Annotated in this window: 69 protein-coding genes and 1 riboswitch; of the genes, 3 read left to right on the plus strand and 66 right to left on the minus strand. The window is 56.2% G+C overall.

The window, feature by feature from the left end:
* The 11 genes from VMN77_09855 to VMN77_09905 all read right to left on the minus strand — a co-directional run.
* A partial coding sequence (locus VMN77_09855; protein HTN44084.1) for a phosphomethylpyrimidine synthase ThiC occupies positions 1-745 on the minus strand: 745 nt, incomplete at its 3' end.
* Positions 746-821: 76 nt separating this feature from the next.
* Positions 822-925: riboswitch (TPP riboswitch) on the minus strand.
* A gap of 131 nt (positions 926-1,056) precedes the next feature.
* Positions 1,057-4,002 (minus strand): CARDB domain-containing protein, encoded by a 2,946-nt coding sequence (locus VMN77_09860; GenBank protein HTN44085.1) that lies wholly within the window; start codon positions 4,000-4,002, stop codon positions 1,057-1,059.
* A gap of 452 nt (positions 4,003-4,454) precedes the next feature.
* On the minus strand, positions 4,455-5,216 hold the full coding sequence (locus VMN77_09865; protein ID HTN44086.1) for a hypothetical protein: 762 nt from the start codon (positions 5,214-5,216) through the stop codon (positions 4,455-4,457).
* A 62-nt stretch (positions 5,217-5,278) separates the two neighbouring features.
* Positions 5,279-6,070 (minus strand): ABC transporter permease, encoded by a 792-nt coding sequence (locus VMN77_09870; GenBank protein HTN44087.1) that lies wholly within the window; start codon positions 6,068-6,070, stop codon positions 5,279-5,281.
* A gap of 189 nt (positions 6,071-6,259) precedes the next feature.
* Positions 6,260-6,997, minus strand: a complete 738-nt coding sequence (locus VMN77_09875; protein HTN44088.1) for an ABC transporter ATP-binding protein — start codon at positions 6,995-6,997, stop codon at positions 6,260-6,262.
* A 21-nt stretch (positions 6,998-7,018) separates the two neighbouring features.
* Positions 7,019-7,489: a hypothetical protein gene (locus VMN77_09880; GenBank protein HTN44089.1), complete on the minus strand. Its 471-nt coding sequence runs from the start codon at positions 7,487-7,489 to the stop codon at positions 7,019-7,021.
* Positions 7,490-7,607: 118 nt separating this feature from the next.
* Positions 7,608-7,922, minus strand: a complete 315-nt coding sequence (locus tag VMN77_09885) for a co-chaperone GroES (protein ID HTN44090.1) — start codon at positions 7,920-7,922, stop codon at positions 7,608-7,610.
* 71 nt (positions 7,923-7,993) lie between these two features.
* Positions 7,994-8,440, minus strand: coding sequence for a cupredoxin domain-containing protein (locus VMN77_09890; GenBank protein ID HTN44091.1), 447 nt, complete (start codon positions 8,438-8,440; stop codon positions 7,994-7,996).
* 98 nt (positions 8,441-8,538) lie between these two features.
* Positions 8,539-9,000 carry a YbhB/YbcL family Raf kinase inhibitor-like protein gene (locus VMN77_09895; GenBank protein HTN44092.1) on the minus strand — a complete coding sequence of 154 codons (462 nt, stop codon included), beginning with the start codon at positions 8,998-9,000 and terminating at the stop codon, positions 8,539-8,541.
* Between the two features lie 68 nt (positions 9,001-9,068).
* Positions 9,069-9,437: a hypothetical protein gene (locus tag VMN77_09900; GenBank protein HTN44093.1), complete on the minus strand. Its 369-nt coding sequence runs from the start codon at positions 9,435-9,437 to the stop codon at positions 9,069-9,071.
* A gap of 7 nt (positions 9,438-9,444) precedes the next feature.
* Complete coding sequence (locus VMN77_09905; protein ID HTN44094.1) at positions 9,445-9,837, minus strand: hypothetical protein; 393 nt, start codon at positions 9,835-9,837, stop codon at positions 9,445-9,447.
* 286 nt (positions 9,838-10,123) lie between these two features.
* Between VMN77_09905 and VMN77_09910 the strand changes: the two genes are divergently transcribed.
* Positions 10,124-10,723 (plus strand): DnaJ domain-containing protein, encoded by a 600-nt coding sequence (locus VMN77_09910; GenBank protein ID HTN44095.1) that lies wholly within the window; start codon positions 10,124-10,126, stop codon positions 10,721-10,723.
* A gap of 36 nt (positions 10,724-10,759) precedes the next feature.
* Here VMN77_09910 and VMN77_09915 read toward each other — a convergent pair whose 3' ends face one another.
* A complete protein-coding gene (locus tag VMN77_09915) occupies positions 10,760-11,164 on the minus strand; it encodes a tetratricopeptide repeat protein (protein HTN44096.1) in 405 nt (134 codons plus the stop codon).
* A gap of 167 nt (positions 11,165-11,331) precedes the next feature.
* On the opposite strand from VMN77_09915, the gene VMN77_09920 reads away from it, so the two are divergent.
* Both VMN77_09920 and VMN77_09925 read left to right on the plus strand, forming a co-directional pair.
* Entirely contained in the window at positions 11,332-11,601 is a 270-nt protein-coding gene (locus tag VMN77_09920) for a hypothetical protein (GenBank protein HTN44097.1), read from the plus strand.
* Between the two features lie 62 nt (positions 11,602-11,663).
* A complete protein-coding gene (locus VMN77_09925) occupies positions 11,664-11,861 on the plus strand; it encodes a hypothetical protein (protein ID HTN44098.1) in 198 nt (65 codons plus the stop codon).
* A gap of 5 nt (positions 11,862-11,866) precedes the next feature.
* Here VMN77_09925 and VMN77_09930 read toward each other — a convergent pair whose 3' ends face one another.
* The 54 genes from VMN77_09930 to tuf form a co-directional block, all read right to left on the minus strand.
* On the minus strand, positions 11,867-12,001 hold the full coding sequence (locus VMN77_09930) for a hypothetical protein (GenBank protein ID HTN44099.1): 135 nt from the start codon (positions 11,999-12,001) through the stop codon (positions 11,867-11,869).
* Positions 12,002-12,065: 64 nt separating this feature from the next.
* Positions 12,066-12,995 carry a thioredoxin domain-containing protein gene (locus tag VMN77_09935; GenBank protein ID HTN44100.1) on the minus strand — a complete coding sequence of 310 codons (930 nt, stop codon included), beginning with the start codon at positions 12,993-12,995 and terminating at the stop codon, positions 12,066-12,068.
* A 1-nt stretch (position 12,996) separates the two neighbouring features.
* The gene (locus VMN77_09940; GenBank protein HTN44101.1) at positions 12,997-13,335 is read right to left on the minus strand and encodes a thioredoxin domain-containing protein; all 339 of its coding nucleotides are present in this window, start codon (positions 13,333-13,335) and stop codon (positions 12,997-12,999) included.
* Between the two features lie 73 nt (positions 13,336-13,408).
* Positions 13,409-13,870: a peroxiredoxin gene (locus VMN77_09945; GenBank protein HTN44102.1), complete on the minus strand. Its 462-nt coding sequence runs from the start codon at positions 13,868-13,870 to the stop codon at positions 13,409-13,411.
* A gap of 267 nt (positions 13,871-14,137) precedes the next feature.
* On the minus strand, positions 14,138-14,860 hold the full coding sequence (locus tag VMN77_09950; protein ID HTN44103.1) for a hypothetical protein: 723 nt from the start codon (positions 14,858-14,860) through the stop codon (positions 14,138-14,140).
* A gap of 196 nt (positions 14,861-15,056) precedes the next feature.
* Positions 15,057-16,805, minus strand: a complete 1,749-nt coding sequence (locus tag VMN77_09955; protein HTN44104.1) for an NAD+ synthase — start codon at positions 16,803-16,805, stop codon at positions 15,057-15,059.
* A 149-nt stretch (positions 16,806-16,954) separates the two neighbouring features.
* On the minus strand, positions 16,955-18,214 hold the full coding sequence (locus VMN77_09960) for a GAF and ANTAR domain-containing protein (GenBank protein ID HTN44105.1): 1,260 nt from the start codon (positions 18,212-18,214) through the stop codon (positions 16,955-16,957).
* A 285-nt stretch (positions 18,215-18,499) separates the two neighbouring features.
* Positions 18,500-19,042, minus strand: a complete 543-nt coding sequence (locus VMN77_09965; protein HTN44106.1) for a hypothetical protein — start codon at positions 19,040-19,042, stop codon at positions 18,500-18,502.
* A 26-nt stretch (positions 19,043-19,068) separates the two neighbouring features.
* Positions 19,069-20,667 carry a 3-dehydroquinate synthase gene (gene aroB, locus VMN77_09970; GenBank protein ID HTN44107.1) on the minus strand — a complete coding sequence of 533 codons (1,599 nt, stop codon included), beginning with the start codon at positions 20,665-20,667 and terminating at the stop codon, positions 19,069-19,071.
* A 176-nt stretch (positions 20,668-20,843) separates the two neighbouring features.
* Positions 20,844-22,007, minus strand: a complete 1,164-nt coding sequence (gene aroC, locus VMN77_09975; protein ID HTN44108.1) for a chorismate synthase — start codon at positions 22,005-22,007, stop codon at positions 20,844-20,846.
* 34 nt (positions 22,008-22,041) lie between these two features.
* On the minus strand, positions 22,042-24,450 hold the full coding sequence (gene pilQ / locus VMN77_09980; protein HTN44109.1) for a type IV pilus secretin PilQ: 2,409 nt from the start codon (positions 24,448-24,450) through the stop codon (positions 22,042-22,044).
* Entirely contained in the window at positions 24,447-25,076 is a 630-nt protein-coding gene (locus tag VMN77_09985) for a pilus assembly protein PilP (protein HTN44110.1), read from the minus strand. The genes pilQ and VMN77_09985 overlap by 4 nt, the downstream gene beginning before the upstream one ends.
* 4 nt (positions 25,077-25,080) lie before the next feature.
* On the minus strand, positions 25,081-25,743 hold the full coding sequence (gene pilO / locus VMN77_09990; GenBank protein ID HTN44111.1) for a type 4a pilus biogenesis protein PilO: 663 nt from the start codon (positions 25,741-25,743) through the stop codon (positions 25,081-25,083).
* Positions 25,744-26,295 (minus strand): PilN domain-containing protein, encoded by a 552-nt coding sequence (locus VMN77_09995; protein HTN44112.1) that lies wholly within the window; start codon positions 26,293-26,295, stop codon positions 25,744-25,746.
* A complete protein-coding gene (gene pilM, locus VMN77_10000) occupies positions 26,292-27,362 on the minus strand; it encodes a type IV pilus assembly protein PilM (protein HTN44113.1) in 1,071 nt (356 codons plus the stop codon). Before pilM ends, VMN77_09995 begins: the two co-directional genes overlap by 4 nt.
* A 419-nt stretch (positions 27,363-27,781) precedes the next feature.
* Positions 27,782-28,552 (minus strand): hypothetical protein, encoded by a 771-nt coding sequence (locus VMN77_10005; protein ID HTN44114.1) that lies wholly within the window; start codon positions 28,550-28,552, stop codon positions 27,782-27,784.
* Positions 28,553-28,558: 6 nt separating this feature from the next.
* Positions 28,559-29,425: an RNase adapter RapZ gene (rapZ, locus tag VMN77_10010; protein ID HTN44115.1), complete on the minus strand. Its 867-nt coding sequence runs from the start codon at positions 29,423-29,425 to the stop codon at positions 28,559-28,561.
* A 19-nt stretch (positions 29,426-29,444) separates the two neighbouring features.
* Positions 29,445-29,960: a ribosome-associated translation inhibitor RaiA gene (gene raiA, locus VMN77_10015; GenBank protein ID HTN44116.1), complete on the minus strand. Its 516-nt coding sequence runs from the start codon at positions 29,958-29,960 to the stop codon at positions 29,445-29,447.
* An 89-nt stretch (positions 29,961-30,049) separates the two neighbouring features.
* The gene (gene rpoN, locus VMN77_10020; GenBank protein HTN44117.1) at positions 30,050-31,468 is read right to left on the minus strand and encodes an RNA polymerase factor sigma-54; all 1,419 of its coding nucleotides are present in this window, start codon (positions 31,466-31,468) and stop codon (positions 30,050-30,052) included.
* A 72-nt stretch (positions 31,469-31,540) separates the two neighbouring features.
* A complete protein-coding gene (gene lptB / locus VMN77_10025) occupies positions 31,541-32,266 on the minus strand; it encodes an LPS export ABC transporter ATP-binding protein (GenBank protein ID HTN44118.1) in 726 nt (241 codons plus the stop codon).
* Between the two features lie 27 nt (positions 32,267-32,293).
* The gene (locus tag VMN77_10030) at positions 32,294-32,809 is read right to left on the minus strand and encodes an LptA/OstA family protein (protein ID HTN44119.1); all 516 of its coding nucleotides are present in this window, start codon (positions 32,807-32,809) and stop codon (positions 32,294-32,296) included.
* 6 nt (positions 32,810-32,815) lie between these two features.
* Positions 32,816-33,355, minus strand: coding sequence for an LPS export ABC transporter periplasmic protein LptC (gene lptC / locus VMN77_10035; protein HTN44120.1), 540 nt, complete (start codon positions 33,353-33,355; stop codon positions 32,816-32,818).
* 194 nt (positions 33,356-33,549) lie between these two features.
* Positions 33,550-33,966, minus strand: a complete 417-nt coding sequence (rplQ, locus tag VMN77_10040; protein HTN44121.1) for a 50S ribosomal protein L17 — start codon at positions 33,964-33,966, stop codon at positions 33,550-33,552.
* Positions 33,967-33,973: 7 nt separating this feature from the next.
* Entirely contained in the window at positions 33,974-34,972 is a 999-nt protein-coding gene (locus VMN77_10045) for a DNA-directed RNA polymerase subunit alpha (GenBank protein HTN44122.1), read from the minus strand.
* 107 nt (positions 34,973-35,079) lie between these two features.
* Positions 35,080-35,706, minus strand: a complete 627-nt coding sequence (rpsD, locus tag VMN77_10050) for a 30S ribosomal protein S4 (GenBank protein HTN44123.1) — start codon at positions 35,704-35,706, stop codon at positions 35,080-35,082.
* Positions 35,707-35,735: 29 nt separating this feature from the next.
* Positions 35,736-36,119: a 30S ribosomal protein S11 gene (gene rpsK / locus VMN77_10055; GenBank protein ID HTN44124.1), complete on the minus strand. Its 384-nt coding sequence runs from the start codon at positions 36,117-36,119 to the stop codon at positions 35,736-35,738.
* A gap of 102 nt (positions 36,120-36,221) precedes the next feature.
* Complete coding sequence (gene rpsM / locus VMN77_10060) at positions 36,222-36,605, minus strand: 30S ribosomal protein S13 (protein ID HTN44125.1); 384 nt, start codon at positions 36,603-36,605, stop codon at positions 36,222-36,224.
* 53 nt (positions 36,606-36,658) lie between these two features.
* Positions 36,659-36,772 carry a 50S ribosomal protein L36 gene (rpmJ, locus tag VMN77_10065; GenBank protein ID HTN44126.1) on the minus strand — a complete coding sequence of 38 codons (114 nt, stop codon included), beginning with the start codon at positions 36,770-36,772 and terminating at the stop codon, positions 36,659-36,661.
* 32 nt (positions 36,773-36,804) lie between these two features.
* Positions 36,805-37,023, minus strand: coding sequence for a translation initiation factor IF-1 (gene infA, locus VMN77_10070; protein HTN44127.1), 219 nt, complete (start codon positions 37,021-37,023; stop codon positions 36,805-36,807).
* A 6-nt stretch (positions 37,024-37,029) separates the two neighbouring features.
* Entirely contained in the window at positions 37,030-37,791 is a 762-nt protein-coding gene (gene map / locus VMN77_10075) for a type I methionyl aminopeptidase (protein ID HTN44128.1), read from the minus strand.
* Complete coding sequence (locus VMN77_10080; GenBank protein HTN44129.1) at positions 37,788-38,438, minus strand: adenylate kinase; 651 nt, start codon at positions 38,436-38,438, stop codon at positions 37,788-37,790. Before VMN77_10080 ends, map begins: the two co-directional genes overlap by 4 nt.
* A 12-nt stretch (positions 38,439-38,450) precedes the next feature.
* A complete protein-coding gene (gene secY, locus VMN77_10085; protein HTN44130.1) occupies positions 38,451-39,764 on the minus strand; it encodes a preprotein translocase subunit SecY in 1,314 nt (437 codons plus the stop codon).
* A gap of 19 nt (positions 39,765-39,783) precedes the next feature.
* Positions 39,784-40,269, minus strand: coding sequence for a 50S ribosomal protein L15 (gene rplO, locus VMN77_10090; protein HTN44131.1), 486 nt, complete (start codon positions 40,267-40,269; stop codon positions 39,784-39,786).
* Positions 40,266-40,466 carry a 50S ribosomal protein L30 gene (gene rpmD, locus VMN77_10095; protein ID HTN44132.1) on the minus strand — a complete coding sequence of 67 codons (201 nt, stop codon included), beginning with the start codon at positions 40,464-40,466 and terminating at the stop codon, positions 40,266-40,268. Before rpmD ends, rplO begins: the two co-directional genes overlap by 4 nt.
* A complete protein-coding gene (gene rpsE, locus VMN77_10100; GenBank protein HTN44133.1) occupies positions 40,444-40,962 on the minus strand; it encodes a 30S ribosomal protein S5 in 519 nt (172 codons plus the stop codon). The genes rpmD and rpsE overlap by 23 nt, the downstream gene beginning before the upstream one ends.
* A gap of 74 nt (positions 40,963-41,036) precedes the next feature.
* Positions 41,037-41,405 (minus strand): 50S ribosomal protein L18, encoded by a 369-nt coding sequence (rplR, locus tag VMN77_10105; GenBank protein ID HTN44134.1) that lies wholly within the window; start codon positions 41,403-41,405, stop codon positions 41,037-41,039.
* A gap of 23 nt (positions 41,406-41,428) precedes the next feature.
* Entirely contained in the window at positions 41,429-41,965 is a 537-nt protein-coding gene (gene rplF, locus VMN77_10110) for a 50S ribosomal protein L6 (GenBank protein HTN44135.1), read from the minus strand.
* A 23-nt stretch (positions 41,966-41,988) separates the two neighbouring features.
* Positions 41,989-42,381 (minus strand): 30S ribosomal protein S8, encoded by a 393-nt coding sequence (rpsH, locus tag VMN77_10115; protein HTN44136.1) that lies wholly within the window; start codon positions 42,379-42,381, stop codon positions 41,989-41,991.
* 16 nt (positions 42,382-42,397) lie between these two features.
* Positions 42,398-42,583, minus strand: coding sequence for a type Z 30S ribosomal protein S14 (locus VMN77_10120; GenBank protein HTN44137.1), 186 nt, complete (start codon positions 42,581-42,583; stop codon positions 42,398-42,400).
* A 17-nt stretch (positions 42,584-42,600) separates the two neighbouring features.
* Entirely contained in the window at positions 42,601-43,260 is a 660-nt protein-coding gene (rplE, locus tag VMN77_10125; GenBank protein HTN44138.1) for a 50S ribosomal protein L5, read from the minus strand.
* Between the two features lie 175 nt (positions 43,261-43,435).
* The gene (gene rplX / locus VMN77_10130; GenBank protein HTN44139.1) at positions 43,436-43,783 is read right to left on the minus strand and encodes a 50S ribosomal protein L24; all 348 of its coding nucleotides are present in this window, start codon (positions 43,781-43,783) and stop codon (positions 43,436-43,438) included.
* 14 nt (positions 43,784-43,797) lie between these two features.
* A complete protein-coding gene (gene rplN, locus VMN77_10135) occupies positions 43,798-44,166 on the minus strand; it encodes a 50S ribosomal protein L14 (protein HTN44140.1) in 369 nt (122 codons plus the stop codon).
* Positions 44,167-44,194: 28 nt separating this feature from the next.
* Positions 44,195-44,506, minus strand: coding sequence for a 30S ribosomal protein S17 (rpsQ, locus tag VMN77_10140; protein HTN44141.1), 312 nt, complete (start codon positions 44,504-44,506; stop codon positions 44,195-44,197).
* Positions 44,507-44,523: 17 nt separating this feature from the next.
* Positions 44,524-44,736: a 50S ribosomal protein L29 gene (gene rpmC / locus VMN77_10145; protein HTN44142.1), complete on the minus strand. Its 213-nt coding sequence runs from the start codon at positions 44,734-44,736 to the stop codon at positions 44,524-44,526.
* A complete protein-coding gene (gene rplP, locus VMN77_10150) occupies positions 44,736-45,149 on the minus strand; it encodes a 50S ribosomal protein L16 (protein HTN44143.1) in 414 nt (137 codons plus the stop codon). Before rplP ends, rpmC begins: the two co-directional genes overlap by 1 nt.
* A complete protein-coding gene (rpsC, locus tag VMN77_10155) occupies positions 45,149-45,826 on the minus strand; it encodes a 30S ribosomal protein S3 (GenBank protein ID HTN44144.1) in 678 nt (225 codons plus the stop codon). The genes rplP and rpsC overlap by 1 nt, the downstream gene beginning before the upstream one ends.
* 27 nt (positions 45,827-45,853) lie before the next feature.
* The gene (gene rplV / locus VMN77_10160; protein HTN44145.1) at positions 45,854-46,255 is read right to left on the minus strand and encodes a 50S ribosomal protein L22; all 402 of its coding nucleotides are present in this window, start codon (positions 46,253-46,255) and stop codon (positions 45,854-45,856) included.
* Between the two features lie 41 nt (positions 46,256-46,296).
* Positions 46,297-46,584, minus strand: a complete 288-nt coding sequence (gene rpsS / locus VMN77_10165; GenBank protein ID HTN44146.1) for a 30S ribosomal protein S19 — start codon at positions 46,582-46,584, stop codon at positions 46,297-46,299.
* 12 nt (positions 46,585-46,596) lie between these two features.
* Complete coding sequence (rplB, locus tag VMN77_10170) at positions 46,597-47,421, minus strand: 50S ribosomal protein L2 (protein HTN44147.1); 825 nt, start codon at positions 47,419-47,421, stop codon at positions 46,597-46,599.
* A 32-nt stretch (positions 47,422-47,453) separates the two neighbouring features.
* Positions 47,454-47,747: a 50S ribosomal protein L23 gene (gene rplW / locus VMN77_10175; protein ID HTN44148.1), complete on the minus strand. Its 294-nt coding sequence runs from the start codon at positions 47,745-47,747 to the stop codon at positions 47,454-47,456.
* Positions 47,744-48,367 carry a 50S ribosomal protein L4 gene (gene rplD / locus VMN77_10180; protein ID HTN44149.1) on the minus strand — a complete coding sequence of 208 codons (624 nt, stop codon included), beginning with the start codon at positions 48,365-48,367 and terminating at the stop codon, positions 47,744-47,746. Before rplD ends, rplW begins: the two co-directional genes overlap by 4 nt.
* A gap of 13 nt (positions 48,368-48,380) precedes the next feature.
* Positions 48,381-49,010, minus strand: a complete 630-nt coding sequence (gene rplC, locus VMN77_10185) for a 50S ribosomal protein L3 (protein ID HTN44150.1) — start codon at positions 49,008-49,010, stop codon at positions 48,381-48,383.
* On the minus strand, positions 49,007-49,315 hold the full coding sequence (gene rpsJ, locus VMN77_10190) for a 30S ribosomal protein S10 (GenBank protein ID HTN44151.1): 309 nt from the start codon (positions 49,313-49,315) through the stop codon (positions 49,007-49,009). Before rpsJ ends, rplC begins: the two co-directional genes overlap by 4 nt.
* Positions 49,316-49,329: 14 nt before the next feature.
* Positions 49,330-49,465: elongation factor Tu (gene tuf / locus VMN77_10195; GenBank protein ID HTN44152.1), on the minus strand; the 136-nt coding region annotated here is incomplete at its 5' end.

Genomic DNA, 49,465 nt, shown 5'->3' on the forward strand with positions numbered 1-49,465 from the left:
CGATGTTGGCGTTGATCTTGACCAGGAAATTCCGGCCGATGATCATCGGCTCCAGCTCCGGATGATTGATGTTGGCCGGGATGATCGCCCTTCCCCTCGCGACCTCGTCGCGCACGAACTCGGGGGTGATGACGGAAGGGATCGCAGCGCCCCAGGACTGGCCCGGATGAAGAGCCACGCCTTTTCCATGGCTCCGGTAGTCGTCCCGCATCATCTCCCTCGCCTGATTCTCGCGGATCGCGATGAATTCCATCTCAGGAGTGATGATCCCCTTTCGTGCATAATGCATCTGGGTGACGTTTTCTCCGGGCTGGGCGCGAAGCGGCTTTCGAACGTTCGGGAAGCGGACGGAATCGAGCCTGGAATCGCCTGCGCGGCGCCGGCCGTATTCGGACGAAACCTCGGTCAGCGCTTCCACGTCTCCCCGTCCCACAATCCAGTTGCGGCGAAGCGGCGGAAGACCGGCCCGGATGTCGATCGTTGCAGCGGGGTCGGTATAAGGACCGGACGTATCGTAAACGACGGCGGGCGGATTTTCCTCGACGGAACCGTCCCTAAACGCGCGTGTCGGTGTCAGCCGGATTTCCCGCATCGGGACGCGAACGCCGGACTGTGAACCCTCGACATAAATTTTGCGCGAAACCGGGAAGGGCGCAGTGGTCAGTTTTATTTCATCCGAACCGTTTCCATTCCCGGGAATCGCATTGACGGCGTCTCCACCGCCTTTCTTCAAGTTGGTTTTCATATCCGGCGCGTCCTTTCTATGATTAATAGTCTCACACAAACAAAAAACCGCACCAGAATCGGGTGCGGTTCTAAGGAATCAAGCCATTTCGCTTCCCTTCGCTGGCATTATCCAGAGCAGGTTCAAAGGGTCGCCGCCGATGCGGTCTCTCAGCCCTTCCGGGCGCCCCTCGCGTATATGGTAGGATTATAGGATGGTGATCAAAGCTTAGTCAATCGAAACTTTTTAAGCCTATTTTTTCTCCTTCACGGCGTAACCGTAATGATAGTCCGAAGCCACTCGTGCCTTGATCCCTCTGGCCTCCTCTCGCCCTACGGCACGGTGATCTGGGAGCCGGAGCAGAGCGTGTTGTTCCCCTCATCTGTCTCGACCACCTGATTTAACGAATCAGCGATCGTGCACACGTAGTAATCTCCTGACGGGGTTGTGCCGGGAACTGTCAGACTGGTGGTACCCGGACTTGAAGCCCCCGTCCCCAGCGAACTCACCACCGGCGTTGTTGTGATCGCCACATCCTGGGTACTCCCGTCGGCGTTGACCGAAAGGTAAAAGCCGATCCGAAACGCCCCGCTTGCAGCCCCCGAGTTGTTCACCGTGGTCGTTACCGACAGCGTCCCACCTTTAGTCGCCGTCCCCGAATTCGGCGTCACGTCGGTCATGCTCAGATCCGGAAGGGTCACCTGGATCGTCCCACCCGTGCACAGGCTGTTGTTCCCCTCATCCCCCTCGGGTAAAGTATGTCCGCTATCGGCCTCCGCACAGACATAGTACGTTCCTAATGCCGTGGTGGAAGGTATTGTTAACGTGGTCGAGGCGGCACTGGTGGCGCCGGCTCCCAAGGAGCTCAACGTCCGCGTGGCCGTGATCGCCACATCGTGGCTCACCCCGTCCGTGGAAAGGTAAAAGCCGATCTTAAAGCTGCCGGCCGAGAAGCCGCCTTGGTTCTTCACGCTGTTGGATAGGGATAGCATCTTGTCCGGGGCGATCACGGTCGTAGCAGTCGACACGGCCGTCATGACCAAATCAGCCTTCGGCAGCGTGACCGTACCCGTACTGCACAGGGCGTTGTTCGCCTCATTTGTCTCAGCCACCTGATTGACCGAATCGGCCATGGCGCAAAGATTATAGGTACCGCCCGGTACAATTGATGGAATCGGAAGGTTGGTTGTTGCGGTATTGGAAGCCCCCGCTCCAAGCGATATCACCACACGAATCGTCGGGATCACGACATCGTCCCCGTTCCCATAGATATTATCGGTGGAAAGATGATAGGCAATCCTAAAGACTCCGCTCGATGTCCCTTGGTTGCTCACCGTGTCGGTCACCGACAGAGTGCCCCCTTGGTTAGCAATCGAAGCATTGGGCGATATTGACGTCATCGTCAGGTCAGGCTGGTTCGGCACCGTTATCACCACCACGTCATCGGGACTGCCGGCGAGTCCCTTTGCATCGGTCACGACCAGGCGGACCATGTAAATGCCGGGAAGATCGGCCGGGAACGACGGATTCACCGCGGTCGGATTGGTCAGGGTGGGCGCGCTGCCGACCGGTTTCGAGATGATGGTCCAGGCGTAGGTGAGCGGATAATTGCCGTCTGGGTCCGTGCTGCCGCTGCCATCCAGCGTGACCGTGTTGCCCGGGTACACGGATTGGTCGGGCCCGGCATTCGCCACGGGTATCAAATTGGTCCAGGCAAGATTGGAGGTGTAGGTTATATTGCAGCGGCGATCATTCAAGGTGAGATACACATACTCCGGGGGCGCCACGCCCTTCGGCTCCGCAAACCACAGGGCATCTTTCAGCAAGGATGCGGAATTGAGCGAGCAGAATCCATAGACATACGTTTTCTCCTGGCTGTAGATATTCGCCCAGGTGCGCGAAGCGTTGGTATTCAGGCCGCAGGCGGGAAGATCCGGCGCGGCCGCAAACAAGTCATCCGGGAACGCCGACCAGTTGGCTACCCCCAACTGATAGCGGCTGAATTCCGCTCCGTCGACCGTCACATCTTCCTTGCCCGTCACGCTGAGATCCGGGGGCGGCAAAGCGGGATAGCAGCCAGCGGCCTCACAGGCATCGCCCACTCCGTCGCCGTCAGCGTCGGCTTGGTCCGGATTGGCAACCATCGGACAGTTGTCGACGGCGGTGCACACGGTGTCGCCGTCGACGTCCCCGCCGAGCGCGGCGCAGGGGTCCGGCGGGACGAAGACGAGGTCCGTGACGTAGATGTCCTCGTTGCCTCCGCGCGTGTCGACGTAGGCCACCGACGCGCCGAACACGTCGTCGAGGTACTGGTCGGCCGGGTCGGTGGTCACCTGGAAGGTCTCGCCGGTGGAGAGCCGGTAGACGAAGATGTCGAGGTTGCCGGTGAGGTTCGACTCGTAGGCGATGAGGTCACCGTCGATGGTCGGGTGGTAGTTCCCGGCGCCGTTGTCCGCGATGACGCGCTCCTCGGCGGTGTCCATGTTGCGGGCCACGATGCGGGTGCTCGCGACGCCCTTGTCCTGGGCCATCCAGACCACCCAGGGGCCGCTCGTGGAGATCTCCGTCTCATTAGTGTTCGGCGAGGCCGTCAAGGTGACGGGAACCCCCGCGGTGAGGTCGTAGGCCGCGGCCTCATAGGACGTCGTTCCTCGCTCCGACCAGACGACGAACCGGTCGCCGATCTCGACGTTGTAGGTCGGCGGGGTGGGGCCGCCGATGACCTCGGCGGTCTTGCTCGTTCCCAGCCAGGTCAGGTCGAACAGCATGACCTGCGTCGCGCTGGCACCGCCCTCACGCCACACCACCTTGGTGCCACTGATGCGCGGCTCCAGGATGATGGTCGCGCTCCCCAGCGGCCACCGGAGCGTGGTCGAGATCTGGTACACCATGATGCGTCCGGAGACCGAGGTCGTGCTGACGTACTCGGTGTAGACGATGTAGTCGCCGCTCACGTCGTTGAGCTGGTTGTCCTGCGCGCCGCTCGTGACCTGCACGGGCGCGCCGAACGGCGCGCCGCCCGCTAGCCGCTGGTACCAGATGTCGCCCTTGCCGAAGGAGTTGTCGGGCAGCCGCTCTCTCTTCGTGTAGACGACGAGCTCACCGAGCCCGTCGAGGCCGAGCCGGGGCGTCGTCTCCCAGCTCGTGCCGGGCGTCACCGCGTACTCGTGCGTCTGCAGCGTGTCCGCGAATGCGAGACCGGCAACTGCGAACCCAAAGGTGAAGCTACACAAAAATGAGAAGAAAAAGAGCCTGATCATACCGTCGCGCAGCTTCATGGGAGCCTCCTTATCAAGGTTGGATAGCAATGGGGTAATCGTGTCGTAACGAAATGGTTCCCGCCTTCATTTAACTATGTTGAGGCGCCATGTCCCGATCTGCTCGTAAAACATTGCCAAAAATACAAAAGCCTTCCTCCGAACCCCAGCTCAGAAGAAGGCTTGCTTTGTTAAACCGATTACCGACCCGCCATGGAGCGTACACGGATTCCGCCGCTAGAGAAGTCTAAACACCGCATCATGGCTAATCACAGGTGGCCCAATGAAACCTGTGCGGGGTGCTTGGCTTCTAAGATAAGCGTTCTTTTCAGCTTATGGAGAAAATTTGAGAACTGAACGGACTGACTTCAACATATTTTATGGAGAATGTCAACTACCCAAAAGTGGCATATATTGGGGTCTTTGGCGTATTCATGTACGATGGAACGGCATCAACGGAGGTCGTTTCTTTGTCACTGCACCAAGATCCATGTAAGCCGCTCGCCGTAGAACTCGGCCTGGATCTTATCGCCTTTTTTAAGATCCGACTTGGTCAGGACCTTGTCGCCCTTCATAATCATGCTGCCCTCGTCCAGAATGATCTGGATCGGCCCCTGCTCCTTGGTGTTCAGCGAGACGAGGTTCAAGGTGGGATGAACTCCGGTCACGGTTCCGTTCAGGCGTTGACTTCCGTTGGTCGTACCCCGCCAGATGGCGCTCAGGTTGATTTCGCGGATCGGATTTCCGTCCTTGGGCGTCTCCCCGGATGTTTTGAAGAATAGACGGTTTCCGAGGCGGGGGCACGGGACGCCTTCGACGGAAATATATTTATAGACCCATACCACGTACTGGGTACCCGGTTCCAGGGGATCCTCCGGCGTAATGACCATCTGAGCTCCGTGCCACTGCACTGTCCCCCCTACGCCCGATTCGCTGGTGAGCAGCCGGCCGAGCTTGTAGCGGCCTCCGGCGATATTGACCGCGTTCAGAAAGGGCCTGAAATCGTAAGGGGCCGTCGAGGGCTTGCCGGTTTTGGGATCGGTATAAGGGATCATATCGACGGCGCGATCGAGCGCCAGCACGATGGGCGCCTTGGGATCGTGCGCCGCCACATTCATATTCGCGCCGACCATGATGATCGGGGGCGTTGGACAGCCCGTCGCCGCCCAGGCCGTATCCAGAACGGACAACAGGAACATTCCGATTAAAAATCCTCGTATCAGGAACTGCTTCATCGATGGCACCTCCTTTAGGGCGGATAATTTAGCACAACGCACCGAAGCGTCTAAAACAAAATTTACTCCCCCGCCCGGACCAGAAGCCCCTTCATCTTGACCACCCGAAACATCCCGTTAAAAAACAGGACGGCGGCCGTAATGTAAACGACATTGAGACCGGTGGCCCACACCAACTCATGGACCGGGAAGGTCTTTGTTTCGATCACCGCCCTCATTCCCTCGAACACATGGGAGGCCGGGATGCCGGTCGCGATCGTCTGAAGGAAAGGCGGAAGGACCGTTACGGGATAGAAAACAGCCGAGACCGGCTGGAACAAGAACGCCAAGCCCCACGCGAGGACTTCGGCCTCCTGTCCGAAACGAAGGATGATCGCCGTGGTGAAGATTCCGATCGCCCAACCTGTCGCGACCAGATTGATCGCAAAGGGAATCAGCGAAACGCCAATCATGAAAAGGTTGAACGAATAGAGCAGGTAGGCCAGTCCGACCGTCACAAAAGCAGCCCCGAGGACCTTGATGACGCTGACCAGCATCGTGGCCGACAGGAATTCCCCCACCCGCAGCGGGCTGACGAAAAGGTTGAGGAGATTCCGGGACCAGATCTCCTCGAGGAACGAGATGCAGATACCCTGCTGGGCGCGGAACAGGATGTCCCAGAGAATGAGCGCGCCGAGAAAAAAGGCGACGAAGGCCGGAAGCCCTTCTTTGTATCGGGCGAGGTACAACGTGATGAAGCCCCAGACCAACAGATCCAGCAGCGGCCAGTAGACGATCTCCATGATCCGCTGCGGGCTGCGTTTGTACAGCATGAGGTGGCGGTTCACGACGGCCAGGATGCGATGCAGCTTCATAGGTCATCCCTTAAGAAGGCCCGAAGCGGAGGTGTGGAAGAATGGGTCATGCGCCCGAAATTGATAAAAAGGAAAATCCACCGGCCGGCATGTCGTAACGGCGACCTGCCGGCCCAAGGAGAATCTGTGCTAATCCCAAAACCGCTCATCGCATAGGACCCATTCTGGAATCCCTCCGCGAAGGCCTTTTCACAGACCCGCTTTACCACGGGCCACCTTCAGAAATACCTCTTCGAGATCCTCGCCCTGGAAACGATTCAGGATCTCGGCGGGCGTACCGGTCGAGATGATCCGGCCCTTGTTCAGGAAAATGATCCGGTCCGACATCTCCTCCATCTCTTTCATGTTGTGCGACGTATAGAGAATCGTCAGGCCCGACTCGGCGCGGATGGACTTGAGCAGGGAACGCGTCTTGTCCGCGATATCGGGATCCAGGCTGGCCGTCGGCTCATCCAGGAAAAGGATCTTCGGATCGTTCAGGAGCGCTTTGACGAGGGAGACCCGGGTGAGCTGTCCCGTCGACAATTTCCGGGTCACGGTATCCCGAAGGTGGGAGATCTCGAATACCGACAGTAGATGTTCGATCTTCTCGCGGGCGTTCCGGACCTGATAGAGCTGGGCGAATACCCGGAGATTCTCCCCGACGGTCAGGGATTGGGGCAGAGAAACATAGGTCGAAGAAAAATTAACCCGGCCCAGGATCTCTTCGCGGTGGCGGCCCAGTTCGAGACCGAAGATCCGGATCTGGCCGCCGGTCGGCGTCGTTACGCCCAGGAGCATCTGGATGGTCGTGGTCTTTCCGGCGCCGTTGGGGCCGAGGATCCCGAGGATCTCGCCCTGGTAAATTTCGAAGGAGATTCCGTCAACCGCGGTGACGCGTTCGAATCGCTTGGTGAGGTTCCGGACTTCTACGACGGTTTGCGGCATGGAGTGTGATCGAGCCGGGGCTTATTTCTTTCGTCCGAAGATCTTGGCGTTCTCCCGCTCGTCATCCGAGAGAATCCGCTGCCAGTCCCTTTTCTTCCGCGGCGCCTTCCGGAAGGCCTCAAAAATCCCTTTGGCCAGTTCGACGCGGTCGACCCCGGGCGGCGCCACCTGGATATCCATTTGCGCCATGGTCAGGTCGAAATCGGTGTCGAGCATCGTCTCCGGGTCCATGCCGTACTCCTGAAGGGTCTGCCGGATCACGCCCGCGTCGACGCCGAAGCGCCGCGCCACGTCGTGTATATTGGCCGGCCGGTAGGACTTATCCGGCGCAATGGCCAGATGATAGGCGCAAAACAGATCAAAGGGATCGATCCCCGACTTGGGTCCGGAGGGTCGCTGCGCGGGTCCTCCGCCGCGTTCGGGTCTTCCGCGATCCACCGAAGGCCGACGGCCCCCGCGCTCCCGATACGATCCGTCCTGACGATGTCTCAAGAAACCCCCTTCTGTGTTCCAGGGACTCGCATCCCCCCGCCGTTCACACATTCGAACGTTCCGGTTTTGCCACTCACGATTTATGTTTCCCGATCCGCTTGCATGGTCCCCCGGGAATCTACTGGAAGCATCCTAGGATGCTCTCCTCCCGGACCAGGACGAACTCTTCACCGTCCACGTCCACCTTGGTCACACCGTACTTCTCGTACAGGACATGATCCCCCGGTTTGACCACCGTGGGCACAAATTTCTTCTCGATCACTTTTCCCTTTTTGTCCCGTTCCTCTTTAAAATGACCACTGCCGACGGCCAGCACCTCCCCTTCCTGGGGTTTTTCCTTGGCCACGTCCGGGATGATGATCCCGCCGGCGGTCTTCTCCTTTTCCGATTTGGGTCGTATCAAGGCCCAGTCATTCAACGGTCGTATCTTCATTGGAGTCTCCTTTTAATCGCCTTTTTACAGGGGAGATAAGCCTCGCGCCTGCCTAATCAACGGGCACGAGATCAATTCACCGGGGCCTCGCGCACCTCCAAGGTCCCCACCATTCCTTTTTCCTTATGGCTCTCGAAAAACAGGAGCTTCTTGTCGCAATAGAATTCCGTTTTCCCGGCGCCCGTGGGAGTGAATTGGACCGTCACGGTCTTGCCCGCCGGGACCTCCTGGCTCACATTGATGCCCAGCTCCGGAGCTTTGATCACAAAATTATGCGGAACGATGATCGTCACGCTCTTCAGCGTGAGCTCTACCGAATGGCCCACAGGGACAATCAAACGGTCCGGTTTATAGGAATACGAATCCACCACGATCTCCGCGCGCGCAACCCCATCGGCGCCGATGGGAATAACCTCCGCGGGGGGCGACGGTTGATTGACCGACGTTTCCGCAGCGGCGCCCGGCGATACGGCCGCCAGAAAATAGATTCCTATCACCGCGCAGGTCGCTCTTCGCATGAGACCGCAACATTGAAGGTTCGAAGTCGGGTTGGCTTAATTTTATTCCCAACGGCGATGATCTGTCAATCGCGCATCTATTCTTCTCAAAAATCGCCTCACCGTTTGTACGTCCCCATTACCTGGGCCTCGACAAGAATGTGGTTCTTCATGGCGTCGAGGATTTGCGGTTTGGTCGCCCGAGGCGGCAACCCGATCTTTTTGTCCAGGGCGTACAACTTGAAAAAATAGCGGTGGGGCTTTCCCGGAGGCGGACACGGACCGCCGTAGCCGACACGCCGGAAATCGTTCAGTCCCTGCCGGGTCCCGTCCGGAAGGGTCTCCTGCTTAGGAAACCCTTCGGGCAAACCGCGCGCCTCGGCCGGAAGGTCGTACACCACCCAGTGGACCCAGGTCCCCATCGGGGCGTCCGGATCGTCGGCGATCAGGGCGAAGCTCTTCGTCCCCGCTGGCGGATCGGTCCATGCCAGGGCCACGGAGAGGTCCGACCCCTCGCAGGTATATTTCTTCGGAATGGGCTGACCCGGTTCAAACGCGGAGCTCTTGATCTCGAAAGCCATGGTCTCCCCTCCTCCGTTCATCCCCAAAATGGGGACGAGACACAGCCACCCGGCGGCGATTCCGGGCCTCAAGGCTTTGCGCCTTTGTAATAGATGCTGAATACGAGGTCGTCCCCGTCCTCCTTGGCCGTGACCTGCGCTTCTCCGAACTGTTTTTTGGCCGGGATATCGCGCACGAACTGGTCCCGGTCGGCCTGGGTGAAATAGCCCTTCGGGGTCGCAATCTCCCAGGTTTTTTCCAATCCCTTGGGCCCGTACAGCTCGGCGTACACCTTGCTCCAGGTTTTTTCACGCGTCTCCGAAGATTCGGCGGCGGGTGGCCGGGCTTCCTCCGCCGGGTGACGGTACTTGGAGCGCTGGGGGTTGGTGTAAAGGGTCAGATAGGCCATCACCGCCAAGAGGCAGAACATCAGGATCCAAAAACCGGCCGCTTTCATCTAAGACTCACCTTCCGCAGTGGACCTTTAAATAGTCCCGGGCGTGCTCGGCCTTGGTCGGCTCGATCGCATCCGGCGGGGCGATCTCTAAAAAACGTTGAAACTCACCGCAAGCCTCCGTCACGCGTCCGAGCTTCTCGTTGGCCCAGGCCGTCATGAAGACCGGGGTGTAAATCAGCGACCGGTCCCGGATCTGGTAGTCCTTGGCCAGCGCGGCCGCCTTCCGGAACTCCACGATCGCCTCATCGAATTCGGCCTCGGACATCGCGATCATCCCCTGACGGTTGTGTTCGTAAGCCTCCTCTTCGGATTGGGCCATCACGCAGGGTCCGGGGCTCGTGATGGCCAGGAAGAGGACCAGGGCCGCAAGGGGTATTTTATTTTTTCCCAATGGACTCACAAAGGGCTTTTTGGGCAAACCGGGGACCATTGAGGCAACGTACCAAGTTGCCTGAAAAATGTCAAGAAAGTCTGCCGGGGCAAACTATTTTATTCAATTAAACCGGTGCGTTTAGTATAATGTAATGGCCGATCGGGAAACCCGCGGGTCTCTACGAATCAGCGGGCAACGCGAGCGAGAGGGGGAGGACTTCGGCGAGCTCAGTCGAGCCGCTCCATGCGGCTCTGCCAATGGAGGGGGCGACGCGAGCCCCTGCAAACAGCGTCATCTACGCGGACGGTGTTCGATGGGCCAAGACTACGACCATTTAAAAGCCATGGAGCTCCGTAAAAAGCTCCGGGACCGCTTGGGAGACCTGCAAAGCCGCGTCGAGAAAAGCTCGTCCGAGGCCTTTGAACAGGTGTTCCACGAGCGGATGGACACGTACTTTGCCCAACAGGAACGCCTTGAAGAGATGGAACTGCTGCTGGCCCAGCTCATCGGCGAAATCGATCAGGCGTGCGTCTTGGACGATCTTAAAAAACTTTCGGCACGACTCAACTTCCTGGAAGAACATTTCGAAGAGATCGACAGCCAGTTATACAACCGGCCGATGCGCCGCCGGAACCGTTTCAACCTGTTTGACTTCCTCCGTCAGTGGGAAACCAACAACTCGCCGGACGCCCGACCCGAGATCGGAAGCGAGGCCGAAGCCTATCGGGAGCTGGGCATGGAGCCGGGTTCGAGCATGAGGTCGATCACGGCCGCCTTCCGCCGTCTGGTGAAAGAGCTTCACCCCGACCGGCGGGGCGGGGACCGCAGCACCGAACCGAAATTAAGAAGACTGGTCGCGGCCTACGAGCTCATCAAAAAAAAGTCGGCCGACCGTCAGCCCTTTTCCCGGTAGGGGCGAGGCATGCCTCGCCCCTACCTACCGGATCAATCATAGATGCTTCTTTAAAATTTCATTATCGGCGATCTTGGGATTATTCGGCGCCAATTCCTTGGCCGTCTTGAACTGTTCGGCCGCCTCCTGATGGTTTCCCATCTGATCCAGAACCAGGCCGAGATTAAAATGCGCCTCGGCCATGTTCGACGACAGGGCAATGGCGTCTCGGAAAGAACCGGCCGCTATATCCCAGTGTTCCTGCTTTAAATGCCCGACGCCTTCGTCATTCTTCGCGGCCGCTTCTTTATTCGGGAAATCCTTCGGGGCATCGAGGGCCATACCAACCACCGGACTTTGCTGCGTTCCGCCTCCCGGGGGAGAACCATAGCAGGATGCCATTCCGAATAATAAGACCACACCGAGCCAGACGTTTAAATACCTGCGACATTCTCTTTTCATGGGCCACCTCCCTTCTGTCATCCTTATACTCCTCATTCGGCCTTTTATGCAAGCAACCCTCGAAAACGGCATTTATTCTCATCCGGCCTGACTTTCTGTTATAATAGGTTCGTCATGAGATACCAGCTTCGAGAAGCCGATTTCCCCCGCCGGAGGAGGATTCTTCCATGAAGGGTCTTCAGTTTGAATGGATCGGGAACCGGCATTATAGCGCGATTTTTCATTTTGGAGAAAGTTTTGTGCCGGTGGAGGATGAAATTCTGAGGCACCTTTCGAAACAATCCGAGGCCGCATCCGAAACGTTTCTGGAGGAGGTCGTCGAACGAATCGGAAGAAATCCCTATCTGAAAAAACGAATCCGCGCGGCGGCCGCCGAAGGCGATCCCCACACTCAGGTCGCGGCCATGAAGGCGTTTTTACTTAAACATAAATTTTAAGATAATTATATATCTTATTTTTAAATAATAACTTATTTATTATTAGGATCGAGGACAAGGAGGTGGCGATGAGTAAAAATCCAAAACCGCACAAAGCCGCGGACGAAACGAAAAAGAAAACTCCGAATAAAAAACCGATCGCCATCCCTCTCCCCATCGTTGCCAATGATGAAACGACCATGGATGAGGAGATGAGCGATCTGTTCAATGAGGACAAGGTAAAGCACGAACACGGACATTCAGAGCCGGAGAGAGATTAAGGGCTTCAGTAGCCGGAACCCCGTTTCATGAGGCCGTACAGGGCCACCAGAATAATCGCCACCGTCCCTACGGCCAGGATGATCCGTATAATAAAATTCACCTTCTCCATTCGGCTGGGCTTTTCGGACGGATCGTCCATGAAGACCTCCTTTCCATAAGGGGCTCGCGTCGCCCCCATCCCGCTCGTCCCGGTCGCGGACGATCTATTTTGCATTCAGATATTGTTCGAGGCTTTCGAGGGACTGCACCCCGGCTACAAACTCCCCATTGAGCAGAAAAGTCGGCGTAGAGCTCACCCCGATCTTTCGGGCATCCGCCATATCCTTCTGGACTCGGGGAGCCTGCTCCGCATTATCATAACAGGTCAAGAACCGCTTTTTTTCGAGCCCTTGTTGCTGGGCCAACTGTCCGATTTGTTCCCGAAGTTGGGCGGCGTCCCGAATCGGCGGGTCCGAGAAGAAACGGTCATGGAAAGACCAGAAAGCCTCGGCTTTTTGAACGCGGGCGCACTCGGAGGCCACGGCCATCCGGTAGGAGAGCGGATGGATTTGGGTTATCGGCATGTGTTTATAATAGATCACGACGTCTTGAGGATATTTTTTAAGCAACTCCCCGATCGGTAATGTGGCCTGCTTACAATACGGACATTGAAAATCGGAAAACTCGACGATCACCAACTTCCCTCCCGGATGGCCACGGGGAACCCGGTCCGCCATATCAAGATCCTTGATATCGTAATGGACCGGTTTGGGCTCTCCAACCTGCTTTTCGGTCAGGTTCTCCCGCGTCGACAGGTCGAAGACCTGCCCGAGGAATATTTTATTGCCGGACAGGTAGACCAGCCCGTTCTGACGCTTGCCGTTCATCTCCAGTACGAAGCGGACCTGTTGCAGCCCCGGAACGGGCGAGGGCTCGGCCTCGTGTATGACCGTCAGGGAGACGACCGGTTGCTTGGCCGTCAATGTCTTTAAAAATGTTTCGATGGCATCGTAGTCCACGGCCGGGGCGCCTTGGCCGGAGGCCTCGGCGATCCCGAACCCGTTCAGACGGACCGGCGCGAGGGATCCGAACGGCGCAACGGCCAGACACAAGGCGGCGATCAGGAAACCGCCGAAGGAAAGGCCGATCGTCATTCTACAGGAGATATTTCTTGATCGCGGCATCCAATTCCTCGGAGCTCAGCTTGTGATCTTCCTCATGGACAAGCCGGCCGGCCTTGTAGAAATGGGTCGTGGGAAAGGTTTCGAAGCGGTATTTCCGTTTGATTTCCCGACAGGCTCCCGGAACGTGAAGCAAGGCGACCCCCCATCGAATCCGTCCCTCGTAGCGCTGCATCGCCTGGGCCACGATCGGCAGGAACTCCTCGCATTTCTCGCAATTCGCGATCTTGAAAAGGATGAGCGCGGCCGGGGCCGCGAGATAATCCGGATAATTTTCGTCCGTCACGCGTTCGGGTTGGAGCTCAATGGCCATATCGGTCTATTCCCCGTAATAAAATTGGGGTAGAGAAGACTCTCTACCCCAATCATTATATCAGAATCCGATCTTAGCTCAAAGATTTCAGCGCGGTCAGGATCTCGTTGTCGTCACGCGCCGTCAGGATTTCCTGGACCTTGACGAACTTCACCGTTCCCTGTTTGTCCACGACCACCGTCGCGCGTTTCGTGATGAACTTGTCGTCCAGCCACATGCCGTATTTCTTGGCCACGTCCCCGCTCATGTCCGAGAGCAGGCGGTGCTTGAGCCCGAGCGCCTCCTGCCAGGCCTTGTGCGAGTAGACGCTGTCGCGGCTGATGCCCAGAACTTCGGTGCTCGCCGACTGGAATTTCGGAAAATCGTCGTTCAGGCACTTGTTCTCCGTCGTGCAGACCGGACTCCAATCGAGAGGATAAAAGGCCAGCACCACGTTCTTCTTACCCTTGTAGTCGCTCAATTTGACGTCTTTCTGATCCTGGTCCTTCAACGTAAAATCGGGCGCCGTCGCCCCCACTTTAATCTCTGCGGCCATCGCGCTACCTCCTCCTCATGGGCTAATGGTAATAACGGCCCCGTGTCCCAAAACTCCTCGAGGCCGCCGGTTTAATTTTGTTTCAGAATAATACAGCCGAAGAGGCTTGGTCAACAGAAAACGCGATTGGGCTCATGACTTCAATGATACGGGACATCTGCCATGAACTGGGCGGCTTCAGTCCCACTACGCGGGTCGGTCAAACTGGGGGAGGATCCACTTGGCCCCTTTGCACAACCAGCCCTTAATATGTCCATTAGCTCATTATTAAGGAACACTGTCGTACACATAAGCGACACCTTTTATAAATTGTATAGTGGGAATTTGTACTGTCCTACCTGCCACTTTAATCCCATTAACGGTAAGGGAAAACTCGGTCTCTGGAGGCGGAGGAGCTGCATCAAAGCTCAGCCAGATACACGCCATCTCTCCTTGGACAATTTGAATCGTATGGATCGGCCGAGCCATTTCTTGAAGCGGGAAATTGTTTTTCCGAACACAGCGCGTAATTCCTAATCTCGAAGCTCTTATAGAACGAAGGTCTGAAGGCATAATCATGCGCTTCGGCGTGTAATCCTGTCCAGCTAAGTGAAGAGTTAATTGTGAGGGATCTACCAGAACCTCTCCGATTGAACGACTTAAGGCTATTTCAATTAGAAATGGTGAGCTGGCTGACTGATCATTCTGGCCAAATCGTTCAGCTTCCGGGTATACCCGGTTGAATGGAACAGGGATAAAAAGAAACCAGGAGTTTATTTTGGACACTAGTCGGGCATTGAGTGGCTTAATTGAAAGCAGAAATTCTGGAAGGTCTATGAGATTAAGCTGCTGTTGTAAAGAACTATTTCTTGCAAAAGCAAGACCTGTCCCTTCAAGATTAGGGATGCTAGCATTGTACTTTTGAGAATACGTACATCCGCTCTCAAAGAAACTTACCAGGGCCAGCAGTACAATTACGCCCTGCCGTATCAGCTCCTCACATCTATTCATCCCGAAGAATGTGCAGTCATCGATATCTGCCCTGGTCAACAGCTAATGGTGCAGAAGGGAATTCATGAACCGATGCCCCAATAGTCACCAATGCTGCTGGGAAATAGTTTGGAGCATTTCCCTGTGATGGGGTCAAGTCTGCTCTTGGCTCATCTTTGGTGATGATTACTGATCTATTCAAATCGTCGAGCCAACGTTATTTCCCCTGGATTTCCTTGTACTGGTTCGTGATCGGGATGCGGCGGTCGCGGCCGAAGGCGCGGGGGGTGATCTTGATGCCGATCGGGGCCTGGCGGCGCTTGTACTCGCTCGCGTCCACCATTTTTATCACTTTCTCGACGGTTCGCCGGTCGTGGCCCATCGAGACCAGTTCCTCGAACCCGATATCCTCCTCGACATAGGCCAGGACGATCGGGTCCAGGACGGGATAAGGCGGCAGTGTGTCCTGGTCCGTCTGGCCGGGCTTCAGCTCGGCGGTGGGCGGACGCTTGAAGATCCGGAGCGGAATGATCGCCCGCTTCTCCAGGGAGTTGCGATGGTTGGCCAGCTCGTAGACCAGGGTTTTAGGAACGTCCTTGATCACGGCAAACCCCCCGGCCATGTCGCCGTAGAGCGTCGCGTACCCGACGCTCATCTCGCTCTTGTTGCCGGTGGTCAGGACCAGCCAGCCGAACTTGTTCGAGAAGGCCATCAGGATGTTTCCCCGGATCCGGGCCTGAAGGTTCTCTTCCGTGGTATCGGTCGCACGGCCCTTGAACTCTTTCGCAAACAGCTTGAGATAGGCTTGAAACACCTCCTTGATGGAGACGACCAGGAGCTTGATCCCCAGCGCCTTCGCGAGGAGTTGGCTGTCCTCCAGGCTCATGGCGGAAGTATACTGGGACGGCATCAAGACCCCGACCACGTTGTCCTTTCCGAGCGCGTCCACCGCGATCAGGGCGGTCAGGGCGGAATCGATCCCCCCGCTGATTCCGATCACCACCTTCGTGAAGCCGTTTTTCGCCACATAATCCTTGACGCCCAGCGTAAGGGCCCGGTAGATTTCCATCAACGGATGGATCGGCTCATAGGGCCTCGGATGAAGCGGCCGTTTCCGGGTCGCTTCAACGCGACCCGGCAGGATAAACCGTTTGACGGACGGCTTCTCGGCCATGTAGGCCAGCTTCTTCTGCCGCCGGCGCGGATCGTGGAGGCGCGATCGAAACACCCCGTCGATATTCAGGTCGGCCAGGATCAGCTCCTCCTCGAAGGGGCGGCCGTGGGCGATCCCCTGCCCGTTTTGGTCCAGGATCACGCTCTGACCGTCGAACACCAGCTCGTCCTGACCGCCGACCATGTTCGCGTACGCCACGATGACGCCGTAGTCCCGCGCCCGGGTGGCCAGCATCTCTTCCCGGAATTTCGTTTTCCCCCGGTGATACGGAGAGGCGTTGATGGTCACGATCACCTCGGCGTCGCCGTTCAGCGCCTGTGTCAGCGCGGGGCCTTCCGGGTGCCAGAGGTCCTCGCAGATGTTGACGCCGACCGCCACGTTCCGGAGCACGATCACGGGACATTCCGTCCCGGCCTGAAAATACCGGTTTTCATCGAAGACGCCGTAATTGGGAAGGTGGATCTTGTGGTAGATCGTGACCAGGGCGCCGTCATGGATGAGGGCCGCCCCGTTGTAAATATCCTCCTGGCGGTCCACCATGCCCACGACCGCCGTGATGCCCTTGGTCTGCTTGATGACCCGTTGAAGGGCCTCGAGATTGTCCTGGGAAAACTGGGGTTTTAACAGGAGGTCTTCGGGAGGATATCCGGGGATGGCCATTTCGGGAAAGGCGACGAGATCGGCCTCCAGCGCCTTCGCCTTCTCGATATACTCGCAAATCTTCTCGGTATTGCCCTCCAGATCTCCGACGGTGCTGTTGATCTGGGCCAATGCAATACGTAATGTGCGCATCTTCCCCCCTTTTTTATAGGGGCTCGCGTCGCCCCCTCCGCCGGCAAAGCCGGACGGAGCCTCCCCCTCTCGCTCGCCGTGCTCGCTGGGTTGATTTTCGCAGGCGGCACGATCCGGTGGTGCGTTTGATTACTCCGCCCATATCAAACTCATCTTATTTCACTGGCCAGAATGATGGCCTCGGCGATCTCCTTCATGCTTTTTCGGGTGTTCATGCTCTGGCGCTGGATGATGCGAAAGGCTTCCTCCTCGGCGATCCGCTTCTCCCGCATCAGGACGCCCTTGGCGCGCTCCACGACCTTGCGGTTTTCAAGCGCCTCCTGCATTTCGTTCGACCGGCGAAGGAGCTTCGTGTTCTCGATGGCCACGGCCGACTGGTTGGCGACGGCCTGGAGGATTTTGATCTCCTCGTCGTAAAACTTGTGTTCATGAGAGGTGTAGCTGTTGATCACCCCCACCGCGCGGTCCCTGATCATCATCGGGACCGAGAGCAGCGACCGGAGCCCTTCCTTGCGGGCCAGATCGCCGTACATGTAGCCCGGCTCGCGTGTGACGTCCGGGACGGCGATCGGCCGCCGCTCCTGCACCGCCCGGCCGCTGATGCTTTGACCCACCTTCAGATTCGGCTTCTTCCGGTACTCCTCGCTCAGGCTCTGGGTCGCGACGATCTCCAGCTCCTGCTTGTCTTCATCCAGAAGCATGATCGAGCAGATGGTCGAATTCATCATTTCGGCCGTCATGGCGACGATCAACTGGAGGATCTCCTTCAAATAGCGGTTGGAGGCGATCGTCTTGCTCACCTGCGAGAGGGTCTCGATCTGCATCGCCTTTTTTTTCATCTCCTCGTACAGCCGGGCGTTCTCGATCGCCCCGCCGACCTGATGGCCGATCGTCGTCAGAAGGGCCAGCTCGCTCGCCGAGTGATGATGCGGCCGCTTGTGCTGGACGTTGATCACGCCGATCACCTCATTCTTGGAGATCACCGGGATTGAAAGAAAGGCATGGAAGCGATCCTCGGGAAGATGCTGAAAAACTCTGAACCGGGGGTCGTCGCTCGCGTTCCTGGCGATCGCCACGAGTTTGCGCTCCCGCGCCACCCATCCGGTGATCCCCTCCCCCAGCTCAAGCCGGATGCGGCCGATCAGTTTTGGATGCGGGTTCTTGGTCGCGCGGAGGATCAGTTCCTTATTCCGGTCGTCATAGAGATACAACAGGCAGGCGTCCGCTTGCGTCACCTGGACTACAATATCGATGATCTGCTTCAACACATCATCCAGATCCAGATTGCAGCTGATCGATTCGCTGATCTGCCGCAGAAGGTCCAGCTCGCGTGTCTTCTCGGCCAGGGACCCTTTGAGCTGGGCGATCCTTTCTTTTTCAGTCTTCGGTCGGCTTGATTTTGTAATCATTGGTTTAGTCGAGAACGGCTATATTGAGGAGTGAATATACCACAAATCGGGATTAAATCCAAGGAGGATAAACGCAAAACTATAACTATATAAATATTAAATATTACAATATGTTATAATAAATATCTAATCTTTAACATAAGTCATTAGGAAACTGGAGGGCAGCGGGGACTCGGGGATGTCCAGGAAAATGCGGACCGGGAAAAGGGAGATTTGGGGTCTGATAGAATTAAATCCGGGAGGTAGAACGGAATATCGGATTCCGTCTTGGCGCTCCCGTAGGCTTTAAGGACAATTGTCGGGTGGATTTTGTGTCCCGCCTTTAACGGTAATGTTCACAGTCCATACCTTCGATGCGCTTCCGATTGATGCAGTGACCGTTCCGGTGTAATCTTCGTCTGGACCGGCCTTGGTAGGGGTACCGGTGAGATCTGAACGGCACGGTGGAACAAACCAAACGGCATACACATCCTTGGGTGAAAGCCCTCGTTCATCCGTATTGGTATTAAAAGAAAATGGGTCGGAAGAGCTAAGGGGGTTTCCACTTCTATCCGTGAGCATGAATACCTGACCTCCCGCAAAGAATGAGATGTGCACGTTCGGAACCGGAGTTTTTCCATCGGGAGCGAGGACTTGAAATCCAAGGGGACCGGAGGTGATATCATTAAACCCCGGACTTGCAACGTAGGTAACCGTCGTGTCATCCGGACCCACAACCGTGGCCCCTTGAATCGCGTCATCCGCTCCGCAACTTAGCAGGAGGAATGCAAGCCCGCCGAACCCTATGCAGGCTGCCATCATTCTGACCATTGGTTTGATCCCGAACACCTTCGACCTCCTTTGGTAGACTCCGCCTAACCGATGAATTCCCCGCCTTCTTCCAGGCTTTTCAATGCTTGAGCGACTATTTTCTCCTCGGCCGGTCGAACGACAACCTGCCCGATCTTTACGGGCAACACAAAATGCATCCTGCCGCCGGAAACCTTCTTGTCCAGCTTCATTATCTTAATTATATCGGCCGGCTTGATTTTGGGCAAGGCGACCGGAAGCCCCGCCCTTTTGAGGAGCTCGATCTGACGCCGCGCGCTCGGGACATCCATTAGGCCGAGCCGGACGGAAAGCTGAGCGGCGAAGGCGATCCCGATCGAGACGGCCTCGCCGTGAAGATAGGTCCTGTAGTTCGTGGCGGTTTCCAGCGCGTGTCCAAGTGTATGCCCGTAGTTGAGGATCTTTCTCAATCCGCCTTCCCGCTCGTCTTTCTGAACCACCTCCGCCTTGATGGCGCAGGATCGTCGAATGGCATGGGTCAGGGCCGCCGGCTCCAATTTCAGGATCTTGTCGATATTGTCTTCCAGATAGGAAAAGAATCCTTCATCCTGGATCACGCCGTACTTGATCACTTCGGCAAGACCCGAGACGAATTCGCGCCGGTTGAGCGTTTTTAATACCCCGGTATCGATCCAGACCAGTTTCGGTTGATAAAAGGCGCCGATCAGATTTTTCCCGTGGGCGTGATCCACCCCGGTTTTTCCACCGATGCTGGCATCCACCTGCGCCGCCAGCGTGGTCGGAACCTGGATGAACCCGATGCCGCGCAGGAATGTCGCGGCCGCAAACCCGGCCAGATCGCCGATCACGCCGCCGCCCAGGGCCAGAAGGGTCGAGCTCCGCTCAAACGATCTTCGGATCAGCTCATCGTATACGCGGGAAACCGACCGGAGATTCTTGTGTTGTTCGCCGTCGGGCAGGGTGACCACGGCGACTTCAAAGCCGGCCTTTCGCAGGCTTCGCGTCACGACGGACCCGTAGAGGCGGCCCACCCGTGGATTCGTAATCACCCCGACTTTCCCCTTGAGCCCCAGCGAGACCAAGCGCTCGCCGATCCGGGGCAGGATCCCGTCTCCGATCTCGATCGAATAGCTTCGCTCGGCGAGATCGACCCGGATCGGACCCGTCTCCGAGACGATATCCCGGATCATTCTCGCCACCTGGTCCGGAGTCTTGTGGGTGGTGTCGATCCGGTAGTCGGAAAGGAGATAATACGGCCGTCGGGTTTTCAACAGTTGCCGGACGCGCTCCGAGCGCCGCCCGTGCTGTAGCAGCGGACGCTCCGACCCCGCCGTCCGGGCAAGGATCGCATCGGGGGTGGCCTCCAGACCGATCAGGACGCCGTTGCGCTGCAGACGTCGGAGGTTTACAGGGTCCGTCACAACCCCGCCTCCGGTCGCGATCACGCAGGATTTCCTGTTGGCCAACTCCGCCACGACTTCTCTCTCCCGTTTTCTGAAATGGGCCTCGCCGGACTCTTTAAAAATCTCCGGAATGGTCCGGCCCTCCCGTTCCTGTATCCGAAGATCGGTATCCTCGAAGTCCCAGCCGAGCTCCCCGGCCAGCCGTTTACCGACCTCGCTTTTGCCCGTGCCCATAAAACCCACCAGGATGATATTTCTCATTCATCTTTTATCAGTGGGGGCCCGTGCGGGTTACACTGAGGAATCCGGCCGCCTCACCGACTCGGCGGCGTTCGTCCCCGGCGCTCCTTACCCGTCGCGCCACGAACCCTCCGATGCCCCCACACCCCGCGCTCGGACGGGCGGAGCCCGATCCTCGCTTATTATTTACTTTTCGTTCACCATTCCTTGACATACTGCTGGTAGCCGTCGAAATTTCGTTTCATCTCAAGGAGGCTGTCGCCCCCGAATTTCTCGATCATGGCGGAGGCCAGCTCAAATGCCACCACCGCCTCGCCGATGACGCCCGCGGCCGGCACGGTGCAGATATCGGATCGCTCCACCGTCGCCTCAAATGGCTCCTTGCTCTTGATGTCGACGCTTTTCAAGGGCGAATAGAGCGTGGAGATCGGCTTCATCGCCACGCGGAGCACGATGGGTTGGCCATTGGTCACCCCCCCTTCGAGTCCGCCCGCATTGTTGGTTTTTCGGTAAAATCCCCCGGCGGCCTCGTCATAAAAAATTTCATCGTGAACTTCCGATCCGAAGCGCCGGGCGGCCTCAAACCCCATGCCGATCTCGACCCCTTTCATGGCCTGTATGCTCATCAACGCGAAGGCCAGCCGGGCGCTCAGCCGCCGGTCCCACTGAGCGTAGCTTCCGAGACCGATCGGGATATTGTCGGCGATCACCTCGAACACCCCGCCCAAGGTATCCCCTTTTTCCTTGGCCTCGCGGATCTTCTCGATCATCATCCCCGCCGCGGAGGCATCGGCGCAGCGGACCTCGGACTCCTCCGCCGCCTTCCGGATCTGCTCGAGGCTCAAGCGGCTCGTTTCGGCCTGAACGCCTCCGATTTCCCGAACATGGCTCACCAGGGTGATCCGGAACTGACTCAGCAGGGCCTTGGCCACCGCGCCGATCGCAACCCGGATGGCCGTCTCTCGGGCGCTGGCCTTCTCGAGCACATTCCGGATATCGGTATGGGCATATTTGATCGCCCCGACCAGATCGGCATGACCCGGTCTCGGTTTCGTCACCACGCGCTGGGTCGCCGGATCGCCCGGTTCGACCGCCATGATCTCCTGCCAATTCTTCCAGTCCTTATTGGCGATCTGCAGGCCGACCGGGCTGCCCAAGGTCAGGCCCTTGCGGACGCCCGAGACAAATTCAACCTGATCCTGCTCGATCTTCATCCTTCCACCCCGGCCGTATCCTTTCTGACGACGGGCAAGATCCAGATTGACAACCGCTTCGCTCAAGGGAACACCCGACGGCATCCCTTCCACGATGGCCAAAAGGAGTTTGCCGTGCGATTCGCCACCGTTGAGATATCGGAGCATCAGTCCATACGCCGCTGAAACCAGGCGCGTCCTTCTAATCCTTCACAATTCTGGGTGTGAGGAAGATCAACAATTCGTTCTTTGTATCCGTGTTCGACGTATTCTTGAACAGCCATCCGACGATCGGAATTTTTGAAAGAAACGGAATGCCGGTTTCCGTTTCATTTTTCTCGTCCACAAAGATCCCGCCGATCACGGTCGTCTCCCCGTCCCGAACCAGCACTTCCGTGGTCGCCTGACGTTTCGCGATGCTGGGGCCGGCGGGGCCGCTGAAGCTGCCGAGGGAATCCCGGGCCGCCTTCACCTTCATGATGATGCTCTGATCCGGAGTAATATGGGGTGTGACCTCCAGGACCAGATTGGCGTCGACAAAGGTCGTCGTCGGTCCCGTGTTGGCCGAGGACGTCTGGAAGGGGATGGACTCACCCTGCTCGATCTTGGCCTTGACGTTGTTCAAGGTCGTCACCTTCGGACTCGAGATCGTTTTTGTCAATCCGTTCAACTCGCCCGCGGAAAGGCGAAGGTCGAGATTAATCGGGTTGTTCGTAAACCGGCCGAAGTTAAAACCGGCCGAGGGAACCGCATTCATACCCGAAACACTGGCCGGCAAATTCACCGCGAAATCGGGCGCAATTACCCCGAAGGCGGGCGGGGTGACGCCGGCGGCCGTATTGATCCCCTGGATCGAGAACACGCTGTTTGAATTGACGGTGCCGTAGGCCACGCCCCATTGAATGCCGAGCGATCGGGCAAAGCTGGTATCGGCCTGGACGATCCGGGCCTCGATCTGGACCTCCGGCGTTCGCTCATCGAGCGTCTTGGCCAACGCCGCGGCCTCGTTGACCTCCTTATCAATATCCTTGATGACCAGGGTGTTTGTCCGCTCGTCGACCGTGATTTCCCCTCTCGGACTCAGGTACTTTTTCAGCGTCTTGGACAGATCATCGACCTTGGCATAGTTAATGTAGATGACCTTCGTAACGAGGTCCTCGGCCTTGACCCTGGCGTCCTTCGCATGGGCTTCTTCATCCTGCTGTTTGGCGAGGTCCGAAAGGGTGGCCACGCGAATGATGGTCCCCTCGCGAACCTGCCCCAGATTGCTCATCTTCAGGACGATATCCAGGGCCTGGTCCCAGGGCACATTGATCAACTTGAGCGTCACTTTGCCTTTCACATTTTCTCCGATCACGATGTTCATCCCGCTCACATCGGCCAGCAATCGAAGCACGTTGCTGAGATCGGCATCCTGGAAATCAAGGGAAACTTTTCGGCCGATATACCTTTTTTGAGCCGTGATCTCCCCTCGTTTCGCCGATGCGGGAACAGGCGTCGGCATTATTTCCTCGGGTGGAGGCGACGGGGAAACCTTTTCCGGGACGGTCGGCTTTTCTTCCGTTGTCTGGGGCGGGGTTTCCTTGGTCGCTTCCTGTGCGGCGACCGGCGGCTTCTCCGGCTGTTGTTTCGGAGCGGGTTCCGCCGCCGGGGGTTTTTCTGCCGGCTCCTCTTTGGGCTTGGCTTCAGCCTCCGCGGGCGCCGCCGGGGTTTCCGCTTCCGCCGCGTGCAAGGTGACCGCGACTTCCTTTCCGGACGGCTCGACGGCAAACGCAACTTTCGAATTCAGATCAAATACCACACGGACCTTCTGGGGTTTGACGTGTTGGCCGATTCGGATATCCTTCAGGAGCTTGGCCTTCACGGAAATGGTGTTGGGTCGGATGTGGCTGGTCACATCCGGCAAATCGACCACCAGACGGTTACCGGAAGCCATGAAGGCATTCGGGTTCAGGACCCCATCCCCCGTGATATGAACGGCGACCGTGTCGTCATTCCGATCAACGGTCAGTTTTGAAACCGTCTTCGCCGCCGGCAGGGTCGGCTCGCTGGGAAGCGCTTTTTCTTCCGTCGCCGGGGCCGGCGGAACCGTCGTTTCCTGGGCCGCCTCCGTCATCGGAGCCGGCGCGACCGAACCGGCGGGGGCCGCCGCCTCGGCGGTGGCGGAAGCCGCCGGTTTGTCGATATCGATCATCAACTTCTCCCCATCCGCGCGCACATGGGATAGAACGGCTTCCGTCAGCGTGATCTCCAAGCGGACCACATTACTCGGTTTTTCTCCTTCGATGGGGAGGAGGTCCGTCACGGCCCCTTGACCGATGGGCATTCGATCCTTGAATTTTCCAACCGAGGCCCCGGCCACGTCCACGATCAGTCTCGCGGGGTCCGTTAATTGGTAGGAGGTGTAAACGAGGGGTTTCTGACCGACGACAACGATCTCCGTTTTGTCCGGCTGATCGGTCACCGATATATCCTGAATGGTATTGAGTTCGTCCCCGGCCCCGGGCTGGGTTTCTTCAAAAAGGGAAGCGCACGATGCCATTCCCAGAATCAGGAACGGCACGAAGAATCCGTTCAGCACCCGCCGAGCAAAATGCATCTTGAGTTTCATTCGCTCCCCTCCTTTTGGGGATGAAGATCCAGCCTGACTTCCCTCACCTTCTTTTCACCGAATATGTCGGTATATTTCTCCTCGATGGTCAAATACTGTTCCGTGATTTTTCGAACCGCTCCATTGTTGGGTCCGACCGGAGTTCCCACACGAATGGTATATCCCTTGCCGTCCGGGGTCTGGACCATGGCGGAATAACCATACCCGCCCCAGACAATCCCGATCAGACGGAGCTCTCCGATTTCCGTGCGCAACAGCGGGGGGAGGCGTCTCAAGCTCTTCGCCGATTCCGCCGAGACCAGGATCGATAGAAACGGATCCCGACGCCCCTCGGGATTATAGACGTACGGAGCGGGGGGGGGACTCGAGACCTCGGCCTTTTGTTCACCCGCCACGGCCGGCGGTGAGGCCGGGGCTGAGGCCGAGGCCGGGGCTTCCGGATGTTTGACCGCGGCCGGCTTTCCGGCCGGCGGCGCGGGAGGCGATGAACCTCCGACACACCCAACGGCCAAGACCGCAAACATCCCGAACCCCAACACGATGATCAACCGTCGAACGATGCGACGGAAACCATCCGCCTGTCCACGCTTATCCGTTCTTCCCCGCCTTATGAATGGATGAATCATTTGCCTATTCAACCCCCGTCGACCCGGCTTTCGCGCCCTTGGCCGGGGCCGGTCCGCCCTTGGTTCCGGCCTGAGGTTTTTTCTTTTCTTCAACCGGCTTGCCTTCGGAGGCCGCGAAGGCGGTGGCTACAAAAGTGGTCTGCACGACCAAGCGACCTCTTTCAACCTTGGGGGTTCCCATTTTAATATTGGTAATATTTACGATTCGCGGGAGCTTGCTCACGCTGTCAAAAAACGAGGCGATCGTGTGATATCCGCCGCCGACTTCGACATCCACGGGAATCGCCGCATACAAACCGCTGGGATCTTCTTTCTTGGCGGAAGGCTTCCACAACTTGAAATCAAGGCCCACCCGAAGCCCCAGGTCGGAAACCTGCTTAAGCAGGCTGGCCACTTCCGCTTCCGGGGGAAGCTGCTGTTTTTTCTCCGCCAGCTGTTTCTCAAGTTCGGCATTTTCTTTTTTCAATTGCTCCAGTTTTTCAGCCTTGGCACGCTGGATTCCGATCTCGCTATCCAATTTCACAAGGTCGGATTGCAGTCCGGCAATGACGTTGTGTTGCGGAAGGTAAAACAACCAGGAAAACATCGCCACGATGAGAATATTGAACAGGAAAAGGCCCAGGAGCTTCTGGTACGTCGGAAGATTTTTAATAAAATCCAGGTTCATTCAGATCACCATGGTGCATTTAAGCTTGAAACTGTAAATCGGAACATTTAACTCAATGGCCTGACGGGACTCGATCAATTGAATATCGCTGAAAAATTTTGTGGTCTTAAGGTTGTTGATAAATTGAACAATGTCGGCGTTGGTCACGGCCTTGCCGTCCACTTCGACCTGAGAGCCTTCTTCCTTGACGGTGGTCAACCAAATTTTCAGAGGCTCCATGCTCTTGCTGATTTCGTCGAGCAAACGGACCGGGGCGCCTTGATTTTTCTTTAACTGTTCGATGATCTTATTTTTCTCTTCGAGGACCTTCTTGTTGCCTTCATAGTTTTCAACTTCCTTGACCTTTTCCTTCAATACCGTCAATTCGGCATTGGCCTTGGTTTTTTCGTTTCTGAGGCGGTCGATCCGAGAATTCATTAAATACCAAAAATAGGTGCAGGCCACCACAACAAAACCGATCAACACCCCGGCGAGAATCAATTCGTACTGAATCTCCATCTGTTTCTTGACTTTTCTCGCCTTGGGAATTGAAAGTAGGTTGATCTTGATCATCGATCACCCATCTTTCGAATCGCCAAGCCGACGCCTACGGCGGCCTGCGGGGCCATCTCCCGGACCTCTTCGACATTGAATGTTTTCTTGTCGATTTCGACTTGATGGAAGGGGTCGGCCAGCTCGACCGGCACCCCCAAACGTTCCCCCATCAAGGCAATCAGTCCCCTCGTTCGGGCCGCCCCTCCGCATAAAACCACCTTGTCGATGTTTTCCTGCGCGGAAGCCGTTTTAAAATAATCGATGGAGCGGGTCACCTCGCCGGCGACTTCGGTATTCACGGCGTTGATGACCGCGGCCAGGGACTCCGCATTCACGCCTTCCGGATGTTCCAGCCGCTTGGCCTGTTCCGCGTCCGGATAGCTCAGGTTCAATTCTTTTTGAATGGTCTCCGTATACCGATTTCCGCCGATGGAAATATCGCGCGTAAAGGAAGACATCGTATTCTTCAGGATATTGATATTCATCACGCTGGCACCGATATTCACCAGGGCGACGACCTCACCCTCCTGAACACCGTAGTTCATCCCGTACATGTTTTCAATCGCAAAGGAGTCCACATCCACCACCCGCGGGTTCAGGCCCGCATCGGCCACCAACGAAGTGTACTCGTTCAGCTTGTCTTTTTTCGCCGCCACCAGGAGGACATTCATGTGGGGTTGTCCGTCCTGCCCTTCGACCGTTCCCAATATATGAAAATCGATATTGACGTCATTGATGTCGAACGGGATATACTGTTCGGCCTCCCACTTGATGGACTCCTCCAATTCATCCTCGGTCATCGCCGGAAGGTTAATCTTCTTCACGATCACGGAATGGCCGGAAATGGAAATGGCCACATCCTTCAGCTTGATCTTCTGCTCGGCCAGCAATTCCTTTATGACCCCCCCGACGCTGGTCGCATCCATCACGGTACCGTCGACGATCATTTCGGGCGCCAAGGGTTTGATGCCGAATTTCTCCAGAGCGTAACCCGATTTCTTCTCTTTAAGTTGAACGACCTTGATCGCGCTGGAGCCGATATCCAGCCCGAACAGGGGAACGGCTTTTGAAAACGAAAAAAACATCGACGGACTCCTACCTTATTGGAACAACTATAGCCGATTGTTCCTGCTTTGCATGATTTTTCGGATTTCCTTTATGTTTTGCTTGGAGTAGAGGCGCCAATTACGCCAATCCCGGCCGACATTGGAGATTAGTCCCTCCTTCTCCCAACGAAAGAGGGTGGCCTTTGAGATATCGAATATTTTGCAGATCTCTCTGGTTTTGTACCGTTTTACCCTGATATTTGGAGCCATCCCTTGACCTTGGAGATGAGAGATATTTCCAATCTAAGCTGGCTAATAATAGCAAGTATACTTACTATAATCAGCTTGTCAAGGGATTTTCTCGTCCAAAACCCATGTTTTCAGAAAAAAACCCGGCGGATGGCACATAAATGGACAGGAGCCCCCCAAGGATAGGGGTTTACCGGAGGAAAAGATAATCAGCCCTGTTTCTGCTTGGCGTGCAATAGACGTTGCGCTCCGGCTCGAATGGCCTCGGGGATGTTCCGATTTTTGACAAGGAGGCCCAGATCCTTTACCCGTACCGAGGCCAGAAGCGGGACGGAAACCCCGATCGGAGTCTTTGGATTGGCGACCAGCGCGTATAGAATGGAGTAGTTCTTCAGCCAGTCTTTATTTTTACCGACGCTCCTTAAAATATCATCCGAAACGTTTCGCGATTGAGCAATGAGAAGAATCTCATCCTCGGTAATTTTGGGACTGTTCAGGACCGCCTGAGACACCTGACGATTGGGATCCTTGAGCAGGAGGCTCCGCGCATCCTTCCCGGCGCGGAGTGCGAATTGCACTTTTTCAGCCACCGGCATCTTTTGTATGCGCTGATACAGCGTCTCTTTATCGGCCGGCTGATTTTCTTCATGAATGTCCTCTTTCGTTGAGACCGTTCCAAGATCGCCCCTCTGAAACGGTACCAACCCTTTCTCGGCCGCGGACTCGGCCCCGTCCTTTATCGCCTGCATCCGCTTTTTAAAATCGGACGAGGCATGGCTGTAAAGAAAGAGAAAGGTTTGTGGCATGACCTTGGGGTGGATGACCAGCAATTCCATGAGCGATAGGTCTCGATGCCGAAGTTTGGCGATTTGATCGAGAATGGCCCCCTCCGTCGAACCGTCCTTGAGCAGCCCGATCACGGTCTCGAGAGCGCAGTGCTCCAGATTCAGCGTCAACAGCCGGGGAGTTTTCGATTTCATAATCGTTCAGCGCTCCCGATTGACATCACGATGACGAAGCACCACTTGATAATGGGCGGCCTTGAGGTCATCATGAAGCCGTCGAGCCATGGCCACGGAGCGATGACGCCCTCCCGTACAGCCAATCGCCATGGTTAAATAAGGACGGCCCTCTTTTTCATAAAATGGAACCAGGAAGGCCAGGAACGATTTGACCAGTTCGATGAAACGATCCGCCTCCGGCTTCCGAAAGACATATTCCTGAACCGACGGATCCTCCCCGGAGAGGGGCTTTAGCTCGGACACGAAATTCGGGTTCTGTAGGAATCGAACATCGAAGAGCAGATCGGTTTCGTAGGGAATGCCGTATTTATAGCCAAAGGAAATAACGGAGATACTGGGTTTTCGTATTTCCCCTTGGTCTAAATAATACTGGGCGATGACGTCTTTGAGCTGCTGGATGGTAAAGGCGGAGGTATCGATGATCCGATCCGACCGTTTCTTCAGTTCGGCCAACTGCTCTCTCTCCTTTTGAATCCCTTCGAGAATCGGCATATTCTTGGCCAGAGGATGGGGCCTTCTCGTTTCGGAAAAGCGTCGGACAAGCACTTCGTCGTTGGCCTCAAAAAAAATCAGTTCGCAGTGGTATCCGTCTCTTTTAAGTCGCTCCGCAATCGTCAGAAAATCTCGCAAAAAATCCCTTTCCCGGATATCGATGCCGACGGCGACTTTCGTGATTCCGGCGCTCGATTGGGTACACAGGTCGGCAAAGACGGGCAATAACGGCGGCGGGAGGTTGTCGACGCAGAAAAAGCCGAGGTCCTCAAAACATTTCAACGCGTTGGTTTTTCCGGAACCGGATAATCCGCTGACGATGACCAACCGCAGATCCATGGAAGCGTTTCCGTTCGGTTCAATCAATGATGAGTTCGGTCAGTTCAACATGCCCGTTTTTTCCCCGCATCAACAATTTCAGCTGCTCATCCGTATCATCAAAGAAAACCACGTGATCGGTCTTCACCGAGGCCAAACGGGACAGGGCGTCGTCCAGCGACAGCGTGGCCACGATATGGGCCTCCCGTGTGAGCACCGGGGTCTTCTTCGCCGGTCTCGGGACCGGCGGCTTCCGGGCCGACGGCGGCTTGTGTCGGGACAGTTTCTCCTTGTACCTCCTTAACCGCTGTTCGATCTTGTCCATCGCCATGTCGATGGACCGGTACATTTCGTCCGTCTCTTCCTCGGCCAGGATTCGATTTCCATCGACCCATAAGGTGATTTCGGCCGTATGGCGATATTTCTCAACGGACAACCTCACGGCCGCCTCGATCGGCTTAAAGGAATAGCGAGAAAGTTTCTTTAAGCGCAGCTTGGTGTAGTCGCGCAACGCCTGGGTAACTTCGATGTGTCGACCGGCAATCGTCAATTGCATCACAAACTCCTTCAGCAAAAGCAGCGCGGACCCTTAAGGAAAACGAACGGGCGTTCCGTCGAATACCCCCCATGAATTCAAACACATTTTCAGGATAGATACCGTCGGCGGCTGGCCTGCGGTATTTTGAGCTCCACCCTGTATTTCGCCACCGTCCTGCGTGCGATTTCGATATGTCGATTCCGGAGGCGTTCAACGATCTCCTGGTCTTTAAGGGGTTTCTGGGGATCTTCTTCCGACACCATCTGGCGAATGATCTCCCGCACCGTGACGGAGGAGACTTCGCCGCCGAACTCGTTGCTTCGTGAAAGACTGCTATTGAAAAAATACTTCAACTCGAATATGCCCTGAGGGGTATGCATGTACTTGTTCGTCGTCACGCGACTGATGGTCGACTCATGCATGGAGATATCGTCGGCGACTTGTCGCAGAACCAGGGGTTTCAAGTAATCCACCCCCTTGTCCAGGAACTCCCGCTGGAATTTGACGATGCTCTCCGCCACTTTGCAGATCGTGCGGTTACGCTGTTCAATGCTGCGAACCAACCATACGGCCGAACGAAACCGTCCTTCAAGGTAACTGCGGGTCGCGTCGGGCACCTGCGTTTTTTCCGACAGCAACTTCTGATAATACGGACTGATGCGAAGTTTCGGCAGACCGTCGTCGTTGAGGACGACGACGTAGTCTTCATCGGACTTGGCGACAAAAATATCCGGGAAAATAATTTGGGCCTCATCGGTTAAGAACGGCCGCCCGGGTTTGGGTTCAAGGTTTTGAATAATTTTCACAACCGCCAGGATCTCTTCCAAGGAAACTCCCAAGGTCTTGACGATATCCTGAAACCTCCGTGTCTCGATTTCTTTCAGATGGTTTGATACAATCACCTCGGCCAACGAGCCTTTCAATCCCAGTTGTTCCAGCTGGATCAATAAACATTCCCTCAGGTCGCGTGCGCCGACCCCCATCGGGTCGAAACTCTGAACGAGCTTGAGCGCCCGTTCGACTTCCTCGTTTTTGACTTCGGCCAAGGTCGCGGCTTCCTCAACCGTGATCCGGAGGTATCCGTCGTCATCGATGTTGCCAATAATGACCTTTCCGATCTCGACTTCATGAGGGGTGGCGACCGACAGCCTTAACTGCCACAGGAGATGATCCTGAAGCGACTGAGGCTTGGTCAGGGTCTGTTCGTAAGAAGGCGGCTCGTCCCCTCCTCCCAAAGGAAACTCGGTTTCCTTATTTTCGCGCTGGATATCCCCGATATATTCTTCCCATTGGGACGACAGTTCGGCCTCCGAGGTATCGGGCGTGGCCTCCTCTTCATCGGTCTTTTTCTCCTCGACCGGTTCCTCCACATCCGTGACCTCGTCCAGCAACGGGTTCTCCAGAAGCTCCTGCGAAACCATTTGGGAAAGTTCCAGGCGGGAAAGCTGCAGCAACTTGATCGCCTGCTGCAACTGCGGCGTCATGATCAGTTTTTGAGTCAGTCTTAAATCGAGTCGGGTTTTCATAATACCGTTGTCATGACCTCGTCCCAGCCTCCATTCCCGGGCGGGGCGGCCCGCCGGGATGCCGTCGCCGGTCTATCCGAGAAAGCGAAATTTTTCCCCCAGATAAATCGCCTTGGCCTTGGAGCTGTTCGCGATATCTTGGGAGGTGCCCGATTCCAGGATTTCCCCTTCGCTAATTATATAAGAACGATCCGTAATTTCAAGCGTTTCCTGAACATTATGATCCGTGATCAGAATTCCGATTCCCTTGGCCTTCAATTGGCCGATAATTTTCTGGATATCGATAATGGCAATGGGATCGATGCCGGCAAAGGGTTCGTCCAGGAGAAGAAAGTGAGGCGACGTCACCAGGGAACGGGTAATTTCAACCCGCCGACGTTCCCCTCCCGATAAGGCATAGGCCTTGCTGTTTGAAAGATGCGAAATGTTCAGTTCCTTGAGGAGGGAATGGAGGCGTTCCTGCCGTCCCGAGGGGGAAAGATCCAGCGTCTCAAGAATGGCGAGGAGATTTTCCTCAACGGTCAGTTTTCGAAAAACCGAGGGTTCTTGCGGGAGATAACCGATCCCCTGCCGGGCCCGTCGGTACATAGGCAGGTGCGTTATGTTCCGATCATCGAGAAAAATCTCTCCATGGTCCGCCGCAATCAGGCCCACTATCATATAGAAAACGGTCGTTTTACCGGCGCCATTCGGGCCCAACAATCCCACCACTTCGCCGGTCTTGACTTCCACGCTGATATCTTTAACGACCTTGCGTTTTCGAAAACTTTTCTCTAGATGTTTCGCACTCAGGAGCATCGTCACCCTGGATTCGTCCGGCTCAATTTACTTTTGTGCCGGCTCTTTGGGATGGATCAGAACTTTGCTTCCTTCAATGACACTGCGATCCTCTTTCAAGTAAATCGTCATCTTGGTGCCTGTAACCCTGTAGTCTTTTTCCCAAGCGACCGGTTCCCCCAGGAGAACGACCTTATCTTCTTTCTGATAATAATAGGCTTCGTTGGATTTGGCCCTTTTTTCCCCCTGCTTCAGGACGACATCCCCTGTTGCATGAATGAGCGTGACCTCATTATCGTCGAAATGCGCCTGCGGAGAGATAAGCCCCGGGGTTGATTTTGAAGTTTGGCCCGGGGTTTCCTTGGATGCAAACGTGACCTCCGCATGGTTGGCGGTAATGGTCATGTCCTCCTTGCTCATGACCACATCCCCCTCAAAAATAGCCAGATGTTCCAGGTTTTTCACGGTCATGCTTTTAGAACTGATGGAGAGCGTCTGGGAATGGGTCGCCGTTTCCGTTGCTAAAAGGGGCGTGGCGCTTAAAAAAAAACACCGGCCGTCAATATATTTCTAAGGCTCGGTTGTAACATGAACATCCCCGTCGACCATGATTTGCTGATTTTCCAATTTCACGATCAGTTGATTGCCGCGAATACGGAGTCTCTGGGCGGTTATTTGAACCGGGTTCGCGGACACAATCTCACGCTCTTTATCATTCCAGTTCAACGAGGGAGCCCGGATCGTGAAACCGTTATTCATCGATACATCCAGATCCCCATCATTATTCTTAATCTCAAAATCATGGGTCTCCGTATTGAGCAGGCCTTGATCGCCCGAAAAACTCACCTGAAGCCCTTCGGGTGTTTGCAGGATCGCCTGCGTTTCGTTGAGCGACACCTCATTCCGATCCTCAAACAGCTCGGCCCGCTTGGCCTTGATGTCCCATTCCACCGCGCCGTTACGAATCTGTTTGAGCGTAAACCCTTCCATTTCGATGTCCGCTTTCGAGATCAGTGTTCTCGATGGAGGCAGGACTTGAGGATGTTCGATGCCCACGGACAGCACCCAAGCCAACAAGGCCAGAAGCATTCCAATAAATATCAGGAGCATGATCCTCGGAACACGCAATGGCATGGTACAGACACTATAACATACGTCAGGATTTGAGTAAAGCGCGGGACGATCTCGGAACCCGCTGGAAATATTCCAATATTCTGGAAGGTTAAGGGTTCTTTTTACCCGGGCGGATTCGGAAAGGTCGAGGGGAAAGGGTGTAATTTACACTCGGGCTCGGCCGATCCTTATTAAGGATTGGATTCCGGACCCGTTTTGGTTTTTTCCGGTTTGACGGGTTTGGCCGGCTGACCCTGGACAACCAATTCGACCACCGCCATGCGCGCCCCGTCTCCGAAGCGGACGCGTGTTTTTATCAACCGGGTATATCCCCCGGGCCGTGTCGCAAATCGAGGGGCGATCTCGGCGAACAACTTTGAGAGGACTTTCGGGTTCGTCAAATACGACCCCGCCCGCCTCCGGGCGGCAAGATTCCCCTGCTTTCCCAAGGAAACGATCCGGTCGGCAATTCCGCGAATCTCCTTGGCCTTGGCCTCCGTGGTTTCAATTCGTTCATGCTCGAACAACGAGGTCACCAAATTTCGGAACAGAGCCCGACGGTGATTGGTGTCCCGACCCAGTTGTCGTCCGCGCTTTTTGTGACGCATAACGGCTTCAATCCCCTTTCTCGGTTCCCTCGCCGGCCGGCTGATAATCCACCTTCATCCCCAGCGACAGCCCCATTCCGGACAGGATTTCCTTGATCTCGTTCAGCGATTTTCGACCGAAATTCTTTGTCCGAAGCATCTCGGATTCCGTCTTCTGAACCAGATCGCCGATCGTCTTGATGCTCGCGTTTTTCAAACAGTTGGCCGCGCGGACGGAAAGCTCAAGCTCGTGCACGCTGCGAAGAAGGTTTTTGTTGAAGTCCGTCTTTTTGTCGTCCACCGGCTCGTGGACCGGCTCGACGGATTCGTCGAAATTAATAAAAATCGCAAGGTGATCCTTGAGGATCTTTGCGGCATAGGCCAACGCATCGTCGGGTTTGACGCCGCCGTCCGTCCAGATTTCCATGATCAATTTGTCATAGTCGGTAATCCGGCCCACGCGCGCGTTCTCGACCGTAAAATTGACTTTCTTGATCGGCGAAAAGATGGAATCCACGGGAATCACACCGATCGGCATCCCTTCTTCCTTATTTCGGTCGGCCGGCACATATCCGCTTCCGATCCGGATCACAAACTCCATATCCAGATTGGCTTCCTTGTCCAGGGTCGCGATATGAAGCTCGGGATTGAGAACTTCGACATCCGCGTCATGGATAATATCCTTGGCGCGGGCTTCTCCGGGTCCCTTCTTTTTCAGTCGAACGGTTTTCGGCCGGTCCGTGTAGAGCTTGAAGCGAAGATTTTTCACGTTCAGGATAATGTCCGTCACGTCCTCCTTGACTCCGGGAATGGTTGAAAATTCATGCAGGACCCCCTCGATCTTGACGGAGGTCACGGCCGCTCCGGCGATGGAGGAAAGGAGAATTCGCCTGAGGGAATTCCCGATAGTCGTGCCGAACCCGCGTTCGAAAGGCTCGGCGAAAAATTTTCCGTATGTGCCTGTGAGTGTCTCGGTTTCGATTTCCATCTTTTTGGGAATCTGGAAATCCTTTGTTCGAATAATCATACGTCCTCCTTACTTACCTAGCCGCCTTTCGCGGCTGCATCCTGGCACCGAAGCCGATGAATGAGATAAACCTTCCCGGAATTAAACCGTCGCTGAATCAGAACCCGTCATCGGGAATAGAGCTCCACAACGAGTTGTTCATTGACCGGTATGGTCAGATCTTCCTTGGTCGGCATGGTTTTAACCCGACCCTTGAAATTCCCCTTGTCCAACTCCAACCATTGAGGAGTCCCTCTCCCCTCCGCGGCGGTGAGAGACGCCTGGACCTGCGGCAACTGACGGCTGGCCTGTTTCAGTTCGACGACATCCCCGTCTTTTACAAGAAACGAGGCCACATCCACCTTTCGGCCGTTGACCCGAAAATGGCCGTGGTTCACCATCTGCCGCGCTTCTTTACGGGACGAACAGAAACCCATCCGATAGACGACATTATCGATCCTCCTCTCGAGCAACTGGAGGAGGTTTTCCCCCGTGACGCCCTTCTTTCTGGCGGCTTTCTTGAAATACCCGCTGAACTGGCGTTCCAGCAATCCGTACATCCTTTTCAGCTTCTGCTTCTCCCGTAACTGGATCTGATATTCGGAGATTCGGGGGCGGGCCTGCCCGTGCTGGCCGGGAGAATAGCTTCGCCGCTCAATGGCGCACTTCTCCGTAAAGCACCGGCTCCCCTTCAGAAAAAGTTTGTTTCCTTCCCGCCGGCACAGCCGACAAACCGATCCGATATATCGTCCCACGTTTTGATTTCCTCCTTAATTTATTTTTTTCATACCCGTCGTCGCTTGGGCGGCCGACATCCGTTATGAGGAACCGGCGTCACGTCCTTGATGAGATTGATCTTCAACCCCGCCGCCTGCAAGGCCCGGATCGCCGATTCCCGACCCGATCCCGGTCCCTTGACATATACATCGATCTGCCGCATTCCATGTTCAATGGCCTTCTTGGCCGCCACTTCGGCGGCCCGCTGCGCGGCGAACGGGGTGCTCTTTCTCGAACCCTTGAAACCCTGATTCCCCGCGCTGGACCACACCACGACGTTTCCGCTCATGTCGGTCACGGTCACAATCGTGTTGTTGAAAGACGCCTGGATGTGCGCGACGCCCACCTGAACAATCTTCTTCTCGCGTTTCTTGCCTTTTTTACTTCCCATGCATTACCTCATTGTTAGTGGGGGCCCGTGCGGCCAAAATGAATCAAGGTCCTCCGAGGCCCCCGAACCCCGCGCTTGCGACCCCAGAGCCCGTCGCTCCCTTTACGCGGTGGCTTCCGATTTCAGCTTGATGCCGATCGATTTCTTGGGGCCCTTCCGGGTCCGCGCGTTGGTCTTCGTCCGCTGCCCTCGTAGCGGGAGTCCCTTGCGATGTCGCAACCCGCGGTAGCTTCCGATATCCATCAGCCGTTTGATGTTCATCGAGACTTCTTTGCGGAGATCCCCTTCCACTTTATAATCCCGCTCGATGGAATCTCGAAGCGTGACGATTTCGTCTTCCTTGAGATCCTTCACCCGTTTTTCCGGATTCACCCCCGCCGCCTTCAGGATCCTCATCGATGTCGATCGGCCGATTCCGTATATGTAGGTCAAGCCCACGGCGACCGTTTTGTCTCTCGGAAGGTCCACTCCCGCAATTCTGGCCACGTTGCCTCCTGTGATTGGGGAAAGGCGCGACCGGTCGCGCTTCTCCCGTGTCTCTATCCCTGACGCTGTTTATGACGGCGATTGGTGCAAATGACCCGGACGACGCCTTTTCGGCGGATCACCTTGCATTTGGCACAGATCGCTTTGACCGAGGATCGCACTTTCACGGTTTCACCTGTATGTGGAGTGTATCGGGCATCTACTTAAACCGGTACGTGATTCTCCCCCGCGTCAGATCATACGGCGAAAGCTCCACCGTCACCTTGTCGCCCGGGAGAATCTTGATGAAATGCATTCTCATCTTTCCGGAGATATGCGCCAAAACCCGGTGCCCGTTCTCCAGTTCCACCCGAAACATTGCATTCGGGAGTGTCTCAACAATCGTCCCCTGAACCTCAACCACGTCTTCCTTCGACATGCCCGATCAGACTCTCTCGTGATCATTGGATGTTAATATGACCGGCCCCGCTTCGGTAATGGCCACGGTATGCTCGAAATGGGCCGAAAGGCTCCCGTCTTGGGTCACGGCCGTCCAATGATCGCTGAGGATGCGAACACCCTCTTTTCCCATATTCACCATCGGCTCGATCGCGAGGACCATCCCCTCCTTGAGTCGCGGCCCTTGACCGGGCTCTCCGAAGTTGGGCAACTGGGGCTCTTCATGCAGCGATTGACCGATTCCGTGCCCCACAAAATCCTTAACCACCGAAAAACCGGCCGCCTCGACATGCGATTGAACGGCGTGAGAAATATCGGACAGCCGATTTCCCACCCTCATTTGCTCGATCCCACGATACAGCGACTCCTCCGTCACCCGAACCAAGCGTTGAACGGCCGGCTCAATTTCATTGACCCCCACCGTGACGGCCGCATCCCCGTAATACCCATCGACAATCGCGCCCAGATCCAAACCGATGATGTCTCCGGGCTGAAGGACCCGTTTGGATGGGATCCCGTGCACGATTTCATCGTTGACCGAGGCACACAGCGTCGCGGGAAATCCCCGGTATCCCTTGAACGCCGGGCGCCCTCCCCGTTTTAGAATTCCCGCTTCGGCCGTTCGATCCAGTTCCAGTGTCGTCACCCCGGGTTTCACCTGTTTTTTTAATTCCTGCAGCACCTCCGCCACAATCCGTCCTGCTTTTTCGATCTTACGGACTTCCTCCGGGGATTTTAAAATAATCATGGGGATCTTCCGATGGCCGCGTTGACCCTTTGAAAAACCGTATCCGGAGATCCCGCCCCTTCGATTCGCGCGAGAACACCTTGGTCCTCGTAAAACCGGATTAACGGCCATGTCTGGGACCGGTAAACCTCCAAGCGTTTGCGAATCGTCTCCGGCCGATCGTCGCTTCGTTGAGAGAGCTTTCCGCCGCAGCGATCGCACAGGTCGGGTTTCTTCGGAGGACAGAATTCCAGATGATACACCGCCTGGCAATTCGGACAACTCCATCGGCCCGCCAGACGCCGGATCAATTCGTCATCCGCCAGCTCGAAATTCAGGACCCGGTCTATGCTCCGCTGGTCCTGACGAAGCATCGAAATCAGCGCCTCGGCCTGCGGCACCGTTCTTGGAAAACCGTCCAGGATAAAACCCTCCTTCGCATCCGATTCCTTCAACCGCTCCCGGATGATGCCGATGACCACCTCGTCGGGAACAAGCTGGCCGCCATCCATAAACGATTTGGCCTGAACACCGAGGGACGTTTTTCTCTGCACCGCCTCGCGCAGGATATCCCCGGTCGATATTTTCGGAATACCCCGTTGAGCCGATAGCCGCTCCGCTTGAGTTCCTTTTCCCACGCCCGGTGGACCGAGAAAAATCAATCGCACGCCGCGCCCCGCCTATCCCGCCCTTCCCCTTAGGCGGCCCTTCGAGAGAAAACCCTCGTAATGCCGTGTCAACATATGGGACTCGATCTGCTGGGCCGTGTCCAGACCCACGCCGATCACGATCAACAGCGACGTCCCGCCGAAGAAAAACGGCACCCCCATCTTATAAATTAGAATCTCCGGAATCACGCAGACGACCGCCAGGTAGATGGCGCCGACAAAGGTGATCCGGGTCAGCACCTGATAGATATAGTCGGCCGTCCGCTGGCCCGGCCGGATTCCGGGGATAAACCCGCCGTACTTTTTCATGTTATCCGCCATATCGACCGGGTTGAGGACGACCGCGGTATAAAAAAAACAGAAAAAAACGATCATCCCCACGTACAATACGGTATAAAGCATCGATCCCGGAGCGAGCTGCCGGGAGATGTCGTGGACCCAGGGAATCTGTATGAAGCCGGTGATCGTCGCCGGGAAGGCAATGATCGACGAGGCAAAGATCGGGGGGATCACGCCCGCGGTATTGATCTTCAACGGGATATGCGTGCTCTGTCCCCCGTAGACCCGCCTCCCGACCACGCGCTTCGCATATTGAACCGGTATCTTCCGCCGGGCGCTCTCCAGAAAGACGATCGCCGACACGACCCCGATCATCAGGAGGGCCAGCACGACGAGGAAAAACAGATTCAACTGCCCCGTATCATACAGACGGTAGGTGTTGATCAAGGCCGACGGCATTCGAGCCACGATCCCAGAGAAAATGATCAACGAGATCCCGTTCCCGATCCCCCGTTCGGTAATTTGCTCGCCCAGCCACATCAGAAACGCGGTCCCGGCCGTCAGGGTGATCATCGTCATGATGCGAAAGGACAGGCCCGGGTGCTGGACAAAGGTCCCGTTGTTCATCCCCTCCAGGCCGACGGAGATACCGAAGGACTGGATGAGTGAAATGACCACCGTTCCGTAACGCGTGTACTGGATGATCTTCTTGCGTCCGCGCTCGCCCTCCTTGGCCAGCTTTGAAAGCGTCGGAATGACGACCGTCAAAAGCTGAAGGATGATGGAGGCGCTGATATACGGCATGATGCCCAGCGCGAAGATGGTCAGCCGGGACAGCGCCCCGCCCGAAAAAATGTCGAGGAATCCGAGAAGCGCTCCACCCTGGGCCGCCAGGAACTCACTGAGGGCTTCGTTGTTAATGCCCGGCGTCGGGATGTGGGCGCCGATTCGATATACGGCCAGCATCCCCAGGGTGAACAGGATCCGATGGCGAAGTTCCGGGATATGAAATATGTTCTGGAGATTGGTAATAAAACGCTCAAACACCTTCGCCGCTCCTCAAAACCTACCGCGCCTTCTCCGACTGACTTGTTTTTCCAGAAGTCGTCTTTATCGTTTCGGCCCTCCCGCCCGCTTTCTGGATCTTCTCCGATGCGGATCGGCTGAATCGGTGGGCTTGAATCGTCAGCGCTTTGCTCAACTCCCCCTGACCCAGGATTTTCACGGCGGTTGCGGATCGACGGACCAACCCGGCCTCTTTCAACTGGTCCGGAGTAACGGTCGATTTCCCATCGAACCGGTTCAGACTCTCCAAATTCACCACCGCGGCCTCGTCACGGAAACGGTTTGTAAAACCGCGCTTCGGGATGCGACGGATCAAGGGCATTTGGCCACCCTCAAACCCGGGCCCCTTTCCCCCGCCCCCGCTTCTCGCAAGGCCTCCCTTATGTCCCTTCGTGGATGTCTTGCCGTGTCCCGAGCCGATCCCTCTTCCGATCCGTTTCTCTTTTTTACGGGAACCGATTTGCGGTTGTAATTCGTGAAGCCTCATGCCGGGACCTCTTTCACATCGATCAGGTGAAAAATTTGTGCGATCATACCCCGGGTCTGCGGGGTATCCGCCCGAATTACGGTGTGTCGAATGCGTCGTAGCCCGAGGGACCGGACCACGTCCCGCTTCTCCCGGGGATATCCGATGACGCTGCGTCGTAACGTAATGGCTAAATTACGCGGCCGGTTTGCCGACATGGCCCGCCTCTTCCGACAGATCCGAACGGCGCATGTTCCTGATTTCATCCGGCGCCTGGAGTTTTTGAAGCCCGTTCAACGTGGCCCTGACCACGTTGTTCGGATTGCCGCTTCCCAGTGACTTGCTCACCACGTTATGAATTCCACAAACTTCCATTACGGCCCGCACGGCCCCTCCGGCTATCACGCCGACCCCTTCCGCTCCCGGCTTCAGCAGGACCTCCTCGGCCCCGTAATTTCCCGTAACGGTGTACGGAATCGTCGTGTTTTTTAACGGAACCTTGATCAGGTCTTTTTTGGCCCTCTCAACGGCTTTTCGGATCGCATCCGGGACTTCCGCCGCCTTTCCCTTGCCCATTCCAACATAGCCGTGGCCATCGCCGACCACGACCAGCGCGCTGAAGCTGAAACGCTTGCCCCCTTTAACCACTTTGGCGACACGGTTGATAAAAACCACCTTGTCCTTCAGAGTCAGATCATTCGGATTGACTTTCACCGCAGCTCACTCCTTGTAGTAAAAAAAACACGGTCTTGCCTGGCTCGTCCGACAGGCGCCTCGAAGCGTCGGCCTTAAAATATCAATCCCCCCTGGCGCGCCGCATCCGCCAGGGCTTTCACCCGACCGTGAAACAGGTAACCGCCCCGATCAAACACCACCGTTTTGATATCTTGGGCCAGCGCCCGTTTTGCGATCAGCTGCCCCACCGCCTCGGCCGCTTTCCGGTTATTGCCGCGCGGCACACCCTTTTTGCATTCCGGATCCAAAGTCGATGCCGCCGCCACGGTCTTCCCCGCGGTATCGTCCACGATTTGTGCGTAGATGTGTTGATTGCTCCGAAAGACCACGAGACGGGGACGTTGTGGAAGGCCGAAGACCGTTTTTCGCACCCGTTGGTGGCGACGCATCCTCGATTCGAGTTTTGTGTGAACGTTTAACATCGTCCTTTCTCTCCGCTTGTTCCCTACTTGCTCGTCTTTCCTTCTTTCCGCTCGATCACTTCACCCGAGTATTTAATCCCTTTTCCCTTGTAAGGTTCCGGCCGCTTCAGATCCCGAATCTCGGCCGCGACCTGCCCGACCAGGTACTTGTCGGCGCCCTTTATCGTGATGACGGTTTGTTTATCCACGCTCGCATCAATTCCGGCGGGCAGAACAAAAACCGTCGGATGCGAAAAACCCAAGGCCAAGGTCAAGTTGCGGCCCTGAACCTGGGCACGAAAACCGACCCCGCTGATTTCCAACGTCTTCTGGTAACCTTGAGAAACACCGTTCACCATGTTATTGAGATCGCTGCGGAACAGGCCGTGCTTGGCCCGCTGAAGGCGGTCGTCGCTTTGCCGTGTGACAACCACGCGACCGTCTTCCACCTTGGCCCCGATCCCGCTTTCCATCAAACGGGACAGCTCCCCTTTTGGGCCCTTGATATGAACCTTCTTTTCGTCCACCTTGACCTGGACGCCGGACGGAATCAAGATCGGCTTTTTACCCACACGAGACATCGTCATCCACCTGAATGTTTAATTCACCAAATGTAGCAGATCACTTCGCCGCCGACCTGGCGTTTCCTCGATTCACGGTCGGTCATCATGCCTTGTTGGGTCGACATCACCGCCGTCCCCAAGCCCCCACGCACCTTGGGGATGCCGTCCTTTTTCACATAAACCCTGCGGCCCGGCCGGCTGATCCTTCTCAGGCCGTTGATGATCGGGACTTCGTTCACGTATTTCAGTTTGATCCGAAGCACCGGGTGAGGACCTTCCGACACCGTCTCGAGGCCTCGGATGTAGCCCTCTTCCTTCAAGAGGCGGGCGATGTTTTGCTTGAGTTTTGAAGCCGGAATGTCGACGGACTCGTACTTGCGTCGAATGGCGTTTCGCATCCGGTTCAACATATCAGAAATAGGGTCGGTCATCATCGACGGTGAATTCCTCCTACCAGCTGGACTTGACTACGCCGGGGATATCCCCCCGAAGGCTCAAGTTCCGGAAACAGATCCGGCACATGCGGAACTTCCTTAAAAATCCCCGGGAGCGGCCGCAGACGGGGCAACGGTTGTATTTTCGAACCGCGAACTTCGGCTCCGCTTGTGCTTTGTGGATCAGTGCTTTTTTGGCCACGCCCCCTCCCCCTGGTTTTAAGTTCGAAACGGCAACCCCAATAACCCTAACAAGGCCTTGCCCTCATCGTTGGATCTCGCCGTGGTCCCGATCGTGATGTCCATCCCGTGCGTGGCCACCACATCGTCATATCGGATCTCCGGAAAGAGGAGCTGCTCCTTGAGGCCCAGGCTGTAATTTCCGCGGCCGTCAAACGATTTCGGCGAAACGCCTTTAAAATCCCGAATCCGGGGAAGCGCCACATTAAAAAATCGGTCCAAAAATTCGTACATCCGTCCGCCGCGAAGCGTCACCTTGCACCCGATGGCCATTCCTTGCCGCAACTTAAACCCTGAAATCGATTTCTTGGCGCGGGTCACGACCGGTTTCTGGCCGGTAATGAGGGTGAGCTCATTGACGGCCGCCTCCAACAGTTTGGCGTTCTGGATGGCTTCCCCCATTCCAACGTTGATCACGACCTTCTCAAGACGAGGAACCTGCATGGGATTTTTGTAGGAAAATTGCTTCATCAAGTCGGGGACAACTCTTTCCCGGTATTTCTCCTTCAGGCGAGGCGGAAGGGACTGCTCCTGGGCCGGTTTTGTTTTTTCCTTGGCCTTCTCCTTGGCCTTTTCCCGGTTTTCCGTCTTGGGCGACTTCGCCTTTTCTGGTTTTGCTGTCTGTTTGGCCTTGGCCATGCCTTCCTCCGACTGAATTACAGGGGCTCGCGTCGCCGCTATTATCTGTGGGGGCCCGTGCGGGCTCCGCTCCTCCGATGCCCCCCCGGCGCTCGGACGGGCATAGCCCGATCCTCGCTTTCACCGGCCAGGCCGGACGGAGCCTCCTCTTCTTGCTCGCGTGTCCGGCCGTCCACTACCCGCGATCGATGATTTCCCCGCATTTCTTGCAGTAACGGAGTTTTTGACCGTCATCGATGCGGCGCATCCCGACCCGCGCCGTCTTTCCGCAATTTTGACAGACGATCATGACATTCGAAAGCTGGATCGGGCCTTCCTTCTCAATGATCCCGCCCTGCCGGTGTTTCTGGCTCGGCTTCATATGCCGTTTGATGATATTCAGCTTCTCGACGAATACGCGGTGGGTCGAGCGATCCACTTCCAGGACCTTTCCGGTTTTTCCCTTGTCCTTTCCGGTCATGATCATCACGGTGTCCCCTTTTCGGACCCGGAATTTCGGAAGGACGATTCGCGATTCGCTCATCACGGCTCCCATGATTAGAGCACCTCCGGCGCCAGGGAAATAATTTTCATGAACTTCTTTCCCCGGAGTTCCCGGGCGACCGGACCGAAGATCCGAGTCCCGATCGGTTCGCCCTGGGGATTGATCAGGACCGCGGCGTTCCGGTCGAAGCGGATATAGGAACCGTCTTCCCTCCGGATCTCCTTGACCGTCCTGACGACGACGGCCTTCGCCACATCCCCTTTTTTCACAGCGGCCTGCGGAATGGCTTCTTTGACGGCCACGGTGATCACATCGCCGATGGTCGCGTAACGCCTCCCCGATCCGCCCATGACGTGAAAACACATGACTTTCTTGGCCCCCGAGTTATCGGCCACATCCAGCATGGTATAATCTTGAATCATTCGACTGCCTCACTCCACAAGGCCGTTGTTACGACAACGCGGCCGGGTTCTGCACTTCCGCGGGAGCGACGCCCCGGGACCGCTGAACAATTTCAATGACGCGCCAATGCTTCTCTTTGCTGATCGGCCGGCTTTCCAGGATTTTCACCGTATCGCCGACCTGACACTCGTTCTGTTCATCGTGGGCCTTCAATTTGGTGGTTTTGCGTACCACCTTTTTATAGGTCGGATGAAGAAAGACCCTTTCAATCATCACCACGACCGTCTTGTTCATGCGGTGGCTGATGACCTCCCCGATAAAAGTCCGGCGCCGTTTCTTCGGTCCTGCTTCTGCCGACATAGATTAACGTCCTTTCATCATGATGCCGTTTTACCCGCCCCACCCGACCGTTTTTCACGAACCACGGTCTGGATCCGCGCAATCTCTCGGCGCGAGTTCTTGATCTGTTGGGGATTCTCAATCCGTCCGCTCATCAATTGGTACCGCAGGTTGAATAGCTCTTTTCGAAGGTCCTTTTCCTTCAGGGTCAACTCATCGATCGTTAAATTCCGCAATTCCTGGAGTTCCATCAGATCTTCCCTCTCGCAATCAGTTGGGTAGCCACCGGAAGCTTGTACGCGGCCAGCCGAAAGGCCTCCTCGGCCACGTCCCGGGTCACGCCGTCCATCTCGTAGATGATCCGGCCCGGTCGGACGGAGGCCACCCACAATTCCGGATTGCCTTTTCCTTTTCCCATCCGCGTCTCGGCGGGTTTCTTGGTGATGGGTTTGTCCGGAAACACCCGGATCCAAATTTTACCGCCACGCTTCACAAACCGGGTCATGGCGATACGCGCGGCTTCCAGCTGTCGCGCCGTAAGCCAGGCCGGGGCCAGAACCTTCAACCCGAACTCGCCAAAAGACAGTTCCGATCCCCGATAGGCCTTTCCGAATCGCCGGCCTTTATGCATTTTTCTGAATTTGACTTTCTTGGGACTCAGCATCAGCGTCGCTCCGACGACATATCCAAGCGGCCTTCCTGTTTTTCCGGCAGCATCGGCATCATTTCACCCTTATAGATCAAAACCTTCACCCCGATCTGTCCGAAGGCGGTACGGGCTTCGGCCAACCCGAAATCGATGTCGGCCCTCAGGGTGTGCAGGGGCACGCGGCCCTCGCGGTACCATTCCGTCCTCGCGATTTCCGATCCGCCCAGCCTTCCCGCGCAGGTGATCTTGATTCCCTGGGCCCCCAAACGCAACGCCGCCTGAACGCTTTTTTTCATGGCCCGTCGGAACGCCACCCGTTTTTCCAACTGCACCGCGATGTTTTCGGCCACCAACTGGGCGTCGATCTCCGGCTTGCGAATCTCTTTGATATTGATGTAGACCTGGCGACCCGTTTTGGATTCCAGTTCGGACTTCAGCTTGTCCACCTCGGCTCCCTTCCGTCCGATGATGATTCCGGGGCGGGCGGTATGAATATTGATTTTGGCCTGATTGCCGGAGCGTTCGATCTCGATCTTTGAGACGCCGGCATGGGCCAGTTTTTCCTTGACCATACGCCGTATCTTGAGATCTTCGTGCAACAACTTGGCATAGTCCTTTTCCGCATACCAGCGCGAATTCCAGGTTTTGATGTACCCGAGTCGGTACCCGATCGGATTGACTTTCTGTCCCACGTCTTCCTCTCTTATCCGGTTGATTCGCTATTTCGCCGGGGCCGGTTTTCGCGCCTTCGCCGGTTCAGAAGGCGCTTTTCCATGGCCCGCGACCTTCGGCGACACCACCACCGTGATATGGCTGGTTCTTTTCTTAATCGGATTAGCCCGTCCCATCGAACGGGCATTGAACCGCTTCAGAATCGGCCCGCCGTCCACGTAGACCCGGCTCACCCAAAGATCATCCGGATCGCCGATCTCCAGATTCTCCGCGTTGGCCACCGCCGACTTGAGGACTTTTTCCACCACGCGCGAGGCCGACCGGGGCGTGAACTTCAATATGTTGAACGCCTCCGCCACCTGCTGACCTCGAATGAGGTCGATTACCATTCTCGCCTTGCGCGGGGCCACCCTCACGAATCTCAGGATCGCCTTTGCTTCCGTCGCCATAAATATTTCCGCTCCCAATACAAGTCCAGGGTTGGACGGGCCTACTTGAGCGCCGTCGCTTTTTCCGTTCTTGCCTGACCGTGTCCTTTGAAGAAGCGCGTGGGCGCAAATTCTCCCAGCTTGTGCCCGACCATATTTTCGGTCACGTAGACCGGGATGAACTTTTTACCGTTGTGAACCGCCATCGTGTGGCCGATCATCTCCGGCACGATCGTCGACCGTCGGGCCCAGGTCTTTATGATCTTCTTGTCATTGGCCTCATTGAGGACCGCGATTTTTTCCATCAATTTCGCATCTACAAAAGGGCCTTTTTTAACCGACCGGGGCACGGACTCTCTCCTTTAATTTCGTCGTTTGATGATAAATTGATTTGTGTTTTTCCTTTTACGAGTCTTGTATCCTTTCGTGGGCAATCCCCATGGTGATACGGGATGGGGATTTCCCTGTCCGGATTTACCTTCTCCCCCGCCGTGCGGGTGATCCACCGGATTCATGGCCAGTCCTCGAACGATCGGCCGACGGCCCATCCACCGTTTCCGCCCCGCCTTTCCGATCGAGATGTTTTCATGGTCAAGATTTCCGACCTGGCCCACCGTTGCAAGACAACGGCCATGGATCCGCCGCAATTCGCCGGACCCCAACCGCACCTGGACATAGTCCGTCTCCCGCCCCATGATCTGCGCAAACGCGCCGGCGCTGCGGGCCAGCTGCGCGCCCTTGCCGGGCTTCAACTCGAGGTTGTGGACTTGCGTACCGACCGGAATCACCGCTAACGGGAGCGCATTTCCGGGTTTTATCTCGGCATCGTTGCTGGAAAGAACGCGATCTCCGACGCCGATGCCCACCGGGGCGATTATGTACCGTTTTTCACCATCGGCATATTGCAGGAGGGCGATCCGGGATGAGCGGTTCGGATCGTACTCGATCGCGATCACCTTGGCCGGGATGTTAAATTTGTCCCGTTTAAAATCAATGATGCGATAGGCCCGTTTATGTCCGCCGCCCCGGTGGCGGACGGTCATCTTTCCGCGGTTGTTCCTTCCACCGGACGGAACCCGAAACGTCACAAGACGCTTCTCGGGCTCCGTCTTGGTAATCTCCTCAAATGTAAAACCGGTCATGGCCCGACGGCCCGGGGAGGTCGGCTTATACTGTTTAATCGGCATCGTTGATCCCTACTGTCTCTGGCTTAACTTCCCTATACTCCTTCAAACAATTCCAGCTTTTCACCTTTTTTAAGGGTCAGAATCGCTTTTTTCAGATCCGCCCGCTTTCCCTCAAAGCGGCCCAAGCGTTTGCGCTTCCCCTTCGTATTGATGATATGGACCGCCTCAACTTTGACTTTCAAAACCTCTTCGGCCGCCCGTTTGATCTCGATCTTGTTGGACCACGGATGCACAAGAAAGCAGACCTTGTTTTGTGCCTCCTTGAGCTCGGTCATCTTCTCGGTCAACAGCGGGCGGAGGAGAACCTGGTGCGGATCCCGGGTCATGACCAGACCTCCCGAATCCGTGAAAGGACCTCCTGAGGAATCAGCAAATGCCGGGCACAAACTAGATCGTAAACATTCAAACCTTGAACCGCCAGCAGTTTCAGCCCGGGAATGTTCCGGACCGCACGGGCCAATTTCTCGTCGATGGTTGAGGCCACAATAACGGTCCTTCCGGTCGCCTCGAGGTTTTTCAGAATCTGCGCCACCTGTTTCGTCTTCCCCTCGCCCAGTTCCAACCTCTCAACGACAAGCACGGCTCCGTCGTTTAACTTGGCCGTTAAAACACCCCGCAGGGCCGCGCGGTATTTCTTCTTCGGAAAGGCATACCCATAGTCCCGCGGCGTCGGGCCGAAGGTCGTTCCCCCGCCCCGCCAGAGGGGAGAGCGAGTGGAACCGGCCCGGGCACGTCCCGTTCCTTTTTGGCGCCATGGTTTTTTTCCGCCGCCGCTGACCAGCCCCCGCGTCTTTGTCGCGGCCGTTCCCTGCCGCCGGGACGCCTGTTGCATGACTACGGCTTCATGTATCAGCGGTTTGTTAACCTTGGCCGCAAAAAGACGCTCGTCCAAGTCCACCGTGCCGACTTTTTCCTTGCTTAAATTGACCACATCAATCGTTGGCATGTTTTTACTTCGCTTATGTTCGAGTCGAACGTTTAATGAGCACGATGGCACCCTTGAAACCCGGCACCGCCCCTCTTATAAATAGCAGGTTTTCATCCTTCCGCACCTCGACCACCTCCAGGCCCTGCACCGTCACCTGCTCGTTCCCCATGTGCGCCGGGAGCCGCTTATTTTTCCGGACACGGGACGGCCAGGAACTGCTGCCGATCGAGCCGGGTTGCCGGTGAAACATGGAACCGTGTGTCGCGGGGCCTCCGGCAAAATGATGCAGCTTCACGACGCCGGCGAAGCCTTTTCCCTTCGACGTCCCGATGACATCAACGAGCTCACCCTTCTGGAACTGATCCGCACCGATCACCGCACCGACTTCCAGGGCCTTGAGATCGCCCTTGAATTCGCGCAGGTGTTTTGCAAAAGGCACATTAGCTTTCTTTAAATGGCCCCGCTCCGCCTTGGGGAGCTTTTTTTCCGGGACCTCCAAGAACGAAAGCTGAACGGCTTCATAACCGTCCCGTTCCTTCGTCTTCTTAAGGACGACACGGCATGGCCCCGCCGCAATCACGGTGACCGGAACGATTTTCCCGTTTTCGCCGTAGATCTGGCTCATCCCTAATTTTTGACCGATCAATCCTTGTACCGTCATGTTTTGATCTCGACGTCGACTCCGGCCGACAAGTTCAACTTCATCAAGGCGTCCATGGTGTCCTGTGTCGGCTCCAGGATGTCGATGAGGCGCTTGTGCGTTCGAATTTCGAACTGTTCACGCGATTTCTTATCGACGTGAGGCGACCGCAATACCGTAAATTTGTTGATCACCGTCGGCAGCGGGATCGGTCCGGACACCTTGGCCCCGGTTCGCTTCACCGTCTCCACAATCTCCACGACGGACTGGTCCAGGACCCGGTAATCATACCCTTTAAGTCGTATTCGAATTCTCTGATCAACCATGGACCCGCCCTTTTTTACGCGATGACTTCACTGATGACCCCCGCACCGACCGTGCGGCCGCCTTCCCGGATCGCAAACCGCAACTCCTTCTCCATCGCGATCGGCGTGATCAACTCCACGTCCATCCGCACATTGTCCCCCGGCATCACC

Source organism: Nitrospiria bacterium, assembly GCA_035498035.1.
Classification (GTDB): domain Bacteria; phylum Nitrospirota; class Nitrospiria; order JACQBZ01; family JACQBZ01; genus JACQBZ01.

Excerpts from the sequence above, each read along its gene's own strand:
- VMN77_09860 (HTN44085.1), bottom strand. The coding sequence starts at position 4,002 with ATGAAGCTGCGCGACGGTATGATCAGGCTCTTTTTCTTCTCATTTTTG.
- VMN77_09865 (HTN44086.1), bottom strand. The coding sequence starts at position 5,216 with ATGAAGCAGTTCCTGATACGAGGATTTTTAATCGGAATGTTCCTGTTG.
- VMN77_09870 (HTN44087.1), bottom strand. The coding sequence starts at position 6,070 with ATGAAGCTGCATCGCATCCTGGCCGTCGTGAACCGCCACCTCATGCTG.
- VMN77_09875 (HTN44088.1), bottom strand. The coding sequence starts at position 6,997 with ATGCCGCAAACCGTCGTAGAAGTCCGGAACCTCACCAAGCGATTCGAA.
- VMN77_09885 (HTN44090.1), bottom strand. The coding sequence starts at position 7,922 with ATGAAGATACGACCGTTGAATGACTGGGCCTTGATACGACCCAAATCG.
- VMN77_09890 (HTN44091.1), bottom strand. The coding sequence starts at position 8,440 with ATGCGAAGAGCGACCTGCGCGGTGATAGGAATCTATTTTCTGGCGGCC.
- VMN77_09895 (HTN44092.1), bottom strand. The coding sequence starts at position 9,000 with ATGGCTTTCGAGATCAAGAGCTCCGCGTTTGAACCGGGTCAGCCCATT.
- VMN77_09900 (HTN44093.1), bottom strand. The coding sequence starts at position 9,437 with ATGAAAGCGGCCGGTTTTTGGATCCTGATGTTCTGCCTCTTGGCGGTG.
- VMN77_09910 (HTN44095.1), top strand. The coding sequence starts at position 10,124 with ATGGGCCAAGACTACGACCATTTAAAAGCCATGGAGCTCCGTAAAAAG.
- VMN77_09915 (HTN44096.1), bottom strand. The coding sequence starts at position 11,164 with ATGAAAAGAGAATGTCGCAGGTATTTAAACGTCTGGCTCGGTGTGGTC.
- VMN77_09920 (HTN44097.1), top strand. The coding sequence starts at position 11,332 with ATGAAGGGTCTTCAGTTTGAATGGATCGGGAACCGGCATTATAGCGCG.
- VMN77_09930 (HTN44099.1), bottom strand. The coding sequence starts at position 12,001 with ATGGACGATCCGTCCGAAAAGCCCAGCCGAATGGAGAAGGTGAATTTT.
- VMN77_09935 (HTN44100.1), bottom strand. The coding sequence starts at position 12,995 with ATGACGATCGGCCTTTCCTTCGGCGGTTTCCTGATCGCCGCCTTGTGT.
- VMN77_09940 (HTN44101.1), bottom strand. The coding sequence starts at position 13,335 with ATGGCCATTGAGCTCCAACCCGAACGCGTGACGGACGAAAATTATCCG.
- VMN77_09945 (HTN44102.1), bottom strand. The coding sequence starts at position 13,870 with ATGGCCGCAGAGATTAAAGTGGGGGCGACGGCGCCCGATTTTACGTTG.
- VMN77_09950 (HTN44103.1), bottom strand. The coding sequence starts at position 14,860 with ATGAATAGATGTGAGGAGCTGATACGGCAGGGCGTAATTGTACTGCTG.
- VMN77_09955 (HTN44104.1), bottom strand. The coding sequence starts at position 16,805 with ATGCGCACATTACGTATTGCATTGGCCCAGATCAACAGCACCGTCGGA.
- VMN77_09960 (HTN44105.1), bottom strand. The coding sequence starts at position 18,214 with ATGATTACAAAATCAAGCCGACCGAAGACTGAAAAAGAAAGGATCGCC.
- aroB (HTN44107.1), bottom strand. The coding sequence starts at position 20,667 with ATGAGAAATATCATCCTGGTGGGTTTTATGGGCACGGGCAAAAGCGAG.
- aroC (HTN44108.1), bottom strand. The coding sequence starts at position 22,007 with ATGCTCCGATATCTCAACGGTGGCGAATCGCACGGCAAACTCCTTTTG.
- pilQ (HTN44109.1), bottom strand. The coding sequence starts at position 24,450 with ATGAAACTCAAGATGCATTTTGCTCGGCGGGTGCTGAACGGATTCTTC.
- VMN77_09985 (HTN44110.1), bottom strand. The coding sequence starts at position 25,076 with ATGATTCATCCATTCATAAGGCGGGGAAGAACGGATAAGCGTGGACAG.
- pilO (HTN44111.1), bottom strand. The coding sequence starts at position 25,743 with ATGAACCTGGATTTTATTAAAAATCTTCCGACGTACCAGAAGCTCCTG.
- VMN77_09995 (HTN44112.1), bottom strand. The coding sequence starts at position 26,295 with ATGATCAAGATCAACCTACTTTCAATTCCCAAGGCGAGAAAAGTCAAG.
- pilM (HTN44113.1), bottom strand. The coding sequence starts at position 27,362 with ATGTTTTTTTCGTTTTCAAAAGCCGTTCCCCTGTTCGGGCTGGATATC.
- VMN77_10005 (HTN44114.1), bottom strand. The coding sequence starts at position 28,552 with ATGAAATCGAAAACTCCCCGGCTGTTGACGCTGAATCTGGAGCACTGC.
- rapZ (HTN44115.1), bottom strand. The coding sequence starts at position 29,425 with ATGGATCTGCGGTTGGTCATCGTCAGCGGATTATCCGGTTCCGGAAAA.
- raiA (HTN44116.1), bottom strand. The coding sequence starts at position 29,960 with ATGCAATTGACGATTGCCGGTCGACACATCGAAGTTACCCAGGCGTTG.
- rpoN (HTN44117.1), bottom strand. The coding sequence starts at position 31,468 with ATGAAAACCCGACTCGATTTAAGACTGACTCAAAAACTGATCATGACG.
- lptB (HTN44118.1), bottom strand. The coding sequence starts at position 32,266 with ATGCTCCTGAGTGCGAAACATCTAGAGAAAAGTTTTCGAAAACGCAAG.
- lptC (HTN44120.1), bottom strand. The coding sequence starts at position 33,355 with ATGCTCCTGATATTTATTGGAATGCTTCTGGCCTTGTTGGCTTGGGTG.
- rplQ (HTN44121.1), bottom strand. The coding sequence starts at position 33,966 with ATGCGTCACAAAAAGCGCGGACGACAACTGGGTCGGGACACCAATCAC.
- VMN77_10045 (HTN44122.1), bottom strand. The coding sequence starts at position 34,972 with ATGATTATTCGAACAAAGGATTTCCAGATTCCCAAAAAGATGGAAATC.
- rpsK (HTN44124.1), bottom strand. The coding sequence starts at position 36,119 with ATGGGAAGTAAAAAAGGCAAGAAACGCGAGAAGAAGATTGTTCAGGTG.
- infA (HTN44127.1), bottom strand. The coding sequence starts at position 37,023 with ATGTCGAAGGAAGACGTGGTTGAGGTTCAGGGGACGATTGTTGAGACA.
- map (HTN44128.1), bottom strand. The coding sequence starts at position 37,791 with ATGATTATTTTAAAATCCCCGGAGGAAGTCCGTAAGATCGAAAAAGCA.
- rplO (HTN44131.1), bottom strand. The coding sequence starts at position 40,269 with ATGAGGCTTCACGAATTACAACCGCAAATCGGTTCCCGTAAAAAAGAG.
- rpmD (HTN44132.1), bottom strand. The coding sequence starts at position 40,466 with ATGTCGGCAAACCGGCCGCGTAATTTAGCCATTACGTTACGACGCAGC.
- rplR (HTN44134.1), bottom strand. The coding sequence starts at position 41,405 with ATGTTAAACGTTCACACAAAACTCGAATCGAGGATGCGTCGCCACCAA.
- rplF (HTN44135.1), bottom strand. The coding sequence starts at position 41,965 with ATGTCTCGTGTGGGTAAAAAGCCGATCTTGATTCCGTCCGGCGTCCAG.
- rpsH (HTN44136.1), bottom strand. The coding sequence starts at position 42,381 with ATGATGACCGACCCTATTTCTGATATGTTGAACCGGATGCGAAACGCC.
- rplE (HTN44138.1), bottom strand. The coding sequence starts at position 43,260 with ATGGCCAAGGCCAAACAGACAGCAAAACCAGAAAAGGCGAAGTCGCCC.
- rplX (HTN44139.1), bottom strand. The coding sequence starts at position 43,783 with ATGAGCGAATCGCGAATCGTCCTTCCGAAATTCCGGGTCCGAAAAGGG.
- rplN (HTN44140.1), bottom strand. The coding sequence starts at position 44,166 with ATGATTCAAGATTATACCATGCTGGATGTGGCCGATAACTCGGGGGCC.
- rpsQ (HTN44141.1), bottom strand. The coding sequence starts at position 44,506 with ATGTCGGCAGAAGCAGGACCGAAGAAACGGCGCCGGACTTTTATCGGG.
- rpmC (HTN44142.1), bottom strand. The coding sequence starts at position 44,736 with ATGGAACTCCAGGAATTGCGGAATTTAACGATCGATGAGTTGACCCTG.
- rplP (HTN44143.1), bottom strand. The coding sequence starts at position 45,149 with ATGCTGAGTCCCAAGAAAGTCAAATTCAGAAAAATGCATAAAGGCCGG.
- rplV (HTN44145.1), bottom strand. The coding sequence starts at position 46,255 with ATGGCGACGGAAGCAAAGGCGATCCTGAGATTCGTGAGGGTGGCCCCG.
- rplB (HTN44147.1), bottom strand. The coding sequence starts at position 47,421 with ATGCCGATTAAACAGTATAAGCCGACCTCCCCGGGCCGTCGGGCCATG.
- rplW (HTN44148.1), bottom strand. The coding sequence starts at position 47,747 with ATGACCCGGGATCCGCACCAGGTTCTCCTCCGCCCGCTGTTGACCGAG.
- rplD (HTN44149.1), bottom strand. The coding sequence starts at position 48,367 with ATGCCAACGATTGATGTGGTCAATTTAAGCAAGGAAAAAGTCGGCACG.
- rplC (HTN44150.1), bottom strand. The coding sequence starts at position 49,010 with ATGACGGTACAAGGATTGATCGGTCAAAAATTAGGGATGAGCCAGATC.
- rpsJ (HTN44151.1), bottom strand. The coding sequence starts at position 49,315 with ATGGTTGATCAGAGAATTCGAATACGACTTAAAGGGTATGATTACCGG.